The following is a 57671-nucleotide window of genomic DNA, read 5'->3' on the forward strand; positions in this document are numbered from 1 at the left end:
TGCTCCACAGCGACGGCCTCACCGCCTCGCGCACCTCCCACGGCGCCCGGTTCGACGAGGAAAGCCTGGCCGCACACCTCACCCACCACGCAGCCGCCAGTACGGCACCCCGGGCAGTCGCCATCATCGACGACCTCACCGCTCTGCTGGCCACGTTTCCCGTAGGCCCGGCGGACGACGTGGCCCTCCTGGCTCTCAGCGCCTGCCCGGAAGGAGCCGACGGTACGCCCGTCCGAAGTACCGCAGAGGAGGGAAAGCGCGCCCCGGTGCGGGTGGCCGACGAGGGCGCGCAGGCGCACGGGAACCTCCGCGCCCCAGCGGCGCCATGACGGCGGAGCGGGTCACCGCGCCCGTACTTCGATGTTCTCCGCCACCTCCTCGTCAGGCAGGTGGACATCGTTGACGGCGATGTTGACCTCGACGACTTCCAGGCCGGTCATCCGCTCCAGTGCCACGGTCACGTTGTCACGGACATCGGCGGCGATCACGGGAATGCTCACTCCGTACTCGACGACCACCGCCAGGTCCACGGCGGTCTGGCGCGTACCGACCTCGACCTTGACCCCGCGGCCCATGTTCGGCGTGCCGCCGGGGGCCTTCTCGCGCATTGTGCCGAAAGTCCGGGCGAGCCCGCCACCCAGCGCGTGAACTCCGGGAACTTCGCGGGCCGCCATCCCGGCGATCTTCCCCACGACCCCGTCCGCGATGGTCGTCTTCCCTCGCGGTGAGGACAGTTGCGCGGATCCGGGCTGCCCGGTCTGTGAAACCGTGCCACCGGTGGCACGGGGCAGCACGGCCTCCTGCCGGGCCGGACTGATCGACTCCGCCATGCGAAGCCACCTCCTTCGGTTCCCACCGCTCTTGCGCTCCACGGTGAGTACCCGCCGAGTACCCCGGCCACCGGTCGGCACACGGACGAGACGGCGGGGCGGCGACGGTGGTCCCCGTCCCGGCCGCGGCCCCGATGGGAACCCGGTCGGAGCCCGCGAGGGGGGAGAAGCGCCAACTACAGACGGCGCCAGCGGGCCGAAGCGAAGGAGAAGCCGCCGAAGAGCACCAGCCCGACCGCGACGGCCACCAGCAGCCACGGGCCCACCGGAGTCTGCGTGAAGCTGCGCAGCGTCGCGTCCAGGCCCTTGGCCCGGTGCGGATCGAAGACGACGGCAGCGATCAGAACGAAGATCCCCGCCGCGGCGAACACCAGCCCCCGCGCCACGCCTCCGCCCACGCCCATGCCGGTCACGGCCTGCCGCGTACGGTGACTCATCGCGCCGGTGTCCAGCTTCCGCAGGAAGCGCCGCAGAGCCGCCCGCACCGCGAGCACCACGCCGACACCGATCAGGACGGCGCCGGCCAGGGCCACGAGCACCCGGCCGTACGGCAGCTCGAGCGCCGATGCCGTCCAGTCCCGCGACTGCGCGTTGCCGCTGCTGCCGCCGCCGCTCCCCGCGGCATGGGCCGCGGTCGTCCAGCAGACCGCGGCGTAGAAGACCGCCCGTCCACCGTTGAGCAACCGCGCAGGGACCTTCCGCGCGGATCCCTTGGCCAGCACGGCGCCGGCGCCCCGCCAGATCGCCATGCAGCCGAATCCGGCGGCCAGGGCCCACAGCATCACACCCCCGAAGGGCTGTGCCGCGACCTGGCCCAGGGCTCCTTGGCGGTCCGCCGACTCACCGCCGTCTCCGAAAGCGATCTGGACGGCGAGCACACCGACGAGGACGTACACGACGCCCCGTGCGGCGAAGCCCGCCCGTCCCGCAGCGGTCAGCGACTCTTTCTGGGCGGTGCGCGGGGCCGTGGAACCCGCGGCCCGGCCGTACCCACGTGCGTGTGACGACGTCACGGTGCCCTCCCCGGAGCAGGGGCGCGCGGTGCGCGTCCTGGTGCCACCGTGTGCCCCGGCCGGTGCATTTGAAGCACGACGCACGGTGTGCGGGGGGAGTCCTGTGTTCTGGGCGTGGGCGGCGCAGCAGGGCCACGCTCCGGGCGGCCGGGCGACGGCTTCCGGCCGGGTACCTGAGCCGCCTCCGCCGGAACCGGCGCCCTGTCGGGCCGTCCTCATTCGGTCGTTCACGGGGTGTTCCGGTGTCCCGTCCCCCGTACGGAAAGTACAGGCCGCGACGAGTGGTCATGCGCGGCCCGCGTTGACCGTGGCCCGGAACAGGAGGCCAGCGGGCGGGGCAACTGGCGGGATTCCCTCCTCGCCTACGCCCGGCTGCCGGGTGCCTGTGTTTCTCTGGCGGTGGCCGCGGCTTCGGGCCGGCCGCTGCCGGAGAAGCACCGGATGTGTGCAACGTTCTGCCCTGCTCGTGTGACCGCGGACGGCCTGAGAGGAGGAACGCGCAGATGTATCCGCCCGCGCCTTCACTGCTCCCCGGTCGGATCACCGGCTGGATCGGCGACCGGGTCCTGTCGGCCGCTGCCCTGCTGACCACCCCCTTGGCACCGGACGATTACCTCGGGCTGATCGATCCACTGCTGTCGGCGCGCCACCCGGCGGGCCGGGTCGTCGCCGTGCGGCCGGAAGGGCCCGACGCCGCCACCTTGGTCATCAGGCCGGGGCGCGGCTGGGCGGGGCACCGGGCCGGACAGTATCTGCCGGTCGGTGTCGAACTGGACGGCGTGCGGCACTGGCGCACCTATTCGCTGACCTCCCCTCCCGGCGGAGCCGGTGCGGTGTTGACCATCACGGTCAAGGCGGACCGGCGGGGCCGGGTCTCTCCACCGCTGGTCCGCCGCACCCCGCCCGGCACCGTACTGCGACTCGGCCCTGCCCAGGGGGAGTTCGTCCTCCCCGATCCGCCGCCACGCCGGATGCTGCTGGTGTCGGCGGGCAGCGGCATCACGCCGGTCATGGGGATGCTGCGTACGCTGGCCAGGCGCCGCACCCGGTGGCCCGGCCGCCCGGACGTCGTACTCCTGCACAGCGCTCCCACACCGCAGGAGTGCCTGTTCCGCACCGAACTGCGCCACATGGCAACGCGGTTGCCGTGGTTCCGCTTCCACGAACGGCACACCCGGCCCCGCACCTCCCCCGCCGGGCCGGCGGGACCGGCCCCGCCGTCACGCCGGCTGACCCCCGCGGACATCACCGGCCTGTGTTCCGACTGGCGGGCCCGCGAGACCTGGGCCTGTGGCCCACCCGGCCTGCTGGCCGCGATCGAGGAGCACTGGGCGGCAGCCGGCCTCACCGGCCGGCTGCACACCGAGCGCTTCCGTCTCACCCCACCGCGTATGCCGGAGCCCGGCGCCGCGGGAAGCCGGGTCCGGTTCGCCAGGAGCGGCGTCGAGGCGCAGACCGCGGCGGCCGTCCCGCTGCTGGTGACCGGCGAGCAGGCGGGGGTGCCCATGCCGTACGGGTGCCGCCGCGGCATCTGCTTCGGCTGCCTGGTACCACTCCTGCACGGCCGGGTACGCGATCTGCGGACCGGCGAGGTGCACGGCGAGCCGGGGAAGCTGGTCCAAACCTGTGTGAACACCGCGGCGAGTCCGCTCGCCCTGGACATCTAGGCAAGGTAAGGAGACGCCGTGGCCGCCACCGTCCCCGGCCTGACCCCCGACCGGATCGAGGAGTTCGGAGAGGAGCTCGACCGGATCCGCGCCGACGTCGTCGCCGACCGTGGCGCCGCCGACGCCCGCTACCTCCACACCGTGATCGCCGTGCAGCGCGGACTGGAGGCAGGGGGCCGGGCCGCCCTCGCCATCTCGCTGCTTCCGCCCGCCTGGCTCGCGGGCACCGGCATGCTGACCGCCGCCAAGGTCCTGGAGAACATGGAGCTGGGTCACAACATCCTCCACGGGCAGTGGGACTGGATGGGTGACCCCGCCGTCCACTCCACCACCTGGGAGTGGGACTTCCCCTCACCCGCCGAAGCCTGGAAGCACACCCACAACCACCTGCACCACACCTACACCAACGTGGTCGGACGCGACCGCGACCTCGGTTACACGGTCCTGCGCATGAGCGCCGACCAGCGCTGGCGTCCGGTCCACCTCCTGCAACCGCTCTACGCCGCCCTCCTCGCGCCGGTCTTCGAATGGGGTATCGCGCTGTACGACCTGGAGGCGGACGCCGTCGTCGAAGGCCGCAAGAGCCTCCGCCGCTTCCTCGCCGACGCCGCGGGGACGGCCCGCAAGGCCCTGCGCCAATGCGCCAAGGACTACGTACTGTTCCCCCTCCTCGCGGGCCCGTCGGCGGTGCCGTGCCTCCTCGCCGACCTCACCGCCAACGCCCTGCGCAACGTCTGGGCGCACACCATCATCTTCTGCGGCCACTTCCCGGACGACGTGCAGACTTTCACCGAAGAGGAGATCGAGGGCGAGAGCCGTGGCCAGTGGTATCTCCGGCAGATACAGGGCTCGGCGAACCTCCAGGGCAGCCCCCTCTTCCACGTCCTCAGCGGCAACCTCAGCCACCAGATCGAACACCACCTCTTCCCCGACCTGCCCAGCAACCGCTACGCCGAGATCGCCCACCGGGTGCGCAAAATCTGCGAGACCTACGGCATCCCGTACGTCACCGGCCCGCTGCACCGCCAGTACGCCTCCACCTGGGCTCGCATCCTGCGCCACGCCTTCCCGGGCTGAGCGGAGCGAGCACGGCACGCGGGCCGACAGCGGCTGGTCGCCCTCTCGGCCGATGGCGACGCGCCGCCGTCTGCCGAGGAGTTGGCACGCGGTCACCGCTCCGCAGCTCCGCGCACCCGTATCCTCACCACTGACCTGTGCGGCGCCCGACGGCCGAGCCCCGAGGTGAGAGGGGCGTACGTCAGCGCCCCCCGCGCGCCTTCTGCCAACTCCCCGATGTTTACGCCTCCCGGAGGCCAAGGCGCCCCCTTTCGCGCCGTACCGGCGGCACACTTCCGCCTGTTTCGCTTATTGCTGCACACGGCCCTCTTGTTCACCAACGGCCGTTCGTCTCACTCCTGTTCGCCTCCGGGAGGAAAAGTGCCCGTACCGGACCGTGTCCCCGGTTCCGCCGTCGAAGAGCCCGCTCCCGGTCCGCCCGCGGACGGCGTGCTCACCAGCCTCAGCACCCAGGCCGCGCGCCGGCTGGCGACCACCACCAAGACCGAACCCCACATGCAGGCCATCACCTCCCGGTGGCTGCTCAAAGCGCTGCCGTGGGTGGACGTGAAGGGCGGCACCTACCGGGTCAACCGGCGTCTGCAACTCCGGATCGGGCGGGGCCGCGTCCAGTTCGAGCACAACGGCGCGGACGACATCAAGGTGATCCCGCAGACCCTCACCGAGCTCCCCGCCCTGCGCGGCTACAGCGACATCGAAGTGCTCAAGGAGATCTCCGGCCGCTTCCGGGTCCGGGAGGTACGGGCCGGGCAGGTCCTCTTCGAGGCGGGGCAGCCCGCCACCGAGGCGTACCTCGTCGTGCACGGCCGGTTCGCCCGCTACGCCCCCGGCAAGTACGGCGAGGAGGAGGTCGTCGGGATCGTCACGGACGGCGACCAGCTGGGGGACGAGGCGATCGGCCGGCCCGATCCGCTGTGGCTGACGTCGGTCCGGGCCGATACCGCGGGCGTCCTGCTGGTGCTGCCCTGGGACGCGATTCGGGAGTTCACCGACCGCGTGCCCTCCCTGGCCGCGCATGTGAACGCGTACGCGGAGCGGCAGCGGCGCCCGATGAACCGCCGGGGCGAGGCGGACGTACCGGTGCAGGCGGGGCACGTCGGCGAACCGACGCTGTCCAGCGGTTTCGTCGACTACGACCTCAGCCCTCGGGAATACCCACTCTCCCTGAGCCAGAGCGTGTTGCGCGTGCACTCCCGGGTCGCCGATCTCTACAACGAGCCGATGGACCAGACGCAGCAGCAACTGCGGCTCACCGTGGAGGAGATCCGCGAGCGCCAGGAGTGGGAGCTGGTGAACAACCGGGAGTTCGGGCTGCTGCACAACACCGACCACGGGCAGCGCATCAGTACCTGCACCGGCCCGCCCACCCCCGACGACATGGACGAGCTGCTGTCCATGCGCCGTAAGACACAGCTGTTCCTGGCCCATCCGAAGGCGATCGCCGTCTTCTTCCGGCAGTGCAACAAGCGCGGTCTGGTACCGGGCGCGGCGGACGTCAACGGGCACCAGGTCCCCGCCTGGCGCGGAGTCCCGATCTTCCCGTGCGGCAAGATCCCCGTCAGCGAGACGCACACCAGCAGCATCATCGCGCTGCGGACCGGTGAGGCCGACCAGGGCGTCGTCGGCCTGTACCGGACCGGTCTCCCCGAGGAGCACCAGCCCGGCCTGAACGTCCGGTTCATGGGCATCGACCAGGCCGCCGTCATCAACTACCTCGTCACCGCCTACTACTCGCTGGCCATCCTCGTGCCGGACGCGGCCGGTGTCCTGGAAAACGTCCAGCTCGGCCGGACCGCCGACTGACCAGTGGAGTACGGACCATGAGCACACCCCCTGCCACCACCACCGCGTTCAGGCTGCCGGGCCCGCCGAGCCTCGCCCGTACCCGGCCGGCCCGGCGCGGGGGCGGCGCCGTCCCCGGGCTGAGGTACCGGCCCGCCGCCCCGGCCGACCCGGAGAGGGCCGCGGAAGTCGACCGCAGGCTGGAGGACTGGGCCCGCCGGCTGGACCTGTTCCCCACGCAGTGGTCCGGCGACTTCACCGACTTCCAGTTCGGCCGGGCCGTCGTCCTGCAGCATCCCGCCGCGGCCGACCTCGACCGCCTCACCACCGCGGGCAAACTGCTGCTGGCCGAGAACATCGTCGACACCTGCTACTGCGAGGAGGACGAGGGCAAGGGCGGCGCACGCCGCGGCCTGGGCGGCCGCCTGATCATCGCCCAGTCGGCCCTGGACCCGTTCCACGGCACACCGGAGACGGAGGAGGAGTGGCGTCAGGGGGTGCAGGCCGACGGGCCCCTGCGCTCGTACTACTGGGCCCTGAAGGACTACGCGGCCCTGGCGACCCCCAGCCAGGCCGGCCGGTTCGTCCACGACATCGCCCGGCTGCATCTGGGCTATCTCGCCGAGGCGTCCTGGGCGGAGACCCGGCACGTGCCGCACGTCTGGGAGTACCTGGTGATGCGGCAGTTCAACAACTTCCGTCCCTGCCTGTCGATCGTCGACGCCGTGGACGGTTACGAGCTGCCCGAGGCCGTGTACGCCCGTCCGGAGATCCAGCGGATCACCGCCCTGGCCTGCAACGCCACGACCATCGTCAACGACCTGTACTCCTTCACCAAGGAACTGGCGAGCGACCCGGACCACCTCAACCTGCCCCAGGTGGTCGCCGCCAACGACAAGCGCGGTCTGAAGGCCGCCTACCTGAAGAGCGTCGACATCCACAACCAGGTCATGGAGGCGTACGAGACGGAGGCGGCCGAACTGGCCGGGACCTCCCCCCTCGTGGAGCGTTACACCCGGAGCCTGTCCGACTGGGTGGCCGGCAACCACGCATGGCACGCCACCAACACCGACCGCTACCACCTGCCCAACTACTGGTAGACCGATCCAGCGCACCACGGCAAGGAGTCACCGTTGACCACCGCGCACGTCCCCGCCGCACGCCCTCTCATGCCGACCCAGTCCACGTACCAGGACCGCGTCGCGGACTACTGGAACGCCGAGGAGAACCCGGTCAATCTGGAACTCGGCAAGATCGACGACCTGTACCACCACCACTACGGCATCGGGGACGCCGACCGGTCCGTGCTGGACGGGCCGGACCCCGTCCGGCGCCGCGAACGCATCACCGGCGAACTGCACCGCCTCGAACACGCGCAGGCCGAACTCCTCGCCTCCCACCTCGGCGCACTGTCGCCCGCCGACCGTGTCTTCGACGCCGGGTGCGGACGCGGCGGCGGCAGCGTGGTCGCGCACCTGCGCCACGGCTGCCACGCCGACGGGGCCACCATCTCCGCCAAGCAGGCCCACTTCGCCAACGAGCAGGCGCGCAAGCGCGGCATCGACGACAAGGTGCGCTACCACCACCGCAACATGCTCGACACCGGCTTCGCCACCGGCGCGTACGCGGCGTCCTGGAACAACGAGTCGACCATGTACGTCGAGCTGGACCTGCTGTTCGCCGAGCACGCGCGGCTGCTGCGGCGCGGCGGGCGCTATGTGGTGATCACCGGCTGCTACAACGACGCCTACGGGCGCGCCTCCCGCGAGGTGTCCCTCATCAACGCCCACTACATCTGCGACATCCACCCGCGGTCGGCGTACTTCCGCGCGATGGCCCGCCACCGGCTGGTGCCCGTGCACGTCCAGGACCTCACCGAGGCCACGCTCCCGTACTGGGACCTGCGCCGCCAGGCCGACCACTTGGTCACGGGCATTGAGGAAACCTTTCTGACCGCGTACCGCAACGGCAGCTTCCAGTACCTGCTGATCGCCGCCGACCGGATCTGAGGACGGTTCCGGAGCCCCGCCGGGCCGGCCGCGGGCCGCCCGGCGGGGCCGTCGCGTCCTCAGGGCCGGGCCGCCGCCGGAGAAACGTTCGCGCCGTTCGCGGGCGGCGCGCCGGCTGCTGCCGGCCCCGGCGCCGCTGTCGCACGCGGGTCGCGGGCGTTCCGAGGGTTTTCCCGGTCGGCCCGCGACGCGGTTACGGCTCTGTCAGCAGCCCGTTCGTCGGTTCTCAGGCGCCGTCAGAGGTGCGGGGGCCACGCCGCATGGACCACAGCACCGGCCCGCCGCCCGGGAGCTGGAACTCCCCGAGCACGGCGAAGCCGAAGTGCTCGTAGACGGGGAGGTTGGCCGGCTTGGAGGACTCCAGGTAGACGGGCAGCTCTGCCGCGTCGGCCTTGGCCAGCCCCGAGCGCAGCAGGGCGGCTCCGTGTCCCTGGCCCTGGGCCGCCGGGTCGGCACCGATCACCGCGAGGTACCAGTGCGGTTCCTGGGGGGCGTGCTCGGCCGCCATCATGACGGTGTCGCGGAACAGCGGGGCCCGGTCACCGAGGATGTCTTGGAGCTCCTGGACGGTTTCGGCGTCGGGGACGGCCTTCGCCTGCCCTTCCGGCGGCACCCAGAAGGCGGCCGCCGCGTCGGTGCGTTCGCACACGCCGTGAAGGGCGTACTGCCGGGTGAACAAGGTGGTGAAGTAGCGGCCCAGCCCGGTCTCGCGGGAGGAGTCGTCGGGGAAGAACCAGCGCATCATCGGGTCGTCGTCGAAGGCGCGGGCCAAGGTGCTGCTGACCAGTCGGGCGTCGTCGACCGTCGCCCTCTGCGGGGTGTTCGTTATCGGCACATCGGTCATTCTGCACCTCTGCTGATCTTCCCCGGTCGGCGGGTGGCCTGCTTGCGGGGACGGCGCGCGAGCCCGGCTCCGCGTGGGCCTCGGCGGTCCGGTACGACAACTCCGGCGCGCCGCTGTCGCAGACGTTCACGGTGGGCGGCACGACCGGCCGGCAGAACAGCACCGGCGTCAACATGTCCTCCCAACTGACCGCTGGTGCGCTGGGGGCAGCTCGCCACCACGGTGAGCGCGACCCTGTACTTCACCCGCGTCTGGCCGGGTTCACAGAGTGACGGCAACAGCGTCACGATGCCCGAGCCGCCCGGCGCCGCAGCGGCGCCTGCCGTGCGGCGGGGCGGGCGTCCGGGGCAGGGATCCGGTGGGCCTTCACCCGGCGCTCAGGGTTGCTCGGATCGTCTTGCCGCCGGTCGGGGCGTCCAGGACGTCGAGGGTGTGCGCGAGGGCGTACACGATCAGCAGTCCGCGGCCGCTCTCGTCGCCGTCGCCGGCCGGGCGGAGTCGAGGCCGGACCGGGCTGTCGTCGCTCACCTCGACGGTCAGGGTGCCGTCCTGGACGCACAGACGCAGCCGGCAGCTGCTGCGGGTGTGGCGGGTGACGTTGGCGACCAGTTCGGTGACGATCAGGAAGGCGTCCGCCGGGTCCGCGTGGCAGGCTCCGGGGCCGGTGCTGCCGTCCCGGGTCAGGAAGGCGGCGGTCAGCCAACGGGCCCAGAAGACGGTTTCGCGGGCGTGGGGTAAGAGGTATTCGGCCCGCGTCGTCCGGACGCGGGCGCGACGGGTACGCAACGTTCGGCTCACTCCCCCCAAGGGCCAGTCGGCCCCCTCGGGTTGCGCCTCGGTGGCCGGATCGCGGCGGCTGGTCTGTACCACCCATGCCCCGTTCGAGTGACGGCCACGCACGGTTCCGCCGTAGTACGGGTCGTACGGCGACGTGAACGCCGTCCACGGACGCCGTCCGCCCGTCCCCGCCGCGAGCGCCGCGGATCCGGCCGGTGGCCTGCCTCGCACAGTGACGGGGCGGCCGTCCAGGTGTCCGGGGGCCGCGTGCCTCCGGTGGGACTCTCCGGCGGCGCGTGCTTGTCCCTACGGAATCGGGGGCATCAGATCGGATGAAGCCGACGGGCGGGTCGGCGAACGCCCTGGAAACGGCACCGGACCGCCCACACGCTCGGCCATGACTGCCCGGCCACCTCCCTGCGGGCCGGGACTCGTCCACCGACGGAGGAGACGCCTGTGACCGGACTCTCCCGCTGCTTCCGCGGCCGCGGCACCCCCCGCCGCCCCGTCCGTCCCGGTGCCCGCTGGTGGCGGCCCGACGGCGCGCCCCGCAGGCGGCTGTCCAGCTCGTACCTCAAGAGCGAAGGCCCGTGCTGGCGCGCCCGGCGGGACGGGGAGACGCTGCTGCTGTCGGTCCGCGGCGACCTGGATCTGGAGCTCGCCCGGCGTCTGCGTCCCGCCCTGTCCCAGGTGTCCTCCCCGTCCGTACGCACGGTGGTGCTGGACCTGAGCCAGGTCACCTTCTTCGACTGCAGCGGGTTGCAGTGGCTGTGCGAGGTGCGGTCCCGTGTGGCCGCGCACGGCGGGCGGACCTGTCTGCGCCAGCCGCCGCGCTGCGTGTACCGCGTACTGCAACTCGTGCCGCTGGCGCAGCCGTTCACCTTACTGCCGGCCACCGGCGCCACCCGCCCGGTGGGGACGGCGGGAAGCGGCCGTTCGGCGGGCGGCGGTTCCGGCCGCCTCGCCGTGCGCCGCCGGAGGGCCGCGTACGGGTCCACGCGGCCGCACGGCAGCTGACGGGCCCCGCGCGGGTCCCGCCTGCCTGGCGGGTGGCCGGCCCGCGCCCGGCGTCCGGGCCGCAGGCCTTTCTCTCAGGGGTGGCGCAAGACGCCGCCCCCGGGCCGGACACGCCTGGTACCCGTACCCGCGTACGGATAGCGTGGTCGGCCCGGCCCCATGGGTGTTGTACGAACGCGCTCGGAGGTGCGACATGCCGCACGCTGACGGGTTGCTGGTCCACATGGTCGCCGACTGTGACGCGTGTGCGGTGGTACGCATCAGCGGAGCTCTCGACCATGCCGGGGAGCAGTTCTTCCGTACGACGATGGGCGGCCATGTGGACGCCGGTTACCGCTATGTGGTCCTGGACTGCTCGGCGCTGGTCTACTGCAACTCCCGCGGCCTGAACTGCCTGCTCGGGCTGCACTGGCTGCTCAGCCGGCGCCGCGGCCGTCTCCTGCTCGCCTGCGTGGGAAGACGCGTGCAGTGGATGCTGGAGAGCACCGGCAGCAAGGAGGTGCTGGCCGTCTTCCCCACCGTGACCCGGGCGCTGGCCAGCCTGCCCGTGCACCACCGCCCCGCCTGGCCGCCCCCGCATCCGGTGAGCGCCGGGCCGGGCGCCTGACCGCGGCTCCGGCATCGCCTGTCCCCGGCCGCGGGGTGTACCGGCCCCGGCTCACCACTCTCCGGGAGGCGACGGGTGGCCGCGCCAGGCGTCCTCGATGCCGGCGTAGCGGGGGAACTGTTCCGCGTAGCCGGTCAGCCTGAGCAGCAGGGCGATGGCTTCGTGGTCGTGGACGAGGCGTACCCAGCCGCCCACCGCCTCGCAGCGCGCCTGGGCCCTCATCAGTTCCTGCAGTCCGCTGCTGTCGATGAAGGTCACCCGCCGCAGGTCGACGACCACGCGGGCGGGGGGTGCAGCATCGTTCCCTCTGAGCTGGTCCCGGAGCGTCTGCGCCGTCGCCAGGTCGATCTCGCCCACCGGGCAGACCACCCGGCAGCCCTCCCTCAGCTCGGGGCACCGGGTGTTCATGGCGGCCAACTCCTCGGGGGCTGTGCGACGCTGCCCGCACCACCGGGTCTGCGGCGGGGCTGCTGGCAGCTTACGGACCGCACACGTGCAGACGAAGCCGAAGGTTCATGAATCAATGAAACCTTCGCTAAAGATTTCTACTGATCGCCCAGAGACCGTTTCTGCTCATTCAATACCGCAGTTCGACCGCATATCGCGGGCCGATCATCCAATAATCCGTGCACCGGTTCGAGAGGCGACACGGGGGACGGCCCGGAGGCGTCGTCGGCCCTCGGCCCGGACCGCCACCCACCCGACAGCGCCTACGCCTCGGCGGCCGCCCGGTAGGTGCACACGTTCACGCCCGTGCCGCTGGTGACCGTGGAGACCAGTTCGAGCGTGCGCTTCCCACCGTCCTCCGGAAAGACCGACTTTCCGCCGCCGAGCAGTACGGGCATGATCATCAGCCGGAGTTCGTCGGCCAGGCCCTCGGCCAGCAGCGTGCGCGCGAGGGTGGGGCTGCCCATGACCAGCAGGTCGCCGCCCTCGGCCGCGCGCAGCTCACGGATCCGGGCAACTGCCTCGGCGCCCGGGATGCGGACGGTGTTGTCCCAGGTCAGCTCGTCGTCCTGGAGCGTCTGCGAGACGACGTACTTGCGGATGGAGTTCATCCGGTCGGCGAACGGCTCGCCGCCTCTGCCCGGCCAGGCCGCGGCCATCGTCTGCCAGGTGCGCCGTCCGAACAGCAGGGCGTCGGCGGTGCTCAGCGCACTGTCGAAGGCGCCGCCCACGGTCTCCGGGTCGAAGAACGCCTGCGACCAGCCGCCGTGGGCGAACCCGCCGTCGGTGTCCTCCTCGGGGCCGCCCGGCGCCTGCACGACACCGTCCAGGCTCATGAACTCGTTGATCGCGACACGCATGGCACTCGCTCCTCGCTCTCGGTACGGATGTCCGCCCCGGTACGGATCTCCTGCGCCGCAGATCGCCGCGCCGCACGCACCGGCATCATCGCGCCCGCTCCCCGGCCCCGCAGCCCCGGCCCGCACTCAGCCCTCAGGAGCGGGCCCGTGGTGGCGGTGGGCCCGCTCCTGAGGTCGTGCGGGTGACGCGTCAGGTCAGCACCTGGAGTGGTGCAGGTGGCGTGTCAGATCAGCACTTGTTGTCCGGGTCCACGGAACCGCCGTCGTCGAGGTTCTTGTTGTAGACCCAGCCGTCGACGTTGAGGCCGTCGATCCGTACGTGCGTCCACTTGTTGCCCGCGGAGTTCTTCACCCAGCAGTGGTAGAACAGCACACGGGCGGTGCCGACCGTGGCGACCACGCCGCACTCCTCGTTGGGGCCGGTGCGGACCTTGACGGAGTCACCGCGGGCCGTTCCCTTGCCGGAGGACTTGTTCGACCAGCCGGGGTGGGTACATGCGTCCGCACCGGAAGGCGCGGCGCTGACGGCCGGCGCCGCGACGGTGAGCGTGGCCCCTGCCAGGAGAAGCGGCGTGGCGAGAGCCGCGAAGCATCTCGCGCGCTTCTTCAGTGTGCTCATGGACTTTCCCCCTTGCTCGGCGGGCGCCCCGTACGGTCGGCCCGGTTGAAGCTGAGCATGGCGTGCCGGAGCACGATGTGCGGGACGCGTGAGTCTTTTGTCCAAAAGTCGCACTGGAGGGGCCAGTTCCTGAATGCTCCCGGTGTGCCGCCCGCTGCACCCGCCCCGCACGGACGCAGCGGGGCGGCCCCGCCCGTGTCCGGAGCGGGGCCGTCTTCGTCCCTCAGCCGTTACGGCGCCATCTCGTACGCCCCCGACAGGGCCTCCACGCGCTCCCAGACACGCGCGGAGCGGGCCTCGTCGACGACCGGGCGGCGGACCGCGGACAAGGCCCAGTCCTGCTGGGCCCCGGTGGCCGAGTCCTTGCCGTGCAGCTCGACGGCGTGCGCGGAGAAGTCACGGACGAGGACGGCGAACAGTTCGTCCAGGACGTCCGTGTCCAGGTCCGTCAGGCGGGCCTGTTCCAGGATCAGCTGGCCGTGGACGACCAGCGCGAACAGCTGGCCGACGGCGAGCAGCAGGTCGAGGTCGCGGCTCTGCTCCTCGTCGGGGGCCGCGGTGGTGACGAACTCGCACAGGGCGTCCGCCTGCTCCCGGAACCTGGCGACGTTGGACACCTCGGCGTACGCGTCGTAGGCCGCGCGCCAGTCGTGGAACCGTACGGCACCCAGGCCGCGGGCCGGGCCCTGGCGGAAGAGGAAGGCGTCGTCGGCCGCGTCGAGACGGGTCGGCACGGGCGCGTACTCGGCCGGGTTCAGCAGGTGGTTGCCCATGAACTTGAGGATCAGCGCGAGGTTGACGTGGACGGTGCCCTCCAGCTTCGGCAGGCCGCGGATCTCGGTGGCGGCCTGCGCGAAGTAGGTGTCCTTCTCGAAGCCCTTGGCGGCGATGACGTCCCACATCAGGTCGATGACCTTCTCGCCCTCGGTGGTCACCTTCATCTTCGTCATCGGGTTGAAGAGCAGGTAGCGGCGGTCGTCGGGTCCGGCGGAGCGGAAGTAGTCCACGGCGCGGTCGCTGAACAGCTTCATCCCGACGAGGCGTACGTAGGCGTCGGTCAGCTCGCGGCGCACGTGCGGGAAAGCGGTGACGGGACGGCCGTACAGCATGCGGTTGCGGGCGTGGGTGACGGCCTCGTACATCGCGTGCTCGCAGATGCCTATCGAGGCGGTGCAGAGGTTGAACTTTCCGACGTTGACGGTGTTGAGCGCGGCGTCGAAGGCGGCGCGGCCGGTGTGCAGGACGTCGTCCGGCCGGACCGGGTAGTTCTCCAGGCGGAACTCGCTGACGTACTTCGAGGAGTCGACGACGTTCTTCACCAGGTGGTACGCCGGGTGGCGGCTGTCGGCGGCGAAGAAGACGTACCCGTCGGGGCCCTCGACGTCGGTGCGGCGGCCGAAGACGGAGACGAGTCCGGCGGCGTTGCCGTTGCCGATGTAGTACTTGGCGCCGCTCGCCAGGAATCCGCCGTTGCCGTCGGGCTCCAGCAGCATGTCGGTGTTGTAGATGTCCGCGCCGTGCGTCTTCTCCGACAGGCCGAAGGCGAACACCTCGCCGTCCGTGAGGAGCTGGGCGGCGCGGGCCCGGGCGGCGGCGTTGTCGCTCTGCCAGACCGGGCCGAGGCCGAGGATGGTGACCTGCCACGCGTACCAGTAGTCGAGCCCGTAGAAGCCGAAGATCTCGTTGAGGGCGGCGATGCGGGCGGTGTCCCAGCGCTTGTCCGAGGGCCCGTCCGCCTGCTCGCCGACAGCGGAGGCCGGGGTGAGGAAGGTGGCGAACAGGCCCTCCTTGGCCGAGAAGGCGAGGAAGTCGGCCAGCCAGGCACGGGAGCGGTAGTCCTCGATGAGCCGGCGCTTGCCGCGGTTCTCGAACCAGTCGACGGTGGCGCGCAGCAGCCGGCGGGTCTCCGGGTCGAAGTGCGCCGGGTCGTAGGTACGCGGGTTGAAGAGCAGCGGGTCGGCCATGGGGTCCGCCTTTCGGGGGTCGGGTGGGCTCGGGGTCGGGATACGGGGAGGGCGTCGGGGCCGCTCCCGCTCACCCCTCGGGTCGTGCGAGGCCGTGGAGCGTGGCGAGCACGTCCTCCAGCCAGGCGATGGTCATCCGCTCGTACGCGATGCCGCCGCGCAGGACGACGTGCTGGAGCTGCTGCCCGGCGTCGAGGACCGCGGGCGCTCCGGGGCCGGTGAAGTCGCGCCGCTCCCCCGCCAGGTAGTGCGCGAGCCGGTCGGTGTGCGCCTGGTGGTGCCGTTCGACCTCGCGGATCAGCGCGGACGGGTCGTCGAAGGCCGCGCCACGGATCTTGACGGCGAGGTCGTGCCGTACGCTCTCGGGCTCGATCGGCTCGTGCAGCCACGAGGAGAGGGCGGTGCGCCCGCGGGCGGCGACGGAGTACTCCTTCTTGTCCGGCCGCCCCTGCTGCGGCACCTCGCGGACGTCGACCCAGCCGTCGGTCTCCATCCGCTTGAGGACGCGGTAGATCTGCTGGTGGGTGGCGGTCCAGAAGTAGCCGATGGACCGCTCGAACCGCCGGGCCAGCTCATAGCCGGAGCCCGGCTTCTCCAGCAGGGAGACGAGGATCGCGTGGTCGAGCGCCATGCCCCGATCCTGCTATGCAACGAGTTGCATAGACAAGCGGCACCGCGCAGGTGAGACGCGGGTCACCCGCCCGGTGCTCCGGACGTGCTCAGCGGTCGGGAACGCCGGACCGGGCGTCCGGCCCGGACAGCCGCGGGCCGCGCCACTCCTTGCGGTACGGGCGGAGGGGGTCGTACGAGGCGGTGCCGGCCGGGGCGGCCCGGCCCCGCCCACTGGATGCGCCCCGGACGTCCTGCGGGGGCACCGCCGGGCAGGACTCCACCAGGATGAACGCCACGTCGTCGGCGAGGGCGCCGTCCGTGTGGCGGAGCAGGGCCTCCTGGACCGCGTCGGCCGCCTCGTCGAGCGCCGCCCGTGAGCAGGCGGACCGCAGACCGGCGAGATCGACCATGTCGCCCTGCGGACTGCGGGCCTCCGCCAGACCGTCGGTGTAGAACAGCATGCGGTCGCCGGGGCCGAGCACGGCTTCCTGGACGACCGGCGTGGGGTGCAGGCCCAGCGGGGTGGTCGTTTCGGCCGGGACGAGCAGGCGGGGCAGGGCACCGGCGGGTACGAGCAGGGGCGGGTGGTGACCGCAGTTGGCCAGGCCGACCCGGGTGGCCGCGGGCCGGCCGGTGGTACGGAACTCGGCGGCCAGGGCGGTGACGAAGTCCTCCGCGCCGAGCAGGGGTGCCAGACGCCGGTCGGTGGCGTCCAGGACGGCGGGCAGGTCGGGGTGCGTGTAGGCGCTGTCCCGGAAGAAGCCGATCGCGGCGGCCGACAGGCGCACGGCCTCCAGACCGTTGCCGCGCACGTCACCGATCAGCAGGCGCAGGCCGGCGGCAGTGTGCGCGAAGGCGTACAGGTCTCCGCCGAGCGGGGCCTGCGGCGAAGCGGAGTGGTAGCGGGCGCACACGGCCACGCCACCGAGCCGGAAGGAGGTGGGCTGGAGGATGGCACGCTGGGCCACAGACGACGTCTCGGCCAGTTCCCCTTCCCGGGAGACCCGCTGGGCGGCGCTCCGGGTGGCGTACGCACCGCCCAGCGCGAGCACGGTCAGCCGCACCGGCACGTCCCGTTCACCGAGACCGCCCTCCCATACCGCGACACCGACGGCCAGGAGCACCACGTACAGGGCGACAGCGCCGGTACGGGGACCGTCGAGCCGGGTGGCGGCCAGCAGCGTACAGGTCAGCAGCAGCCCGGCCAGGCTGTGCGCCGCACCCAGGGCGAGATCGCCGACTGCGATGGGAACACCCGGAATCAGCGCGAACAGCAGCCACCTGCGATCGCGCTCCCGGCCCATACGCCCTCCTCCTGCCTCACGGCACGGAAGGTCACCACGAGCAGCCGCACCACCGCCCGGCCCGTCCCGGCCAGATGTCGGCAACCGAGCGGAACCGACGGACACGGATCACGCGAGGGGCACTACCGACCGGCCTTGACCTCTCCTGCACCCTGCGCAGGAGATATGCCCGTCGGCCAGTCCGCTTGCACATGCCATGAGGAGGCGCGTCGGCAGGATGCGGGGCACGGCTTCACCCCCTCCCCCGCGGAGGGTGAGAAGCCGTGCGGCGAGCGGGGTGCAGAGGCCGTGGTTCCGCTCGTAGGGGACCGATCTTGCGCAGGTCGTCGGGCCGTGTCAACCAATAGGCGGAGGCTGTTCGGAAAGGGCAGGTCAGAGGTGGGGGCATTCTTTTCGGGGTCTCTACTGCCGTTTACTTGCCGGGGTGTTGAGGGGTACTGGTGTCCGGGTGTGCGGGCTAGGATGCGGCCATGTCGTCCCCTCCCGAGCCGGACGCGGAGCTGTTCGCCCGGCGTCTGCGGCGTCTGATCGACGTGATCCATCCGGCTGCCCAGGGGCGGCCGTACACGGACATCGAGATCGGCCGGCACACCGGCCTGTCCAACCAGTACGTGGGCAAGCTCCGCAAGGGGCAGTCCGTGCCGAGTCTGGTCAACGCGGGGCGCCTGGCGCGGTTGTTCGGGGTGTCCACGGACTACTTCCTCAGCCCGGCCGACCACCCCGCCGTACGGTCCGTCGAACGCAATCTGCGGATGATCGAGACGCACCGTGCGGGCCGCCCCCAGCAGATCGCGCACCGGGCCGCCGGGGGCGCGGCGGACGCCCGGTACGCCGGGCTCCTCGACGACGAAGAGGTACGGCAGATCGCCGAGGGGGCCGCTGAGCTGCCGCCGGCCATGCGGGGGCCGGTGCGGGCCGTCATCGAGCAGTTGCGCAAGGCCATCGGGCTGGGCGGCGGTGACGAGGGCGTACGTGGCTGAGCGGAGAGGGTACCGGGGCGGACGGGGGCTGCGTGGGGGCGGCGGGTTGTGCTATGCCGTTGAGTCCGCCGGGACGGGAGGGGAATCGTGAGCGCCGCGCACTTACCCGTCGGGCGTGCGGTTCGCTGGCGGTTGCCCGAGGGACAGGAGAGCGCGTTCGTGGGGTTACGTGGCGCCCGGCGCAAGTGCCGGGCTTTGCTGGAGCAGGCCGACCTGCCGCCGTACTCCACCGTACGGGAGTTGTGCGAGCGTCTCGGGGAGCGGCGCGGGCGTGCGATCGTGCTTCTCGCGCGGGAGACGGCACTCGGTGAGCGGTCCGGACGCTTCGAACAGCGCCTGACCGAGGACCGGATCCACTACCCGCTGCACACCAGCGAGGCGCACCAGGCGCACATCATCTGCCACGAGATCGCCCACCTCCTGCTCGCCCACGTCCCCGAACTCGACGCGCTGGACCCGGGCGTGGCCCGGCTGGTCCTGGGCCGCTCGCACTACATCGACCCGGCGGAGGAGCAGGCCGAGATCCTCGGCACCCTGCTGTGGCAGCGGCTCGCGCTGGCCCCCGACGAGGCGGCGAGCCCCTCGGTCGTCACGTCGCTGGAGCACCGCGGGAGCCGGCATGTATGACCTCGTCGCCACCTGTCTCTACCTGGCCATCGGCGCGCTGTGGGTGGTGCTGGCCGTCGTCAAGTCGCACGCCCGGCGACGGCAGCGCTTCCCGGCGCTGCTGGTCATGGCGGCGGCCTCGGCCGTCACGGCCGTCTCCTTCCTGTGCTCGGCCCCCGCCGTGGCGGCCGTCGTCAACACGTCGTCCGGCGTCAGTTTTCCTGGGCCTGCTGATCGTGTACGTAGCGCGGCTGCTGTTCAGCGCCGGTGCCGTCGTGCTCGTCCTGCTGTGGGCGCCGCCCGCGCGGCGGCGGGCCGGGGAGCAGGCGTGGGCCGTTCCGTACGCGGCGGTGCGGGCGGAGGTGCGGCGCACGGTCGGGTGGGTGTACGGGCCGGTGATCGCGGCCATGGTCGCGCTGTTCGCCTTCTTCCCGCCGGGCCTGGACAGTTCGCTTCCCCTGGACACCACGTACGCGGCGGAGCCGCCGGTCCTCGCCTTCCTGCTGATCTACCAGGCGGCCTTCGCGTGGGGGCTGTGGCAGCTGGGCCGTACCTGCTGGGGGCACGCGGCCGCCGTGGCCACGCAGCGGCTGCTGCGCCGGAGCCTGCGGTGCCTGGCCGTCGGCAGCGGGCTGATCGGCGGTTACTGCCTCACCAAGTGCGTGGCCATCGGCGCCGCGGCGGCCGGCACCCACGTCCTGGACCCGGTGGGATCCGTCGTCAGCCGCTCTTCGGGTGCGTCGGCTGCCTGGTCCTCGCGGTGGGCTGGGCGGGCGCCGCCGCTGCCGGCTGGCGTCAGCGGCGCGCCGACTACCGTGCCCTGCGGCCCCCGTGGACGGCGGCCATGCGGGTGGACGGGCGGCTGGCGCTGGACGGGCCGCGGCGGCCGTGGGCGGAGTGGCTGACCGCACGGGACCTGGAGTGGCGGCTGACCCGCCGTACGCGGGAGATCCGCGACGGGCAGCTCGCGCTGCGTCCGTGGGTCCCGGAGGAGGTGGTCGTGGCCGCCCGCCGGTGTGCGGACGAGTACGCGGACATGACGCCGCAGGAGAAGGAGGCCGCGGTCGCGGCTGCGGCCTTCGTGGGCGGCCTTCGCGCGCTCCGGGGGCGGCAGCGGCCGGTGCGGCACTGTGTCCACACGCCGGGGGCGGATGTCGCTCCCGCCGACGAGCGCCGTCATCTCGTGCTCGTGACCCGGCACCTTCAGGGGCCGTTCGTCACGCGCGTGCCGGCCGAGACCGCTTGAGAGGGTGACGGCAGGCGATGGGGGGGAAGATGGTTGACGGGGTGGGAGGCCGGGCGGAGCGAGGTGCGGGGTACCCGGCGGGGCCCCCGTACGGTGGTGCGGTCATGCCGTTGGCTGAGGCGCAGAGCGTTTACCGGCGTCTGGTCCGGCACGACTTCAGCGAGGACCTGGCGTTCGGGCTCAACATCGGCTTCTACCGGACGTTCGCCGTACCCGAGATCGCCGAACTGCTGGTGTCCACCGGCAAGATGACCGGGCAGGCGGAAGTACGCGCCAAGACCACCGGACTGATGATGCACCAGCTGTTCGCCGCCGGGCTGGACAGCGCACAGGGCGCCGAGACCGTGGCCGCCCTCAATCGCATTCATTCCCGCTGGCGCATCGGAGACGACGCCTTCCGGTACGTGCTTTCCTGTTTCGATGTCGCACCGATGCGCTGGTGCGACGCCTATGCGTGGCGTGCCACGACCGCGGCGGAAAAAGCCGCGTCCCACGCCTTCTACGTCGGACTGGCCGAGCGGATGGGTATACACGGGGTTCCGGCGACCTGGGACGCCTTCGCCGGCTGGACCGACCGTTTCGAGCGGCGGCGGTTCGCCGCCACACCCGCGTCCGCGGAACTGTGGGCCGTCACCCGCGGCATGCTGATCCGCCGCTTCTTCCCGGCCCCGTTCGGCCCGTTCGTCCGTACCGCCGCCGACGCTTTCCTGGACGAGCCGCTGCGCCGGGCCGTCGGCGCCCGCCGGCCCTCCGCTCCCGTACGTGCCCTGGTCGAAGGCGGTATGCGGCTGCGGGCCCGGCGCAATCGGCGCGCCCACGCCGACCCCGGTTACCGGCCGGACCTGCCGCCCGTCGTACGCGATCTCGGCTGAGCGCCCGAGGGCCCGGCCGCCGGGGCCGTCTTTCCCTCGAAGCCTGCCCGCGTCGTCCAACGCGGGCGAAAGAGCCGGTTGGACACCTTCCTCGCTCGCCTGTCCGTCCAACTGGCTGCGGTTGACCGGGTACTCGGGTGACCGCAAAGTGAAGGCAATCGGTTGTCGAATTCGCGGAAAATCACCGGTCGGCGGCGGATGCGTATTCCCACGGTGCGCCCGGTATTGCGCGGGTCACGCGGAATACGTCGTGTCACGGACGCGGAGATGCCGGCTCGGCACGGTCGCCGGGCACGGACGGACACGAGGACCGGACCCGGCGCCGGCCACCGGCCACCCCTCCTCGGGGGCCGGCGCCGACTGCGCGGTGAACGGTCGCCCTCAGCCGCTGCCCGCCTGCACACCTCTGCCGTCGGCGTGCTCCCGCGGCGGTGATCCGCGCCGCCCGACGGAGAAGGGATGTCAGGATGACCCAGCCCCGCGAGGTGCCCGTACACCTGCGCCGGAACCGCTTCGACCCGGACCCCGAACTGCGCCGGCAGGTGAAGGAGGCGCCGCTGACGGAGGCCGACATCGACTTCGGGGCCTTCGGCCGGGTGAAGTGGCTCGCCACCGGCGAGGCCGAGGTACGGGAGGTGCTCGGCGACCTGAAACGGTTCAGCTCCGCGCTGCCCGACATCGGCGAGGACGGGACCGGGACCCCGGCCCTGCCGGGGAACCTGCTGACGTGCGACCCGCCCGACCACACCCGCCTGCGCAGGATGGTCGCCCCGGAGTTCACGGCGCGGCGCACGCGCAGGCTCGCGCCGCGTATCCACGAGGTCGTGACGGAGTGCCTGGGCACCATGGAACGCGTCGGGCAGCCGGCCGACTTCATGCGGCAGTTCGCCTGGCCCATGGCGGGACTGATCACCTGCGAACTGCTGGGCATTCCCCGGGACGACCGGGCGGAGCTGGCGCGTTACCTGGACATCTCCCAGAACGACGCCGGGTCCCCGGAACAGCGGACGGCCACCGGGAAGGCGTACTGGGCGTACATGGTCGAGCTCGCGCGCCGGCAGCGCCGCGACCCCGGCGACGGGCTGTTCGGCGCGGTGGTGCGCGAGCACGGCGCGGACATCGGCGACGAGGAGCTGGCGGGGATCGGAGCGACCTTCGTGTCCGACGGGTTCCTGCAGGTCTCCAGCATGCTGGGGCTGGGCATGCTGGCGCTGCTGGACCACCCGGACCAGCTCGCGCTGCTGCGGGAGCGGCCGGAGCTGACCGACCGGGCCGTGGAGGAACTGCTGCGCTACGTCACCGTCATCCACACCGTGACGCCCCGGACCGCCGTGGCGGACGTGACCCTCGGGGACCAGGTGATCAAGACCGGTGAGAGGGTGGCCTGCTCCGTGTTCGCCGTCAACCGCGCGCAGGGCGGGGACACGCCGGACGGCTTCGACATCACCCGGGAGTCGGGGCCGCACATGGCGTTCGGGTACGGCATCCACCACTGCGTCGCCGCGCCGCTGGTCAAGATGGAGATGGCCGCCGCCTACCCGGCGCTGCTGCGCCGCTTCCCCGGACTGCGGCTCGCGGTGCCGCCGGACGAGATCCGCTTCCGGTCCGCGCAGACGCGGCAGTTCAGCCTGGAATCGCTGCCCGTCGCCTGGTGAGAGGCCCTCGGTCCGCTTCCGCGCGCCCGGCACGCCCGCCCCGTCCGGCGGGTGTGCCGGGCGCGCGGCGTCCGGGGTCCGTACGCGGGAGGGTCCATGATGATCGCGTGGCCGGGCGCGCCCGACGCCGGGCCGGGCCGAGCGAGGATCACGACGATGTACCGCAGCACACCGAACACCCCGCGCACCGTGCCGCGGCCGGCGGTCCGCCGGCCCGGAGGTGAACTCCCCCGTCAGGGCGGGTACCTCGTCCCACGTACTCCCTTGACAAGGGCGGGGCGTCCTAAGAATATGGCTGGACGCTGCAACAGTGTGCCCACAGGGGCGCCCGTGACGGATCCGGGCGTCGCCGCCCGCCGTTGCCGGCACCTATTCGCCCCTGCCGCCGGTGCCATCGGCTCCTCTCCTCCCCGTCCGATGCCATGGCCGGTCCGCGCCCTGACGCGGACCGGGACAGCCGCCCGCGCACAGCCGGCTGACCAGGCCACGGCGGCCCAGGCGACGAGCGGCCCGCGACGACCGGTCGTGCGGCGGCGCGCGAAGACCACCCCCCACCCCGATGCATCCATTCGTATGCGAGGACGGCGAGATGCCCGAAGGACCAGACCTGCCCGCCTTCCCGGACCGGGTGCCGTACGCCGATCCCGGAACGCCCGACTGCCGCAGTCCCCTGCGGTATCTGTGGTGGCTGGTCGTGATGCAGCGTAAGCGGGTGCTGCTCGGCGCGCTGTGGGGCAGCGCCTGGATGTGCGCGCTGATGCTGCCCCCCTACCTGATGTCGCGGGCGATCGACAGCGGCCTGCGCGGGCGGGACACCGGGGAGCTGGTGTTCTGGGTCGGGGTGATCCTTGTGCTCGGCGCGGCCATCGCGATCCTGGGCATCCTGCGCCACCGCACCATGACACTGATCCGGGTGGACGCGGCGTACCGGACGGTGCAGGTCCTCGTACGGCAGATGACGCGGCTGGGGGCGGCGCTGCCGCGCAAGGTGTCGGCCGGTGAGCTGACCCACCTCCAGGCGGGTGACATCGGCCGGGTCGCCCAGACCCTGACCATCACCGGGCCCGGTGTCGGCGCGGTGATCGCCTACGCGGCCACCGCGGTGCTGCTGTTCAGCATCTCCGCCGTGCTGGCGCTGGTGGTGCTGCTCGGTGTGCCGCTGCTGGCGGTGACCATCGGGCCGCTGCTGGGCAAGCTGCACGGCGCCGAGGGGACCTACCGCGAGGAGCAGGCGTCGCTGACCGCCCGCGCGGGCGACATGGTCACCGGGCTGAGCGTGCTCAACGGCATCGGCGGCAAGGCGATGTTCGCGCGGCGCTACCGGGAGCGCTCCCAGGCGCTGCTGACCCACGGCTACCGGGTCGCCGCGCTGACCAGCTGGGTGCAGGCGCTCGGTGTCTGCCTGCCGGTGCTGTTCCTGGCCGCGGTCACCTGGATCGGCGCGCGGATGGCGGCCGGCGGCGCGATCACGGTCGGCGAGATGGTCGCGGTGTACGGATACGTCGCCGCGCTGCTGGTGCCCGTCTCGTTCTTCATCGAGGGCGCCGACGACCTGCCGCGCGGCCTGGTCTCCGCCCGGCGGGTCGCCGGCATCCTGGCGATGCGGCCGGACCAGGAGGACCGCGCGGGCCTGGTGGAGCCGCCGGCCGGGCCGGCCGGCCTGCACGACCCCGAGTCCGGTCTCGAACTTCCCGCCGGGCAGCTGACGGCGCTGGCCTGCGCCCGGTCCGACGCGGCGTACGCGGTGGTCGAACGGCTGGGCCGGTACACCGACTCCGAGGTCACCTGGGGCGGCGTACGGCTGGCCGACGTACCGCTCGACACGGTGCGCCGCCGGATCCTGCTGTCCGACAACGACGCGTACCTGTTCGGCGGCCCGCTGCGGTCCGCCGTCTCCGTACGCGACGGCCATCCGGACGCGGACATCGGGCGGGCGGTGACGGCCGCCGTCGCGGACGACATCGTCGAAGCGCTGCCCGAGGGGCTCGACTCGCGCCTGGACAACCAGGCGCGCAACGTCTCGGGCGGCCAGCGGCAGCGGCTGCGGCTGGTCCGGGCGCTGCTCGCCGACCCCGAGGTGCTGCTGCTCGTCGAGCCCACCTCGGCGCTGGACGCGCACACCGAAGCCACCGTCGCGGCGCGGGTGGACGCGGCCCGGCAGGGCCGTACCACGCTCGTCGTGACCACGTCGCCGCTGCTGCTCGACCGGGCGGCGCGGGTCTGCTACCTGGTGGACGGCCGGGTCGCCGCCGAGGGCACGCACGGCGAACTGCTCGCGCGTGAGCCCGGTTACCGGGCCCTGGTCTTCCGCGGCAGCGAACCGGCCGGCAACCAGGACGGCGAGCCGGCCGGCCGGACGCCGGAGGTCAGGGAAGGAGCCGGCCGATGAGCGGCACACGGGAAGCATGGCGGCTGCCGGTGGCGGACGCCGCCGAAGTACGGCGGGCCACCGGGCAGCTGCTCAAGGACGACGGCCCGGCCATGGTCAGGGTCATCGCGCTGACCTGCCTCGCGTCGCTGGCGGGTCTGGCCGGGCCGTGGCTGCTGGGCCGGATCGTCAGCCGGGTCGAGGCGGGTGACGCGTCGCCGTCGCAGGTCGACCTTCTGGCGCTCGGTGTGCTGGGCTTCGCGCTGGCGCAGCTGGTGCTGACGCGGTACGCCCGCTACTTCTCGCACCGGTTCGGCGAGCGGGCGCTGGCCCGGCTGCGCGAGGAGGTCGTGGACCGCACGCTGGCGCTGCCGGCCCGGATCGTCGAGCAGGTCAGCACCGGTGACCTGGTGACGCGTTCGTCGACGGACGTGGGTACGGTCGCCGCGACGCTGCGCAACGCCGCGCCGGACGTGTTCATCGCGGCCGTGCAGGTGCTGTTCATCTTCGTCGCGGTGTTCGTGCTGCACCCGCTGCTGGGGCTGTGCGCGCTGGTGGGGCTGCCCGTCGTGTGGGCGGTCAGCCGCTGGTACCTCGAGCGGGCCAGGGACGCCTACCTCGCCGAGGGCGCGTCCGCCGCCGGGGTGGCGGAGGCGCTGAACGCCACCGCGCAGGGCGCCCGTACCGTCGAGGCGTTCCGGCTGCGCGAACGGCGGGTGCGGGAGGCGGACCGGGCCGTGGACACCACCTACCGGGCCGGGCGGCGCACGCTGTCGCTGCGGACGGTGCTGTTCCCCGTCACCGAGTTCGCGCACTCGCTGCCCACGGCGCTGATCCTGCTGGTGGGCGGGTTCGCGTACCTCGACGGGACGGTCGGCCTCGGTGTGGTGGTGACCGGCAGCCTCTACATGTGGCAGCTCGTCGACCCGCTCGACCGCGCGCTGACCTGGGTGGAGCAGTTGCAGCGCAGCGGCGCCTCGCTGGCCCGCATCAAGGGGGTCGGGCTGGTCTCCGGTGCGCCGGCGACCGGGGTGCGGCAGCCGGCCGACGACCGTATCGAGGTGCGCGGGGTGCACTACGCCTACGCGTCCGGCACCCACGACGTGCTGCACGACGTCGACCTGACGGTGCGTCCGGGCGAGCGGCTGGCCCTGGTCGGCGCCTCGGGGGCCGGGAAGTCCACCCTCGGCAAGCTGCTGTCCGGCGTGGACACGCCGAAGTCGGGGTCGGTCCTGGTGGGCGGGGTGCCGGTGGCGGAGCTGGCCGCGGCGGACGAGCTGGGCAACCGGGTCGTCCTGATCACCCAGGAGCACCACGTGTTCATGGGCACGCTGCGGGACAACCTGACGATGGCGGCGCCGGACGCCGGTGACGACGCGCTGCTCGCGGCGCTCGCGCTGGTCGAGGCCGACTGGGCGCGCACGCTGCCGGACGGGCTGGACACCATATTGGGCACGGGCGGTGTCCACCTGGACGCGGCGCAGGCCCAGCAGCTGACCCTGGCCCGGGTCGAGCTGGCCGACCCGCACACGCTCATCCTCGACGAGGCCACCTCGATGCTGGACCCGACGACGGCGCGGCACGCCGAGCGGGCGATGGCCGCGGTCCGCTCGGACCGTACGGTGATCGCCATCGCGCACCGGCTGCAGACCGCCCATGACGCCGACCGGGTCGCCGTCATGGAGGCGGGCCGCATCGTCGAGCTGGGCTCCCACGAGGAACTGATCGCCGCGAACGGCCCGTACGCGGCGCTCTGGCGGTCCTGGAACGGCGAGGACTGACCGCAGACACGAGGGCGCCTCCAGGCCGGTGGCCGGGGCGCCCTCGTTCGGGTACCGAATCTTTCCGCTGCACGAGGGGACGTTGCCGTGCCTATGGCCGCCGTGAACGAGAAGGGCGCGGGTGCGAAGTTCGTGCTCGTGTGCGTGTGCTGTGCCGCCGAGCTGGAACCGGCGCCGGTCTACCGATGTCCGCAGTGTTCGGGGGCGCTGGAGCCCCGCTACGAGCTCGCGGGCGCCGCCCCGCGCGTCCACGAGGACGATCCCGAGCGGGTCTACTTCGACTTCTTGCCGCTCACCTCCCCGGGGTTCCTGGACAGCCGGGTGACCGTCCGTACGCCGTGCCGTCCGGCGCCGCGGCTCGGTGCGGCGATCGGGGTGCCGGGGCTGTGGGTCAAGGACGAGTCGCGGCAGCCGACCGGCACCACCAAGGACCGGCTGGCTTCCGTCGTACTGGCGGTGCTGCGGCAGTTCGGGGTGAAGGAATTCGTCGGTTCCAGCACGGGCAACAGCTCCACGGCGCTCGCCCGTGCGGTGCTGCGGGATCCCGCGATGCGGGCGCATTTCTTCTGCGGGGCGGAATTCGTCAGCAATCACGCCATGGAGGAGAGCGAGCAGATTTCGCTGACCGTCGTTCCGGGAACGTATGTGGACGCGTCCGCCGAGGCTCGCGCATTCGCCGCGGAACACCGGCTGCATCTCGACGCGGGATTCTTCAACTGGGCCCGCCGCGAAGGGCTCAAGCTGGCCTACCTGGAAGCCCTGGACGCGATGGACCGTACCCCGGACGTCGTCGTGCAGGCCATCAGCAGCGGAATGGGCTTCCTGGCCGCGCACAAGGGCATGCGGGAATACCTGGAGACCGGCCGGATCGACCGGATGCCGCGCTTCCTGATGGTCCAGGAGGAGTCCTGCGCCCCGGCCGCGAAGGGCTGGCGGGAGGGCCGTACGGAGCTGACCGAGGCCGACCGGATCGAGCGTCCCACCGGGCTGGCGACGGCGATCCTGCTCGGTGACGGCGCGCCGTACTACCCGTACCTGCACCGCATCGCCTCGGAGACCGGCGGTGCGATCGTCTCGGCGTCCCGGGCCGAACTGGTCGAGGCGCGGCGGATGCTGGCCGGGCTGGAGGGCCTCGACGTGTGTTACGCGTCGGCGGCGACGATCGCGGCGGTGCGCGCGGAAGCGGCGGCGGGACGGATCGGGAAGGACGCGACGGTGCTCGTCAATCTGACCGGGCGCAGCCGGACCACAGCGGGTGACGGCGTATGAGCCGGGAACGGGACATCGCCGTCGTCGGCATGGCCGGCCGGTTTCCCGGGGCGCGGAATCTGCGGGAATTCTGGGCACAGGTGCGGGACGGGGTGGAAGCGGTCTCGTTCTTCACGGAGGAGCAGTTGCTGGCGGCCGGCGCGGAGCCCGGGGAGATCGCGCGGCCGAATTTCGTGCGGGCCGGTTCCTGTATGGCGGACCTCGACCTCTTCGACGCGGGATTCTTCGGCTACACGCCGCGCGAGGCGGAACTGATGGACCCGCAGCACCGGGTCTTCCTGGAGACGGCCTGGGAAGCGCTGGAGCATTCCGGTTACGGGCCGGAGAACGTCACGGGCGACATCGGGGTGTTCGCGGGCGCGGGCACCAACAATTACCTGGCCAACATCCACTCGCACCCCGAGGTCGTGGAGACCGCCGGCGGTACGCAGGTGCTGCTCGGCAACGAGCTGGGCTTCCTCGCCACGCGGGTCGCCTACAAGCTCGACCTGCGCGGCCCGGCGGTCTCGCTGCGCACCGCGTGTTCCACCTCGCTCGTCGCGGTGCACCTCGCGTGCCGTGCGCTGCGCGAGCGGGAGTGCGACATGGCGCTGTCCGGCGGGGTGTTCGTCAACCTGGACCAGGAGCGGGGCTACCTGCACCAGGAGGGCTCGTTCCTCTCCCCCGACGGGCACTGCCGGCCGTTCGACGCCCGCGCGGCGGGCACGGTGTTCGGCAGCGGCGCGGGCGCGGTCGTCCTCAAGCGCCTCGACGACGCGCTGGCGGCCGGGGATACGGTCTACGCCGTGGTCAAGGGGTCGGCCGTCAACAACGACGGCGCGGTCAAGGCCGGGTTCACCGCGCCGACCGTGGCGGGCCAGGCGCGGGTGATCGGCGCGGCGCTGCGGGACGGCGGGGTGGCGGCGGACTCGGTCGGCTACGTCGAGGCGCACGGCACCGGCACGGCGCTCGGCGACCCGGTGGAGCTGCGGGCCCTGGCGAAGGCGTACGAGGGGGTCGCGCCGGGCTCGGTGGCCCTGGGCTCCCTCAAGGGGAGCATCGGGCACCTGGACGCGGCGGCGGGCATAGCCGGCCTGATCAAGACGGTGCTCGCGCTGTGGCACGAGACCCTGCCGCCCAGCGTGAACTTCACGTCCCCCAATCCGGGCATCGACTTCGTCGGCGGGCCCTTCGCCGTCCAGCGGGAGACGGCCGCCTGGCCCCGGTCGGCGGCGCCGCGGCGCGCGGGCGTCAGCGCCTTCGGGTTCGGCGGCACGAATGCCCATGTGGTGCTGGAGGAAGCGCCGGCCGCCGTCCCGGCCGAGGGTTCCGGGCGCTCCGCGCAGCTGCTGGTGCTGTCCGCGCGGTCCCCGGAAGCGCTGGAGGAGCTGAGCGAGCGGACGGCCGGACGGCTGCGCGACGGCGACCTGGACTTCGCCGACGCCGCGTACACCACGGCCGTGGGCCGCAACCGCTTCCCGTACCGGCGGGCGGTCACGGCCCCCGACGGCGCGGCGGCGGCCGGGGCCCTGGAGGCGCGGGACCCGGCGCGGGTCGCCGACGCGCACTGCGCCGGCGGCTCGCCGGGCGTGGCGTTCCTGCTCAGCGGGCAGGGCGGCCAGTTCCCCGGCATGGCGCGGGAGCTGTACGCCGAGGAGCCGGTGTTCCGGCGGGCCGTGGACCGGTGTGCCGAGGTGCTGGCGGACGGCGGCACCGGTGTGGATGTGGTCGGGCTGATGTTCGGCGACGGGGACGCGCCGGACACGGTCGCCGCGCTCGAACGGACCGAGGCGGCGCAGCCCGCGCTGTTCGTCCTCGAATACGCGCTGGCCCAGCTGTGGGAGTCGTGGGGCGTCAGGCCGGCCGCGCTGCTCGGGCACAGCCTCGGCGAGCTGGTCGCCGCGTGCCTGGCGGGCGTGTTCGCGGTGGAGGACGCGCTGCGGCTGGTGGCGCTGCGCGGGAAGCTGATGCAGGAGCGGCGTACGGGGTCGATGGTGAGCGTGGTGGCCGACCGGGCGACCGTCGTTCCCCTGCTGCCCGACGGCGTCGCGCTGGCCGCGCACAACGGTCCGAAGGACTGTGTGGTGTCGGGACCGACGGACGCGGTGCGGGCGTTCGCCGGCCGGCTCGGCGCGCGCGGCATCGTCACCCAGCCCGTCGCCACGTCGCACGCCTTCCATTCCGCGCTGATGCGGCCGATGGTGGCGGAGTTCACCGCCGCCGTCGCCGCGGTGCCGCGCAAGGCCCCCGGCGTCCGCTTCGTCTCGAACGTGACCGGCACCTGGATCACGGACGAGCAGGCGCAGGATCCCGCGTACTGGGGAGAGCACATCCTGGCACCCGTGGAGTTCGTCGCCGGGGTGGACACCCTGGCCGCCGACCCGGACCTGGTGCTCCTGGAGGTCGGCCCCGGGCAGACGCTGAGCAGTCTGGCGCGGCGCATCGTCACCGGCGGCGCCGCCCGCCTGATCACGTCCTCGCTGCCGCACCGCCGCGACGCCCGCCATCCGGCCGAGGCGCTCCGGCGGGCGCTGGGGCAGCTCTGGCTGGCCGGGCGCGAGCCCGACTGGGCCGGTGTGTACGGGGAGGAGCGGCGGCGCCGCGTCGCGCTGCCCTCGTACCCGTTCCAGCGGCAGCGGTACTGGCTGGAGCGGCGTGCCGGCGGCCTGCCCGCCGCCCGGCCGGCCGCCCGGCGTACGGACATCGCCGACTGGTTCCACGTGCCGTCCTGGGAGCGCGCGCCCCTGCCGGCCGCCTCACGGGGCCGCGCCGGTGAGCGGTGGCTGGTGTTCACCGACCCGACGGGGCTCGGCGCGGCGCTGGCCGCCCGGCTGCGGCAGGACGGCGCCGAGGCGGCGACGGTCGCCGCGGGCGGCGGCTGGGCGCAGGAGGAGGGCGGCCGGTTCACGATCGGCCCCGGGGACGCGGACCACTACGCGCGCCTGCTGCGGACCGCTCACGGGGACGGCCGTCCGCCCACGCACATCGCCCACTGCTGGACGGTCACCGAGGCGACCGACGCGCACCGGTCCGCGGCCGACACCAGTGCGCTGCGGCTGGGCTTCGAGAGTCTGCTGCTGCTCACGCAGGCGTTCAACGGCCTGCCGGACCGGCCGGGTTGCCGGATCTGGACGGTCGGCAACGGCCTGCACGACGTCACCGGCACCGAACCGCTCATGCCGCTCAAGGCCACCGTGCTCGGCCCGTGCCGGGTGATCCCGCGCGAGCACCCGGCGCTGGCCTGCCGCAGCGTCGACGTGGTGCTCGACGGGCCGCCCTCCGAGCGGCTGACCGACCAGCTGGTCCGCGAGTTCGCGGTGCCGCCGGAGCATGCCGACGTCGCGTACCGAGGCGCGCACCGCTGGATCCGGACCTGTCCCCCGGCGCCACTGCCGGCACCGGCGGCCGGGGCCTCGGTCCTGCGGGACGACGGGGTCTACCTGATCACCGGCGGCACCGGCGGGCTCGGGCTGGCGCTGGCGGCGCACCTGGCCCGGCCCGGGCGGAAACTGGCGCTGCTCGCGCGCACGCCCGTACCGCCCCAACCGGAGTGGGACCGGTGGCTCGACCGGCCGGACGGCGGCCGGACCGGCGAGGTCGTCCGCGCGCTGTACGGCATGGCGCGGCAGGGCGCCGAGGTGCTGGTGGTCCAGGCGGACGTCTGCGACCGGGCCCGGACGCGGGACGCGGTCGGGCAGGTTCTGGGCAAGTGGGGCCGCGTCGACGGGGTGTTCCACGCGGCGGGTCTGGCCGGCGGCGGTCTCATCCAGCTCAAGACCCCCGACGAGGCCGCCGCCGTCCTGGGGCCCAAGGTCGCCGGAACGCTCAACCTGGAGCACGCCCTGTCCGGGCAGCGGCTCGACTTCCTGGCCCTGTTCGGTTCCAACGCCGCCAATGTGGGCGACTTCGGGCTGGTGGACTACGTCGCCGCCAACAGCTTCCTCGACGCGTACGCCCACGCCCGTACGGGACCGGACGCGCCCGCGCGCCGGGTGGTCACGGTGGACTGGGGGCCGTGGCGGGATGTCGGCATGGCGGCCGCCACCGACCTCGGTGACGCGCTCGCCGACGCCCGCGGCAAGGACCTGGCGGAGCGCGGCATGGCGCCCGCCGACGCGCTGCTCGCACTGGAACGCGCCCTGTCCTCGTCCGAGGAGCCGCAGCTCATCGTGTCTCCCGTGGACGCGCGGAGCCTGATCGAGAACGCGTTCACGCTCTCGGCCGAGGCCCCGGAGAGCGACGAGCGGGTGGCCGGTCTGGGCGCGCCCCGGTCGGTCCATCCGCGCCCCGAGGTCGCCAGTACGTACGCGGCGCCCCGCGGCGCCACCGAGCGGCAGCTGTGCGCGGCGTGGCAGGAACTGCTCGGTATCGACCGGGTCGGCGTCGACGACAGCTTCTTCGACCTCGGCGGCAGCTCGCTGGTCGCCATCCAGCTCGTCGCCACGGTCAACAAGACGCTGGGTGCCACGCTGACGGTCGCACAGCTCTACGAGGCGCTGACCGTCGCGCGCCTGGCGGCCCTGGTCGACGGGGCCGCCACCGGTCCCGCCGAGGACACCCGGCAGTCGCTGGACGAGGTCAAGAACCGGGCCAGTTCACGCCGGCAGCACCAGCAGAGCCGGATGGCCCGGTCCCGGGCGCGCCGGCAGTCCTGAGGGGCGGACACACGGGCGCGCCGTCAGCGCCGCACGCTCCGTACCCCCTAACGCCGCTGTTGCGCACTCCGTACCCGTGTGCGTCCCGTTGCCCGAAGGGGTGTCCAGCATGTCCGCTCCCCCGCTCACACCGCGTCTGGCCCGGCTCGTCGCGGACATCCGTACGGCCCTGCGCGCGCCCGGCAGCGGCATCCCCGAGGTGGCCGGGCAGCGCGTCGCCGACGCCCTGGCCGCGCATCTGCGGCACCCCGGGCTGCTGACCGCGGCCCAGTGCGAAGCCGATCCGCTGGACTACCGGCAGCACCTCCTGCACGCGGAACCGGACGGCATGTTCTCGGTCGTGGCGCTCGTGTGGCTGCCCGGCCAGCGGACCTGCGTCCACGACCACGTCGCCTGGTGCGTCACGGGGACGTACCGCGGCGTCGAGGAGGAGCAGCAGTACCGGCTCGCGGACGACGGCACGGGCCGGTGCCTGGTGCCTTCGGGCCGCAGTACGAACGGGCCCGGCACCGTCGCCTTCGTCGCACCGCCGGGCGACATCCACGAGGTCCGCAACGCGGCCGACGGCACAGCGGTCTCGCTGCACGTGTACGGCGCCGACCTCAGCCGTACCGGCACCAGCATCCGCCGGCGTTACGACCTGCCCGTACGGGCATCCGCCGGCCTGATCCGACATCGTGAGGAGTGAGACCGTGGCGAGTGGATCCGTGGAGACCACGTCGTACGGGCTGCGCGGGGAGACGCGCGCCGTCGGCGCCGGCACCCTGCCGGACCTGTTCTCCGCGCAGGCCGCGCGGACGCCCGAAGCCCTCGCGCTCGTCGGCGCGGACGGCACCGGGCTGACGTACGCGGAGCTGGACGCCCGGGTGGAGCGGCTGGCCCGGGCGCTGGCCGCGCGGGGTGCCGGTCCCGAGACGGTCGTCGCGGTGTCGGCGCCCCGGTCGGCCGGGCTGGTGACCGCCCTGCACGCCGTGCAGCGGGCCGGTGCGGCGTACCTGCCCGTCGATCCGGAGCAGCCGGCCGAGCGGGTCCGGTCGATGATCGAGGACGCGCGGCCGCTGCTGGTGCTGACGGCTGCCGACATCGAACGGCTGCTGCACGCGCCTGCGGACGCCCCGGACGGTACGCGTCACGCCGCCGTCCCCCCGCCCCTCCTCCGCCCGCACCCGCTCAATCCCGCCTACGTCATCTACACGTCCGGCTCGACCGGGCGGCCGAAGGGTGTCGCGGTACCGCACCGGGCCATCGTCAACCGGCTGGCCTGGATGCAGGCCGCCTACCCGCTGACCGCCGAGGACCGGGTGCTGCAGAAGACGCCGGCCGGTTTCGACGTGTCGGTGTGGGAGTTCTTCTGGCCGCTGTGCGTCGGCGCGTGCCTGGTGGTGGCCGAGCCCGACGGGCACCGGGACGTGCGGTACCTGGCCGAGGTGATCCGGCGTCAGCGGATCACCACCGTCCACTTCGTGCCGTCCGTCCTGCGGCTGTTCGCCGCCGAACCCGCCGCGGCCCGCTGCACCTCCCTGCGCCGGGTCTTCGCCAGCGGCGAGGCGCTCTCCGGGGAGCTGCGGGAGCGGTTCTTCGGCGTGCTCGGCGGTGCGGAGCTGCACAACCTCTACGGGCCCACCGAGGCCGCGGTGGACGTGTCCTCCTGGCCGTGCCGGCCGGACGACGAGCCCGGGCCCGTACCGATCGGACGGCCGGTCTGGAACACGGGACTGTACGTCCTGGACGCGGGCCTGCGGCCGGTCGCTCCGGGCGTGACCGGCGAACTGTACATTTCCGGCGTGCAGTTGGCGCGCGGTTACGCGGGCCGTCCGGGGCTCACCGCCGGGCGCTTCGCCGCCGACCCGTACGGTCCGCCCGGCTCCCGCATGTACCGCACCGGGGACCTGGCGAGGATGCGGCACGACGGGTCCCTCGACTACGCGGGCCGGGCCGACCACCAGGTGAAGGTCGGCGGCGTACGGATCGAACCGGGCGAGGTGGAGGCCGCGCTGACGGCGCACCCGGCGGTCGCCGACGCGCTGGTGACGGCCGGGCCCGACGGGTCCGGCGGGACCCGCCTCGTCGGCTACCTCGTCCCGGACGCCGGTACGGCGGCGCCGCTGCGCACCCTGTGCCGTCTGGAGGCCGCCGGGGAACTCACCGCGCGGGAGCGGCACACCCTGCCCAACGGCATGGCCGTCGCCTCCCCCAACCCGGCGGAGACCGACTTCCTGTACCGGGAGATCTTCGAGGGCCGCGAGTACCAGCGCAACGGTATCGACCTGCCCGAAGGAGCCGTGATCTTCGACGTGGGGGCGCACATCGGGCTGTCCTCGATCGCGCTCGCCCGGTCCTGCCCCGGCAGTGTGGTGTACGCCTTCGAGCCGGTACCGCAGCTGTTCCGGCTGCTGGAGCTGAACACCCGTATCCACGGCGTCGACGCCCGGCTGTTCCCGTGCGGGCTCGCCGAGGCGGCGGGCACGGCGGTGTTCACGTACTACCCGCAGTTGTCGATCATGTCGGGGCGCTTCGGTGACCAGGCGCAGGAACGCGGCGTACTGGAGGCGTTCGTCCGCAACGCCGCTCCGGCGGACGCCCGGCCCGCACCCGGCACGGCCGCCGACCTCGACGCGCTGCTCACCGAACGGCTGCGGCACACCGAGGTCAGCTGCGCGCTGCGCACCCTCTCGGACGTGATCCGCGAGACGGGCGTGGACCGGATCGACCTGCTGAAGATCGACGCGGAGAAGAGCGAGGTGGCGGTCGTGCGCGGGCTCGACGACGCGCACTGGCCGCTGGTCCGCCGGCTGGTGATCGAGGCGCACGACGTGCCGGGCCGGATCGGCTGGCTCACGGGCCACCTGGAGAGCCGGGGGTTCCGCGTCACGGTCGACACCCAGGCCGAGCTGACCGGCACCGGGCTGGTCACGGTCTACGCCACACGCGGCGGCGGGAGGACAGTGGCGGGCGGCGACTCGACGCACGGTACGTCGTCCTCTCCGGTGCTCGCCGAGCCGCCCTGGTCCGATCCGGAACGGTACGTCGCCGAGGTCCGGCGGAGCGCGCTGGAACGCCTGCCCGCGCCCATGGTGCCGTCGTCGTTCGTCGTCCTGGACGCGTTCCCGCTCACCCCCAACGGGAAGCTGGACCGTGCGGCGCTGCCCGCGCCCCGGCCGCACGCGGGACGGCGTACCGCTGCCGGCGGCGCCCCGCGCACACCGGACGAGGAGGTGCTCTGCGCGCTGTTCGCCGAGGTGCTCGGCGTACCGGAAGTCGGTGTCCACGACGACTTCTTCCGGCTCGGCGGGCACTCGCTGCTCGCGATCACGCTGATCGGGCGGGTCCGCTCGGTGTTCGGCGCCGAGGTGAACCTGCGCAGCCTGCTGGAGGCGCCGACCGTGGCGGGCTTCGCCCGGCGGCTGGCGCACGGCACGGACGCCGCCGACCCGCTGGCCGGACTGCTCCCGCTGCGGCCGGGCGGTGACCGTCCACCCCTGTTCTGCGTGCACCCGGGAGCCGGGGCCGGCTGGGTGTACGCGGGGCTGCTGCGCCACCTGGACGACCGGCAGCCCGTGCACGCCCTCCAGGACGAGCGGCTGAGCGGCGGTGAACCGGCCGCGAGCGTCGAGGAGATGGCCGGGCGCTACGTGCGGCGGATCCGCTCCGTCCAGCCGTCCGGGCCGTACCACCTGCTCGGCTGGTCCTTCGGCGGCCTGGTCGCCCACGCGATGGCCACCCGGCTCCAGGAGGCGGGGGAACAGGTCGCGCTCCTCGCGCTGCTGGACGCCTACCCGCTGCACGATCACGCCACGACGCGCCCGCACCGGGCCGGTGCGGGCGACGGGTTCGGGGAGCTGCTGCGGTCGTTGGGGTACCCGGGGTCCGGGGACGGTGGTGCCGTACGGCGTGCGGGGTACGCCGGGTTCGCGGAGGCGGTGCGCGACGACCCCGCCCTCGCCGGTCTCGACGAGGCGCAGGTGACCGCCATGGCGCGGTCGTTCCGGGAGAACACCGGCCTCGCGGACGTGTTCAAGCCGATGGTCTTCGACGGTGACGTGGACCTGTTCACCGCCACGGTCGGCCGGGAGCCCGGCGCGCCGGGCGCGGCGGACTGGGCGCCGTACCTGACCGGAGAGCTGCGGGTGCGCCCGGTGGCATGCACGCACGGCGGCATGACGGGGCCGGGACCGCTGGCCGAGATCGGCCCGGTGCTGGCGGCCCGGCTGACGGAAGGCGCCGTGGTCGGCCCACCCGCGTGACCAGCCGCGATCGCGCGCACGAAAAGGCCCGCCCGGCCGAGTGGAGGACACTCGGCCGGGCGGGCCTCTTTGCGTTTGCGTGCCGCCGGCCGGCGGCTCAGCGGGCCGTTCCGCCCACCGTCTCGTCCAGCGACTCCGTCAGCTCCCTGACCGTCGGCCGGCTCAGCAGCCGGCGCAGCGAGATGTCCGGTACCCCGTCGTTCCTGATCGTCTCGACGATGCGTACGGCCTGCAGGGAGTCGCCGCCCAGCTCGTAGAAGTCGTCGTCCAGGCCGACGGGCAGGCCGAGTGTGTCCTGCCAGACCGTCCTGATGCGTTCCATGAGAGGGGTGCCGCTCCCGGCGTCCTCGTGCGTGCGGGGCCGTTCGGCGGGGTCGGGCAGGGCCGCCACGTCCAGCTTGCCGTTGGGCGTCAGCGGCAGTTCCGGCAGTGCGGTGAAGGTGGCGGGCATCATGTGGCCGGGCAGCAGCCGTGCCGCACCGGCCCGTACCGCCTCGACGCTGCCGCCGTCGAGCACGACGTAGGCGTCCAGTCGCTGCGATCCGGACTCCTGGCCGCCCGTCCGCCGGACCGCCACGGCAGCGGCCCGTACGCCCGGCTGCTCGCGCAGCACCGACCGGATCTCGTCCGGTTCGATGCGGAAGCCACGGATCTTGACCTGGCCGTCCAGCCGGCCGAGGTGTTCCAGCGTGCCGTCGGGGCGCAGTCTGCCGAGGTCGCCGCTGCGGTAGACCCGGCCGCCGCCGTGCGGGTCGGCGTGGAAGCGCCGCGCGGTCAGGTCCGCGCGGTTCAGGTACCCGTCGGCGACGCCCGCGCCGCCCACCAGGATCTCCCCCGCGACGCCCGGGGGCAGGGTCCGGCCGCGGGCGTCGGTCACGCGGATGTACCAGCCGGGCAGCGGCCTGCCGACCGAGCGGCTGCCGCGGCGCGCCAGTTCCGGCGTCAGGGTCTGCGCGGTGGCGTGCACGGTCGTCTCCGTGATGCCGAACATGTTGACCGTCCGGCAGGTGCCGGACGGGTGGCGCTCGTACCAGGGCAGCAGGAGCCGCGCGTCGAGCGGCTCGCCGCCGAACACCACCAGGCGTACGGCCAGGTCGGCCGGTTCGCGGCGGTCGGCCTCGGCCAGCTGGGCGAAGGCGGACGGGGTCTGGCTGAGGACGGTGACCCGGTGCGCGGCGAGCAGGGCGAGGAACCGGCGGGGATCGCGCGAGGTCCAGTACGGGACGACGACGAGGTGCCCGCCGGTGAGCAGACAGCCCCAGATCTCCCAGACGGAGAAGTCGAAGGCGCTGGAGTGGAAGAAGGTCCAGGTGTCGGCGGCGCCGAGCCGGTAGGTGTCGCGGGTGGCGTCGACGAGTGCGCAGACGTTGCGGTGCGGCACCACGACGCCTTTGGGGCGGCCCGTCGAACCGGAGGTGTAGATGATGTAGGCGGTGTCGGCCGCCGTCACCCGTCCGGGTACGGGTACGGGTACGGAGTCCACCGCGCCCCGCGCCGTGACGTCCTCCGGCGTCACGCGGCGCGTCTCTCTCCGCGCGGGGAAGTCCGTCCGCCCGGTGACGACGACCGCCAGGTCCGCGTCATCGACGGTGTACGCGAGCCGGTCGTCGGGGTGATCGGGGTCCATCGGTACGTAGGTGCCGCCGGCCCGCAGCACGCCGAGCAGGGCGACCACCAGGGCGGCGCTCCGCTCCAGGCAGACGCCGACCCGGGTGCCGCGCCGGACGCCCAGGGCCCGCAGGCCGTGCGCGAACCGTTCGGAGGCGCAGCGCAGTTCGCCGTAGGTCAGGCGTACGGTGCCGTCGGATGCGGAGAGGGCGACGGAGCCGGGGGCGCGCGCCGCCATCGCGTCGAACGCGTCGACGACGGTTCCGGTGAGGGTCGTCCGCAGGGTTTCCGCATGTCCCAGGGCAACGGTCCGCGCCTCTTCGGCGGCGTCGGACAGCTCGGCCTCGTCGACCGTGCGGTCCGGCTCGCCGAGCACCTGCCGGTGGACGTGGGCGACGTGGCTGCCCCACTGCCGCGCGAGGTCCGCGCACACGTGCCTGGGGTCGTGGGTGATCCGGAGCAGCGGCGCGTCGTCCGGGCCGTCGGTGAGGGTGACGGTCAGGGCGAACGTGTCACCGCCGGCCGGGGACGGAAGGCCGAACGCAGCTGCTGATTGCCCTGTATGACGGGCCGCCAGTTTGCCCAGGGTGTCGTCTCCGGCGACCGGTTCGTGGCCCGCCCGCGGCGCGTCCGCCGCCGGAGAAGGCAGGGACAGCGGGAGCAGCGGTACGACGCGCCGCAGCCCGTGGGTGTCGTAGCGGAACAGCACCGCGCTCACCGCCGCGAACCACCCGGCGGCCCCGGTCGGTGTGCCGGCCGGCAGCGGGATGTCGCAGACGCCGGGCTCCCCGGGCGCCTCCGGGTCGCCCAGCCCCCAGTCGAACGGCGCTCCCCCGTCGGCGGGGCCGGGCGCCGGGTTCACGCGTCCTCCCGGGCGTCGCCGCGCCGGGCGAGCGCGTCGGCCGTCGACGTGCGGACGACGTTCAGCAGGTCGGGCACCGCGTCGTTCAGGTACATGTGGCCGCCGGGCAGCTCGACGTACTCGAAACCGAGTCCGGTGGTCTTCGACCAGGCCTGGGCCTCGGCGGCGCTGACGCAGTCGTCGTCCCGTCCGCGCAGCGCGGTGACGGGCACCGGGAGGACGGTGTCCGGGTCCGGGCGGTAGTCCTCGTACATCTCCACGTCGGCGCGGAGCGTGGGCAGGATCAGCTCGCGCATCGCCGGGTCGTCCAGGGCCGGATGGCGGGCTCCGGCGAACTCCTGGACGCGCTCCAGGAACTGCTCGTCGGGCAGGCCGGTGGCGCGCCGCGCCCGCCGGGAGCCGGGGCCGTACGCCCCGCTGACGAAGAGGCGCACCACCTCGGTGCCGGTACGGGCCGCCAGCGCATGCGCCAGGGCGTGGGCGAGGGCGCCGCCGCTGCTGTGCCCGAACAGGGCCACCGGGGTGCCGGCGGTGCCCTCCAGCACCTCGGGCAGGACCCGGCGGACCACGTCGGGGATGCTGCGCAGGGGCTCTTCCTCGATCAGCCGCTCCCGTCCGGGCAGCCGTACGGGGACCAGTGCGATGTCGGGTGCGGCGGGGGCGCGCCACGAGCGGAAGAAGGAGGCGCCGGCTCCCGCGAAGGGGACACAGACGAGCGACAACGTGGCCATGGGCGGTTCTTTCTGCTCCGGGGACGGGCGGGTGTTCAGACGCGGGCCGGCGGTCGCGGGCGCCGGAGTCAGGTGGCGTCGGCCGCCGCGCCGACGCGCCGGCCGGGGTCCGCCGCGACGGCCGCGAGCAGGGACGTGTAGCCGGTGGCCAGGTCCCGGGCCGCATCCGGCGTGAACAGGTCGCGGGCGTACGTGAGACGGACGTCCAGGCCGTCCGCCGCCCGCTGCGGCGTGTGGTGTTCCACCAGTTCGAAGCGGAGGTCGAAGCGCAGCGGCTCCTCCGCCGCGGGCTCCGGCCGTACCGTCAGCTCCGGCAGTTCCAGGTCCGGCACCGGATTGTTCTGGAAGGCGAGCATGACTTGGAAGAGCGGGTGCCGGGTGGCCGAGCGGGCCGGGTTGAGCACCTGCACGAGGTGGTCGAACGGTACGTCCTGGTGGGCGTGGGCGGCGAGGTCGGTGGCGCGGACGCGGGCGAGCAGGTCGCGGAAGGCCGGCGCGCCGTCGGTCCGGGTGCGCAGGACCAGTGTGTTGACGAAGAAGCCCACGAGGTCGTCGAGGGCTTCGTCGGTCCGTCCGGCGACCGGCGTCCCGATGGGCAGGTCGGTGCCCGCGCCGCGCTCGGTGAGCAGGGCGGCCAGGGCCGCCTGGCAGACCATGAACAGGCTGGTCCCCGTCTCGCGCGCCAGGGTGTGCAGCGCCGCCTGGACGTCGGGGGCCACGCGTGCGGTGGTCCGGCCCGCCCGGTGCGTGGGGGCTTCCGGGCGCGGGGCCGCGGCGGGGAGTGTCAGCCGGTCGGGCAGGCCGGTCAGTTCCCGCTGCCAGAAGGCGGTCTGGCGGCTGAGCACCGAGTCCGGTTCCGCCGGCTGTCCGAGGAGCGCGTGGTGCCAGAGCGTGTAGTCGGTGTACTGCACGGGCAGGCCGGGCCAGGCGGGCGGGGAGCCCTGGGAGCGGGCCGTGTAGGCGAGGGCGATGTCCCGTGCCAGCGGGGCGAGCGACCAGCCGTCGCACACGATGTGGTGGAGGACCAGCGAGAGGACGTGTTCCCGTCCGGAGAGCCGGAACAGCCGGGCGCGTACGGGCGTCTCGGCCGTGAGGTCGAACGGGTGGGCGGCCTCGGTGGCCAGCTCGCGCCGCAGCTCCTCCTCGGTGACGGAATCCGCCGGCAGCTCCACCGGGGCTTCGTCCGGGTCCAGCACGACTTGCTGCGGGGTACCGTCCCAGTCGGGGAAGGCGGTGCGCAGGCTCTCGTGCCGGGCCACCACGTCGTTCAGCGCCTGTTCCAGCGCCCCGCGGTCCAGGTTGCCGCGCAGCCGCAGCGCCATCGGCATGGTGTAGTTCCCGTTCGGGCCGTGCAGCCGGCTCTGGAACCACAGCCGCCGCTGTACGGGGGCGAGCGGGATGACGTCGGGCCGGTCCGCGGGCCGCAGCGGCGGCCGTACGGCGTGCTCCCGGCTCGCCAGCCGCTCGGTGAGCAGGGCCACCGTGGGCGCTTCGAACACCGTCCTGAGGGGGATCTCCACGCCCAGTTCGCCACGCAGGCGGCTGATCAGGCGGGTGGCGAGCAGGGAGTGGCCGCCGAGGTCGAAGAAGGAGTCGTCGACCGTGACCCGGTCCAGGCCGAGGACCTGGGCGAAGACCTTGCAGACGATCTCCTCCCGTTCGGTGCGCGGGGCGCGGCCGGCGGAGACGGCCTGGAAGTCGGGGTCGGGCAGGGCCCGGCGGTCGATCTTGCCGCTGGTGGTCGCCGGGAAGGCGGGCAGCGGCACGACGAGGGCGGGGACCATGTAGTCCGGCAGCAAGCCGCGGACGTGGCGGCGCAGTTCCCCGCTGTCCGGTGCCGGGCCGTCCCCGGCGGGCACGACGTACGCGATCAGCCGCCGGTCGCCGCGGTCGTCGGCCCGGTCGACGACCACCGCGCGGCTCACCGCGGGGTGGCCGGCGAGCGCCGTCTCGACCTCGCCGGGTTCGATGCGGAAGCCGCGGATCTTGACCTGTCCGTCGGCGCGGCCGTGGAATACCAGCTGTCCGTCCGGGCGGCGGCGCACCAGGTCGCCCGTACGGTACATCCGGTCGCCGGGCGGGCCGAACGGGCAGGCCAGGAAGCGTTCCGCGGTGAGCGCCGGCCGGTCCGCGTACCCGTCGGCGAGGCCGGGTCCGGCCAGGAAGAGTTCGCCGACGGTGCCGGCGGGCGCGGGGCGCAGCCAGGAGTCGAGCACGTAGGCCCGGGTGTTCCGGATGGGGTGGCCGAGCAGGACCTCCGGGCCGTCGCACTCGGCGGCGAAGCTGTCGCCGGTGGCCTCGGAGGAACCGTAGAAGTTGACCAGGCGGGAGCCGGGCAGGGTGGCGGCGAAGCGCGCGGCGAGGTCCGGGGCGAGGGCTTCGCCGCTGGACACCCAGAGCCGGCAGGACGTCAGGTCCCGGTCGGCGGCCTCGTCCAGCAGGGCTTTCAGGAGGCTGGGGACGACGGTGACGCGGGACTCCCCCGCGTCCTCGATGAACGCGGCGAGTGCGCCGGCGCTCTGTGCGGTCGCCCGGTCGGCCAGCGCCACCCGGGCCCCGTTGAGCAAGGCGCCCAGCAGTTCGGTGGTGCCGTCGAAGAAGCTCAGAGTGGTCTTGGCGACGACCGTTTCGCACGGGCGGTAGGGGAAGGCGTCCGCGTACCAGGCGAGCCGGTTGAGCAGGGCGCGGTGGCTGCCGGTCACGCCTTTGGGGCGGCCGCTGGAGCCGGAGGTGTAGATGAGCGTCGCGGGGTCCGCGGACCGGGCCGGGGCGGGGCAGTCGCCTGCCGTCAGGTCCGTCTCCGGCAGGCCCTCGGTGGCGGTGGCGAAGCCGTCGGCGCGGCCGGTGGCGGCGAGCACGACGGCGGGACCTTCGCCGACGGCGTGCGGCGTGTCCTCGGTGGTGACGACGACAGCGGGTGCGGCGTCCCGGAGCATGAACGCCACCCGCTCCGGCGGGAGTTCCGGATCGACCGGCAGATAGGCGGCACCGCACTTGAGAACGGCGAACAGGGCGACGGGCAGGTCCGCCGTGCGGGGCAGCATCAGGGCGACGCGCTCTCCGCGCCCCGCGCCCTTGGCGGCGAGCAGGCGGGCGAGGCGGTTGGCCCTGGCGTTCAGCTCCCGGTACGTCGTCCCTTCGCCGCCGCAGACCAGCGCGACGGCGTCGGGGGTACGGCGGACCTGCTCCTCGAAGTGGCCGGCGACCGTGCCGTCCGGGACGGGGTGCTCGGGCCCGTGCCCCTCCTCCAGGAGGGCGGCCCGTTCCGCCGGGAGCAGCGGCAGGAGGTCGCGTACCGTGCGCTCCCGGCCGTCGGCGACCAGGGCCAGCAGCCGCACCAGGCGGTCGGCCCACGCCTGCGCCTCGTCGGGCCGCAGCACACCGGGCTGGGCGCCGATCCGTACCTGGAGCGCGGTGCCCGGTACGACGGTGAGGCTGAGCGGGTAGTGGGTCGCGTCCCGGATGTCGGCGGCGGCCAGGCGCAGGCCGGGCGCCAGTTCGTCACCGGCGGCGGCGTCGACCGGGTAGTTCTCGAAGGCGGTGACCGTGTCGAAGAGGACGGGCAGCCCGGCCAGCCGGTGGATCTCGGTCAGCCCGAGGTGGTGGTGCGGCAGCAGCAGCTCCTGCTCGTCACGCAGCCGTCCGAAATAGTCGGCCACCGGCTCGTCCGGGCGCAGCCTTACCCGTACCGGCAGGGTGTTGGTGAGCAGGCCGACCATGGACCCGACGCCGGGCAGCTCCGGCGGGCGTCCGGAGACGACGGTGCCCAGCACCACGTCCTGGCTGCCGGTCAGCCAGCCGAGCAGGACCGCCCAGGCGCCCTGCACGGCGGTGTTCAGGGTGACGTGGCAGCGCCGGGCGGTCTCGGTCAGTGCCGCCGTCGCGGGCTCGGGGAGCACCGAGGTGACCAGGTGGGGCAGTTCCGGCCGGGTGCCGGTGTGACCTGCGCCGGCCACCAGGGCGGGCCGCTCCAGGTCCGCGAGGGACTGCCGCCAGGCCGCGGTGGCCGCCTCGCGGTCCTGGGCGGCCAGCCATCGCAGGTACGAGCGGTACGCGGGCGGTGCGGGCAGTCCGGCGGTGCTGCCGCCCTGGGCGTAGGCGCGGAAGATCTCCTCGATCAGGGTGGGGAAGGACCAGCCGTCGAGCACCAGGTGATGGTTGGTCAGCATCAGCGTCCAGGCTGTCTCGCCGGTGCGGACGAGCCGGCAGCGCAGCAGCGGCGGGCGCGCCAGGTCGAACGGCGTACGGCGGTCCTCGGCGGCCAGCCGCTCCCGGTGCGCGGCGCGCCGCTCCGGGGCCTCGCCGCGCAGGTCTGACTCGGCCCAGGGCAGGGCGGCCTCCCGTACGACGAACTGGAGGGGGTCGCCGTCGGCGCGGGTCGAAAAGCCCGCGCGCAGCGACGCGTGGCGCTGGACGACGGCGGAGCAGGCCCGGTGGAGCAGTTCCGGGTCCACGGGCCCGGTCAGGTCCAGGGTGAGCTGTGCGGTGTACACATCCGTCGCGTCGCCCGCGAGCTGCGCGTGGAAGTAGAGCCCCGTCTGGAGCGGGGTGAGCGGAAGGACGTCTTCCAGCTTGGACATCCGCATGTGGCTAGTCCCACCCCTCCAGTCCGGCTTCCAGTTCGTCGACCTCGGCCTGGCTCAGTCCGGTCAGGGTGAGGTCGGAGGGTGTGTGGCGGCTGACGGCCCGGCCGCCGACGGCGGTCGCGATGTCGGCCAGCGCCTCGTCCCACAGTTCGGCGACGCGGTCCAGGCCGGCTTCCGCGAGCCACCCGGCGGGCGCGCTCCAGGCGGCCTGGATCTCGGGGCCCGCGTCCCCGTCCCGTACGAGCACGTCGAGGGTCAGGCCGTGGCCGGCCGGGGTGCGCGGGTCGCGCCCGTCGCGGATCGCGTCGACGCCGGGCAGCAGGGTCCAGTCCGCGTCGCCGCGGCCGGGCAGCCGTCCCAGGTAGTTGAAGAGGATCTGCGGGCGGGCGAGGGCCGCCAGTTCCGGGCGGGTCGTCCCGTTCAGGTGGCGCAGCAGGCCGTGTCCGAGGCCGTCCCCGGGGGCCGCCCGCAGCTGTTCCTTGACGTGCATCAGCGCCGCGTCCGCCGCCCCCGACGCGGTCAGCCGTACGGGGTGGACGCTGGTGAACCAGCCGACCGTACGGGACAGGTCGGCCTGCCGGCCGTCCGTCTCCCGGCCGTGTCCTTCCACGTCCACGAGTACGTCGTCGCCTCCCGCGATGCCGCGCTCGCGGCGCCACCGGGCGACCGCGCGGGCCAGCGCGGTGAGCAGTACGTCGGGGACGGTGCCGTGGACAGCGGCGGGCGCGTCGGTGAGCAGGGCGGCGCTGCGGGTGTGGTCCAGGATCCGGTACCGGCGCCGGCTGGTGCCCGCGGTGTCGGCCGCCGGGTCGAGCGGGCGCGCGCCGAGCGGCGGGTCGTCCGTGCTCAGCACGTCCTTCCAGTGGGGCAGTTCGGCGAGGCGGTCCGGGTGTCCGGCCTCCTCCCGCAGCAGGCTGCTCCACCGCCCGAACGAGGTGCTGACCGGGGGCAGTTCGGGGGCGGTACCGGCGTCGTGCGCCTGCCGGGCGAGGGCGAGGTCGCGCAGCAGGGTGTGCCAGGAGGCGCCGTCCACCGCCAGATGGTGCACCACGAGCAGCAGTACGCCGGGCCGGTCGCGGCCCGCGTCGAACCAGCAGGCCCGGAGCATGGCGCCGGACCACGGGTCGAGCCGGGCCGCTGTCCGGGGGATGTGGCCGGCGGCGCGGGCGGCGAGCGTGGCGGTGCCGGCCGAGGGGTCGGTGACGTGCTCGACGAGCGCGGCCGTGTCGACGGTGTCGGGGGGAGCCACGTCGAGGTGCCACTGCCCGCCGTCGTCCACCAGCCGGGCGCGCAGCATGTCGTGGTGGCCGACCAGCGCGCCGAGTGCCGCGCGCAGGCTCTCCTCGGTGAGGCCGGCCGGGGCACGGACGAGGACCGACTGATGGTAGGCGTCCACCGGACCGCCCAGCTCACGCAGCCATTCCATGATCGGGGTCGTGCTGACGGGCCCCGTCTTGGCGTCGTGTGCGGGCGTGCCGTCCGGGTCCGTCTCTTCGGGCGGTGCCGGTTCGGCGACCCGTGCCAGGCCGGCCGGGGTCTCGTGCGCGAAGACCTGCTTGAGGGTGATCGCCCAGCCGGTCTCGCGGGCACGGGCGACGAGCTGGATGGCGGTGATGCTGTCGCCGCCGAGGTCGAAGAAGGCGTCGTCCGGGCCCGCTTCGGGTGCGCCGAGGACGTCACGGAACAGGGCGAGCATCGCGTCCAGAGCGCTCTGGTCCGCGTCGCCGGAGGCGTCGGACGCGGGCTGCCCGACCGGCCGTACCGGTTGTACGGGCGTGGTGCGGGGCCACCGGCTGGCGGCGGGCGGGGCCGGCCCGATGGCCGCGTGCGGCTCGTCGGCGGCCGTCGTCAGCAAGCCGAGCAGTGTCTGCTGGACGTGGGCCAGGTCCTCGCTGTCGTAGCGCGCGGCGTTGCCGTCGACATCGAGGCTCAGCCCCGCGCCGTCCTGGCGGCCGCAGACGCCGACGGCGAGGTCGTCGACCGGCCCGTTGGAGAGGTTGTGCGCGGTGACGGCATGGCCGCCGAAGCGGAACGCGTACGGGAAGGTCATGACGTTCACCAGGGGGCCGGTGGTGCCCTGGTCGCCGACGGCGTACCCGAGGTCGCGGTGCAGGTCCTCGGAGCGGTACCGCTGGTGCGGCAGTGCCCGCTTGATCTCGTCAGCGGCCTGCCGCGTCAGCGCCGCCCAGGTGGTGGCGGGGTGCACGGCCAGCCGGACCGGTACGACGTTCGACAGCATGCCCGGGGTGGTGCGCGCGAGCGTGCCCCGGCGCGCGGTGACGGGCAGCGACAGGAGGATGTCGTCGGCGCCGGTCGCGTGGTGCAGGCAGGCGGCGACGGCGGCCACGACGGCCGGCGCGACGGAGCGGCCCAGGGCGGCCCGCAGCCGCTCGGCCGTAGCGGCCGGGACCTGCCCGGCGTGGCGCAGGACGGGTGCCCCGGCGTCCCGTGGGAGGCGGGACAGCGACACGGGCGCCGGGCGGTCGGCCAGCTTCCGTGTCCAGTGGTCGCGGTCCGCGGTGCAGGCGGCGGACGTGCGGTACGCCTCGTCGTCCGCCAGGAGGGCGGTCAGCGGCGCGAACGGCGCCGTCTCCGGGCCGCTGTCCGGCCGGGCGTACAGGTCGGCGACGCGCTGCGCGAACAGGGCGGCGCCGAACCCGTCGATGGCCAGGTGGTGGGCCCGCTGGTACCACATGTGCCGGTCGGGGGCGATGCGGAACAGGCAGACGGTGCAGGCCGGTTCGCGGGTGATGTCCAGCGGCCGGGCCAGGTCCGCGCGCATCCACGCCACCGCGGTCTCGGCGGCCCGCGCGTCCGCCGCGAGGTCCAGGTACTCCACCTGCGGACCGGGGCCCTGGCGTACGGCCTGCCGCGGTCCGGCCGGGGTGTCGGTCACCTGGACGCGCAGCGCGTCGGTCTCCGTCCAGGCGCGTGTCCAGGCCGCCCGGAAGGCTCCGGAGTCCACCGGTCCGGCGATGTCGAAGTACTCCGCGATCTGGTAGCGGCCGCCCTTGGCTCCGGCCTGGTCCGCGTACCAGATGCCGAGCTGGGCCCGGGACAGCGGGAGACGGGCGTCGGCGATGTCGTGCATGTCAGGCTCCGCCGGCCGCGGTTGCGGCGCGTACGGCGTCGGGCCAGCCCTCGGGGTCCGGACCGAACTGGCACAGGAAGGCGTACACCAGACGCTCCAGGCCGAAGCCGGCGCAGGCGCTGCGGACCGGCCCGTCGTCGCCCTGGCCGATGCCGAAGCCGCGGCCGAACAGGTCGTCGTGGAAGTTGAAGGAGCCGACGGCGATGCTCCGGCCGGGGGCGACGTCGAGCCGCAGCTCGTACTTCAGCTCCATCAGCCGTTGGGACCAGATGCGCTCGGAGGTGTCGGCGGCGCAGAAGAACGGGTCGTTGCCCACTTCGCAGAAGCCGCTCAGGCCGAGGCCGGCGGCGAAGTCGAAGACGGTGTGCATGAACGTCTCGCGGGCGGCGAGCACGTCGTCGCGCGGACCGAGGAAGACGATCTCCCGGATGGTGAAGTCCCAAAGCCGTTCCAGGGTCGTGGCGTAGGCCGCCTCGTAGCGGAACGACTTGCCGCGGGAGGTGACCACGTGCACCCGGCCGGCTTCGAGGTTCCGGCCGCTGTACTGGTGGAAGGTGTGGTAGCACATCGTGGGCGGCAGGCAGTAGTCCACGTTCCGGCACGAGGCGAGGACCGCGGCGTCGATGCCCTGGCCTCCGTAGGCGGCCTGGAACTCCTCGTACACGTCGATGTCGTTGTGCAGCCGGGTCACGAACATCAGGTGGTGCGGGAACGAGGAGAAGTAGCCGGCCGTTTCCAGGGCGCGGGTGCTGATGAGCGTGGGATAGCGGTATTCGGTCGCGGTGAAGTGCCGGGCGAGCAGGTCCTTGACGGCCCGGTCGAAGTAGGTGAGGAGGGACAGCAGCGGCTCCCCGAGGGCGACCTGGCCCTCGCCTGCCGCGCTGACCGCGCCGGACTCGGCGAGCCGGGCGAAGGTGTCGCCGCCCTCGACGGTGCGCCGGTGCGGTGAGGTCCACACCGACTTGGGCGCGGTCGGCCACTGTTTGCGTACGTCGGCGTCCACCACCCGGTTGACCTTGTCGGCCACGGCGGCGTGCGCGAGCGGCCGCTCCGAGAGCAGGATCACGCCCCGCACTTCGCCGTCCTCGGTGACCAGCTCGAATCCGCTGATCTCCGGCGCGACGAAGTACAGCCGCCGCTCGATCTCGGGCGCGAGGCTGTCCGGCACCGGGGTGTGCAGGTCGATACGGGTGCGGACGGGCCCGGTGCCGTCGGCGGCGGCCGGCGGTCCGGCCGGGTGGTACGCGCGTGTCATGGTGGCTCACTCCTGGCCGGACGGACGGGATGACGGGACGGGAGAAGGGACGGCACCGCCGGCCGGGCTCGCGCCGGGCGTCGGGGTGGCGGGCGGCCGGCGGGCCGCAGCCCGCCGCACCGCGCGTACGTCGCTCAGGCGGCCGCCGCGGTCTTCGCGGTGACCAGGTCGGCGATCCCCTTGACCGAACGGAAGTTGTCGAACTCCATGTCCTCGGGGCCGAGCCGCAGCGAGAACTCCCGTTCCACGAAGAGGGCGAGCTGCATCGCGAAGAGGGAGTTGACGAGCCCGAGGGCGAAGATGTCGTCCTCGTCGGCCAGTTCGTGGCCGCCGAGCTGCGGTGCCAGGAACTCCTTGACCCGGGCCCGCACGTCGTCGTACGTCATGGTGCTCTCCTTGGGTGGAAAAGTGCGCTCAGCAGGTGGGGAGCGCTCAGCAGGTCAGGTGTGCTCAGTACGTGTAGAAACCGCGGGAGGTCTTCCGGCCGAGCAGCCCGGCGTCGACCATCTTCTGGAGCAGCGGCGCGGGCCGGTACTTGCTGTCCTTGAAGCTCTCGTACATGACCGTGATGGAGTTCAGGATCGTGTCGAGGCCGATGAGGTCCCCGGTCTCCAGCGGCCCCATCTTGTGCCCGAAGCAGCCCTTGAACATCCGGTCGACCTGCTCGGCCGTCGCGACCTGGTCCTGTACGCAGAAGATCGCCTCGTTGATCGTCAGCATCAGGACCCGGTTGGTGACGAAGCCGGGGGCGTCCTGGACGACGATGCCTTCCTTGCGCAGTTCCTTGAGCAGTCCGAGCCCCGTCTCCAGCGTCCCGGCGGAGGTGAAGTGGCCCTGGACGACCTCGACGGTGTCCATGAGCGGTACGGGGTTCATGAAGTGCATTCCCAGCACCTCGGCCGGGCGGCCGGTGACCGAGGCCACCCGGGTGACGGGGACCGCCGAGGTGTTCACGCCGAACACCACGCCGGGGCGGCAGATGGCGTCGATGCGCTCGTAGACCGCGCGCTTGACGTCCCAGTTCTCGGTGACGTTCTCCACGACGAAGTCGGCGTCGCGCAGCGCTTCGGGGTCGGTGCCGCAGGAGATGCGGCCGAGGACGGTACCAGGGTCCTCCTTCGGCTGCCCGCCGCGGAACAGGCCCTGCATCCGCAGGTCGCGTTCCATCTGTTCGCGGGCGCTCGCCAGCTGGCTTTCCGCGATGTCGACCAGGATCACGCCGAACTCGGCCTGGGCCAGGGCCTGGGCCACGCCGCGGCCGATGGTTCCGGCGCCGATCACGCCTACTGTCCGCACGTTCACGCACTACCGCCTTCGGGAGATCGAGTGGAGATCGAGTGGGTGGAAAGGGGCCGGGCGGTGCCGTTACCGGGCGGACCGCAGGTCGTCGACGAGCCGTCCCAGGGCGTGCACGGTGGGGCCCTCGTAGACGATGGTCAGGGGGACGGCGAGGGACAGTTCCTGCCGCAGGCGGTGCACGACCTGGAGCCCGAGCAGCGAACTGCCGCCCAGTTCGAAGAAGTTGTCGTGCACGCCGACGTCCGCCACGCCCAGCAGTTCCTGCCAGACCTCCGCGACCAGCCGTTCGGTGTCGGTGCCGGGCGCGACGTAGGGGTTGCGCAGGTTGGGGCGCTCGTGGCGGCGGGCCGGTGCGGGGGTGTCCGCGGCGGGCGCGGCCCACTGGTCCCGGCGGCGGTTCAGGTCGCCGGTGGACAGGATGGTCTGGGGCTGCGGGACGCTCGCCAGCAGCGCTTCGGTCGCCCGGCGGCCCTCGTCGGGGGTGAGGGCGAGTTCCTGGACGGCGGCGCCGATGCCGTCCTGGGGCCGCTGCCCGAAGCGCCAGGCTTCCCAGTTCACGCTGGTCCACGGCCTGCCGGGGCCATGGTGCCGCTGGGCGAACGCGTCGAGTACGGCGTTGGCGGCAGCGTACGCGGTGAAGCCGAGGCCGCCGAGGAGCGAGGCGACCGAGGAGCACAGGATCGCGAAGTCGAGCTGCTGGTCGGCCAGTACCTCGTCGAGGACGTAGGTGCCGTACAGCTTCGGGGCGAAGTGCCAGTCGCTCTCCTGCTCGCCGAGGTCGGCGACGACGCGGTGCGCGCCGGGGCCGGTCGTGCCGGCGCAGTGCAGGAGGCCGTCGACGCGGCCGTACGCCTGGACGACGGCTTCCTTGACCTCGCGCATCCGGTGCGGGTCGGACACGTCGGCGGCGACGGTCATGACCTGGCTGCCCAGGTCTTCCAGCGCGCGTACGGCGCGGATCTGCTCCCGTACCTCTTCGGGCAGGTGCGGGGCGTCCCAGTCCTCGCGGGCCGGCAGTCCGGTGCGGCCGAGCAGGACCAGGCGGACCGGAGCCTGTTCGGCCATGACCCGGGCCATGAGCAGGCCGATCTTGCCGAGGCCGCCGGTGATCAGGTAGACGCCGTCCGCCTTGACCGCGGTGCCGTCGCGGCGCGGGGGTTCGGCGGCCACGTACGTGGGGGTCCAGCGGTGCCGGCCGCGCAGGGCGACGGTGCGGTCCCCGGGTGCACGCGAGAGGTCCTCCAGGAGGCGGTCGACCGTGCCGGGGCCGGGCTCCTCCCCGTCGAGGCGCAGGTCGAGATGGACGCAGTCGAGCGCGGGGAACTCCTGCGGGAGCACCTTGCAGGCGCCCTGGACTGCCGCCTTGGGCGGGCACAGGGGCTCGTCGCCGGTGACCGCGCAGACCTCGCTGGACACCACGTCCCAGCGCTGCGGCACGCTCATCAGCTCGGTCTCGGTGGTCCGGGCCCAGTGCACGAGGCTGTCGAAGCCGCGGTGGAGCAGGGCCCGTACGTCCTCGGGTGCGGGCGTGTGGCGCGCGTCGGCGCCGACGCTCCAGCAGTGCACCACTCGGTCGGGCAGCGGGCCGCTCTCGCGCAGCGCCTCGGCCAGTTGCGCGTAGTGCCCGGGACGGGCCGGGTCCAGGACGTAGTCGTGCTCCGTCTTGCGGTCCCAGGCGCTGCCCATGGACACGGTCCGCACGGTGGCGCCGCAGCTTTCGAGGCGGGCGGCGAGCCCGCGGCCGACGCCGTGTTCGTCGGTGAACACCAGCCAGCTGTGCGCGGCCAGTGCGGCCGGGGAGACCGCCGGGGCCGGGCCTGCCTGCTGCCAGGACGGCGCGTAGAACCAGCGGGACAGCTCCGTCTGCCGGCCCGGCGCGGGGTCCGTGGTCAGCGGCGCGGCTCCGGGCTCCAGCCAGTAGGTGCGGCGCTCGAAGGGGTACGTGGGCAGCGGGACGCGCCGGGCGCCGGTGTGCGGCGGGAACGGGGTGTCGCGGCCCGCCAGCCACAGGCGTCCCGCCGCCGTGAGGAGGGCCGCGCGGTCGGACTGCCCGTCGAAGGCGCCCGGCAGGGAGGCGACCACGACCCGGTCGGCGACGGCCCCGGCCGCCGGGTGCCGCAGGGCATCGGTGACCAGGGTGCGGCCGGGGCCGACCTCCACGACGGCGATGTCCGGGACGGACCACAGGGTGCCGAGGCCGTCCGAGAAGCGCACCGGGCTGCGCAGGTGCCGGGCCCAGTACGCGGGGTCGGTGGCCTGCTCGTCGGTGATCCAGGTGCCGGTGACGTTGGAGACGAACGGCACGGCGGGCGGGCTGAGGCGCACTTCGCGGACGAGGGCGGCGTACGGTTCGACCACCGGGTCCATCATCGGCGAGTGGAAGGCGAAGCGGGTGCTCAGCCGGCGGGAGGCGGTGCCGGCCGCCAGCAGGTCCGCGGCGACCCGTTCGACGGCGGCGGCGGTGCCGGACAGTACGCAGCTCTGCGGGCCGTTGACGGCGGACACGCACACCTCGCCGTCCGTGTGGCGGGCGGCCTCGGCCTCGGACAGCGGCACCGCGAGCATGGCGCCCTCGCCCTGTTCCTCGATGAGGCGGGCGCGCTCGACGACCAGGCGCAGGGCGTCCGGCAGCGCGAAGACTCCGGCCACGCACGCGGCCACGTACTCGCCGAGGCTGTGCCCGATCATCGCCTCCGGTTCGACGCCCCAGGACGCCCACAGCCGGGTCAGGGCGTACTCGACGGAGAAGACGGCGGCGTACCCCAGCCGCGGCTGGTCGAGCGGGTGCTCGCTGCGCTCCGGCTGGAGCAGCATCCGGCGCAGGTCCAGGCCGCCGGGGGCCGCGCCGGACGGCTTCTGTGCGGCTTGGGTCAGGTGGGGGCGGATGTCCTCGCCGAGCAGCGGCAGCAGCAGTTCGGCGCACCGGTCCAGGGCGTCGCGGAAGACCGGTTCGTCCGCGTACGCGCCGGCGGCCATGCCGGGGTGCTGCGATCCGAAGCCGGTGAACAGGAAGGCCACCGGCCGGTGCGCGTCCCTGGTCTCGGCGGTGAGCAGCCGGCCGCCGTCCGGGTCGCCGAGGGCGCTCAGCGCGTCCTCGGTGCTCCCGCACACCAGCGTCCGACGGTACGGGAACGCCTTGCGCCCCTGCTGGAGGGTGTACGCGATGTCTGCCAGCGGCAGTTGCGGGTGGGCGCGCAGGTGGTCGTGGAGCTGTCCGGTGGCCGCTTCGAGGGCTTCGGGGCTCTTCGCGGAGAGCACCAGGAGCTGTTCGGCGGGCGTCTCGGGCCGCGGGGCGCGGGGGCGTTCCGGGGCCTGTTCGAGGATGAGGTGGGCGTTGGTGCCGCCGAGGCCGAAGGAGCTGACCGCGGCCCGGCGCGGCCCCTCGCCCGCGGGCCAGGGCGACAGCTCCGTAGGGACGTGGAAGGGGCCGTCGTCCAGGCCGAGCCGCGGGTTGGGCTCCTCGAAGTGCAGCGACGGCGGGATGTCGCCGTGCTCGACGATCAGCACCGTCTTGATCAGCCCGGCCACGCCCGCCGCCGAGTCGAGGTGCCCGATGTTGGTCTTCACGGAGCCGAGGGCGCAGTGGCCGCGCGGCACGCCCGCGTAGGCGGAGGTGAGCGCGGAGACCTCGATGGGGTCGCCCAGGGCGGTGGCGGTGCCGTGCGCCTCCACGTAGCGGATGGTGTCCGGTTCGACGTCGGCGTTGGCGAGGGCGGTGGTGATGACGTCCGCCTGGGAAGCGGCGCTGGGCGCGCTGAAGCCCGCGCGGCCCGCGCCGTCGTTGTTCACGGCGCTGCCCTTGATGACGGCGTGGATGTGGTCGCCGTCGGCGACGGCGTCCTGGAGGCGCTTGAGCACCACCATGCCGACGCCGTCACCGCCGACGGTGCCCTGGGCGCGGGCGTCGAACGTCCGGCAGAGCCCGTCGGGCGCGTAGATCCCGTCCTCGCGGTAGCGGTAGCCGTCGCGGCGCGTCACGTCGATGGCGACGCCGCCGGCGAGCGCCGTGTCGCACTGGTACGACAGCAGCGCCTGGCACGCCTGGGCGACGGCGACCAGGGAGGTGGAGCAGGCCGTCTGGACGGTGACGCTGGGGCCGTTGAGGCCGAGTTTGTACGAGACGCGGGTGCTGAGGAAGTCGGGGCGGTTGCCGATGACGACCTGGTTGCCGCCCATCACGTCGACCGCGTCCGGGTTGGCGGCGATGTTGAAGAGCAGGTACGTGTTGTTGCCCGCTCCCGCGTAGACGCCTACCAGGCCGTCGTCGCGCGCGGGGTCGTGCCCGGCGCTCTCCAGCGCGGCCCAGGCGCATTCGAGCAGCACCCGGTGCTGCGGGTCCATCAGCTCGGCCTCGCGCGGGGAGTAGCCGAAGAAGGCCGCGTCGAAGGAGTCGCTGTCCTCCAGCAGGTAGCCCGCCGCGACGAAGTCCGGGTCGTCGAGGGTCTCGGGGGCGACACCGCGGGCGGCCAGTTCCTCCCGGTCGAAGCGGGTGACGGCACAGGCCCCCGCCTTCAGGTTGGTCCAGAACTCCTCGACCGTACGGGCCTCGGGGAAGCGCCCGGCCATGCCCACGACCGCGATGTCGAGGCTCTCCTCGAACGCGTCGGGCACCTCGGGGGACGGCTCAGTCATCACGGCCTCGCTTCGCTCGCAACTGCTGTTGGCGGCGCTTCATCAGCGCGTTGTGCTGGACGGTCCGGGCCCGGTGGGCGGTGGGCGCGGGCCGGTCGGGACGCTCGGAGAGGTAGGCGGCCTGGGCCCGGACGGACGTGTGCCGGAACAGGTCGAGCAGGTCGATCGTGCGGCCCGCCACCTCCTGGAGCCGGTGCTGGAGTTCGACGAGGAGCAGGGAGTGTCCGCCGATGTCGAAGAAGTTGTCCTCGACGCCGACGGTCCCGGCCGGCAGCAGGTCCTTCCAGACGCCCGCGATACGGCGTTCCAGCTCGTTGCGCGGCGGTACGGCCGGTGCGCCCCGGCCGGGGTCCGCGGCGGCCGGGGCGGGCAGCGCCCCTCGGTCGACCTTGCCGTGCGGGGTGAGCGGCAGTGCGCCGAGGACCACCGTGGCCTGCGGGATCATGTGCGGGGAGAGCCGTTCGCGCAGGTGGCGGGCGAGGTCGTCGGTGGCGAACCCGTCCGGTGCGTGCGGCGCCACGTACGCGACGACCCGCCGGTCCCCCGGTGTGTCCTCCCGGATGACGGCCACCGCGTCCCGTACTCCGGCGTGGCCGGTCAGCGCGGCCTCGATCTCGCCCAGGGCGACGCGGAAGCCCCGTACCTTGATCTGGTCGTCGCGGCGCCCGAGGAAGGCGAGGGTGCCGTCGGGCAGGCGGCGTACGAAGTCGCCGGTGCGGTACAGGCGGGCGCCGGGACGGCCGCCGAGGGTGTCCGGGACGAAGGCGGCGGCGGTGAGGTCGTCCCTGCGGTGGTAGCCGCGGGCGAGGAGGCTGCCGCCGATGAGCAGTTCGCCGGCCACGCCGATCGGTACGGGCCGCAGGTCCGCGTCGACGACGTACGCCTGGGTGCCGGGCAGCGGCACGCCGATCGGCGCGGTGTCCCAGACCGCGTCCGGGTGGTCGGCGACGGTGAGGGTCAGCACGCCCACCGTCGTCTCGGTGGGGCCGTAGTGGTTGAACACCCGGCAGTGCGGCACCAGCCGTTGCAGGTCACGCAGCCAGGGCCAGTCGGACGCCTCGCCGCCGACGACGAGGACGCGGCGGGGCAGCAGTTCGGGGAAGCGGGGGGACGCCTGGAGGGCGCGCAGGTGGGAGGGCGCGATCTTCAGGCAGTCGACGCGGTGCTCCTGGGCCCAGTCGGCCAGCTTCCCGGCGTCCAGGGCCGTCTCGCGAGGCAGCAGGTGGACCTCGCCGCCGGTGCACAGCGGCGGTACCAGCGCCGTCACGCTGGAGTCCACGGTGAGGGGTTGGACCATGGCGAAGTTCATCGGCCCGTCGATGCCGAGCCGGTCGACGGCCGCGTAGGTGTAGGCGACGAGCTGTCGGTTCTCCACGACGACGCCCTTGGGCCGGCCGGTCGATCCGGAGGTGTAGAGGAGGTACGCGGCGTGGTCCAGGACACCGGGCGGGGCGGGTACGTCGTGGCCGGGCCTGCCCTCCAGTGCCGACCAGTCGGCGTCGAGGGTGATGACGTCGTAGCCGGTGACGGCCGACGGTTTTGGGGCGATCACGACGCGGACCGCGGCGTCGTCGAGGATGCCAGCCCGGCGTTCGGCAGGGTCCCGGGGATCGACCGGTACGTACGCGCCGCCCGCCTTGAGCACGCCGAGCGCCGCCACCACCAGCTGCACGCAGCGGTCCATGCAGATGCCGACGGTCACCTCGGGCCCGGTGCCCGCCTCCCGCAGCAGGTCCGCCAACTGGTTGGCCCGGCGGTTGAGTTCCCCGTACGTCAGGGACGCCTCCGGCGAACGCACCGCCACGGCGTCCGGGGTCTTCCCGGCCTGCGCCTCGAACAGCTGGTGAAAGGCCGCGTCCGGGACATCGGTCACCACGCTGTTCAGCTCGGCGGCCGTACGCTCCTCCTCGGCGGTGAGCAGCGGCAGCTCCCCCAGCGCCCGGCCCGGGTCCCGCGCCACGCCGGCCGCGAGCGTCGTGTAGTGCGCCAGGGCGCGACGGGCCGTGTCCCGGTCGAACACGTCCTCCGCGTAGACCAGTTGACCGCCCACCCGGCCGCCGTCCTCGGTGAGGCGCAGCTCCAGGTCGCCGTGTGCGGCGCCGTTGTGCACGAGCGGGAAGACGGCCGTGACCGTGCCGAACGCGTCGGCCGGCGGGGCGTTGTGGAACGCGAAGCCGGGCCGCCCGAGGACGGCCAGGAGTGACACCGGCCGCTCCCCCGCCTCCCCGGCGCCACTCGCGCCGTCGAGGGCGCGCTGCACGTTCCCGGCCAGCTCGCGGAGCGTCTGGGCGCCGGTGACCTCGGCCCGTACGGGCGTGAGCGTCTCCCGGTGCTCCGCGGTCCGTACGGGCGTGGGGGTGGCGACGACGATGTCCGTCTGCCCGCTGTAGCGGTGCAGCAGCGCCATCTGGAGCGCGAGCAGGACGGCGGGGAGCCCGGCATCACAGGAGGCGCCCAGGTCCCGCAGCGCGGCGACGGTATCGGCCGGCAGCTCGAAGGGGAGCGCTCCGGCGGCGAAGTCAC

38 protein-coding genes and 4 pseudogenes (1 of these 42 running past the window's edge) are annotated in these 57671 nt (G+C 73.4%); 23 read left to right on the forward strand and 19 right to left on the reverse strand.

The features are described from left to right. Window positions 1-329 (forward strand): annotated as a pseudogene (locus ACZ4Z1_RS22850) (hypothetical protein); the annotation flags it as partial. 12 nt (window positions 330-341) lie between these two features. Here the strand turns inward: ACZ4Z1_RS22850 and ACZ4Z1_RS22855 are convergent. Further along, entirely contained in the window at window positions 342-830 is a 489-nt protein-coding gene (locus ACZ4Z1_RS22855) for an Asp23/Gls24 family envelope stress response protein (RefSeq protein ID WP_468488452.1), read from the reverse strand. A gap of 176 nt (window positions 831-1006) precedes the next feature. Next, a complete protein-coding gene (locus tag ACZ4Z1_RS22860; RefSeq protein ID WP_468488453.1) occupies window positions 1007-1843 on the reverse strand; it encodes a DUF1206 domain-containing protein in 837 nt (278 codons plus the stop codon). A 503-nt stretch (window positions 1844-2346) separates the two neighbouring features. On the opposite strand from ACZ4Z1_RS22860, the gene ACZ4Z1_RS22865 reads away from it, so the two are divergent. From ACZ4Z1_RS22865 to ACZ4Z1_RS22885, 5 genes are all read left to right on the forward strand, one after another. Beyond that, window positions 2347-3510, forward strand: a complete 1164-nt coding sequence (locus tag ACZ4Z1_RS22865) for a ferredoxin reductase (protein WP_468488454.1) — start codon at window positions 2347-2349, stop codon at window positions 3508-3510. A gap of 18 nt (window positions 3511-3528) precedes the next feature. Further along, a complete protein-coding gene (locus ACZ4Z1_RS22870; protein ID WP_468488455.1) occupies window positions 3529-4587 on the forward strand; it encodes a fatty acid desaturase family protein in 1059 nt (352 codons plus the stop codon). Between the two features lie 360 nt (window positions 4588-4947). Next, the gene (locus tag ACZ4Z1_RS22875) at window positions 4948-6390 is read left to right on the forward strand and encodes a family 2B encapsulin nanocompartment shell protein (RefSeq protein WP_468488456.1); all 1443 of its coding nucleotides are present in this window, start codon (window positions 4948-4950) and stop codon (window positions 6388-6390) included. Window positions 6391-6407: 17 nt separating this feature from the next. Further along, on the forward strand, window positions 6408-7469 hold the full coding sequence (locus tag ACZ4Z1_RS22880) for a family 2 encapsulin nanocompartment cargo protein terpene cyclase (RefSeq protein WP_468488457.1): 1062 nt from the start codon (window positions 6408-6410) through the stop codon (window positions 7467-7469). A gap of 69 nt (window positions 7470-7538) precedes the next feature. After that, complete coding sequence (locus ACZ4Z1_RS22885) at window positions 7539-8378, forward strand: geranyl diphosphate 2-C-methyltransferase (protein WP_468488631.1); 840 nt, start codon at window positions 7539-7541, stop codon at window positions 8376-8378. Window positions 8379-8604: 226 nt separating this feature from the next. Here the strand turns inward: ACZ4Z1_RS22885 and ACZ4Z1_RS22890 are convergent, their stop codons facing one another. Both ACZ4Z1_RS22890 and ACZ4Z1_RS22895 read right to left on the reverse strand, forming a co-directional pair. After that, entirely contained in the window at window positions 8605-9222 is a 618-nt protein-coding gene (locus tag ACZ4Z1_RS22890; RefSeq protein ID WP_468488458.1) for a GNAT family N-acetyltransferase, read from the reverse strand. A 366-nt stretch (window positions 9223-9588) separates the two neighbouring features. Then, a complete protein-coding gene (locus tag ACZ4Z1_RS22895) occupies window positions 9589-10008 on the reverse strand; it encodes an ATP-binding protein (protein ID WP_468488459.1) in 420 nt (139 codons plus the stop codon). A 447-nt stretch (window positions 10009-10455) separates the two neighbouring features. On the opposite strand from ACZ4Z1_RS22895, the gene ACZ4Z1_RS22900 reads away from it, so the two are divergent. Beyond that, on the forward strand, window positions 10456-11016 hold the full coding sequence (locus ACZ4Z1_RS22900) for an STAS domain-containing protein (RefSeq protein WP_468488460.1): 561 nt from the start codon (window positions 10456-10458) through the stop codon (window positions 11014-11016). Window positions 11017-11209: 193 nt separating this feature from the next. After that, entirely contained in the window at window positions 11210-11623 is a 414-nt protein-coding gene (locus tag ACZ4Z1_RS22905) for an STAS domain-containing protein (RefSeq protein WP_468488461.1), read from the forward strand. A 51-nt stretch (window positions 11624-11674) separates the two neighbouring features. Here ACZ4Z1_RS22905 and ACZ4Z1_RS22910 read toward each other — a convergent pair whose 3' ends face one another. From ACZ4Z1_RS22910 to ACZ4Z1_RS22935, 6 genes are all read right to left on the reverse strand, one after another. Beyond that, window positions 11675-12031 (reverse strand): STAS domain-containing protein, encoded by a 357-nt coding sequence (locus ACZ4Z1_RS22910; protein ID WP_468488462.1) that lies wholly within the window; start codon window positions 12029-12031, stop codon window positions 11675-11677. Window positions 12032-12333: 302 nt separating this feature from the next. Beyond that, window positions 12334-12930 (reverse strand): dihydrofolate reductase family protein, encoded by a 597-nt coding sequence (locus tag ACZ4Z1_RS22915; protein WP_468488463.1) that lies wholly within the window; start codon window positions 12928-12930, stop codon window positions 12334-12336. A 229-nt stretch (window positions 12931-13159) separates the two neighbouring features. Then, window positions 13160-13549, reverse strand: a complete 390-nt coding sequence (locus ACZ4Z1_RS22920; RefSeq protein WP_468488464.1) for an SH3 domain-containing protein — start codon at window positions 13547-13549, stop codon at window positions 13160-13162. A gap of 230 nt (window positions 13550-13779) precedes the next feature. Next, on the reverse strand, window positions 13780-15513 hold the full coding sequence (locus tag ACZ4Z1_RS22925) for an acyl-CoA dehydrogenase family protein (RefSeq protein WP_468488465.1): 1734 nt from the start codon (window positions 15511-15513) through the stop codon (window positions 13780-13782). A 70-nt stretch (window positions 15514-15583) separates the two neighbouring features. Beyond that, window positions 15584-16144, reverse strand: a complete 561-nt coding sequence (locus tag ACZ4Z1_RS22930; protein ID WP_468488466.1) for a PadR family transcriptional regulator — start codon at window positions 16142-16144, stop codon at window positions 15584-15586. An 88-nt stretch (window positions 16145-16232) separates the two neighbouring features. Further along, window positions 16233-17429 carry a PP2C family protein-serine/threonine phosphatase gene (locus ACZ4Z1_RS22935; RefSeq protein WP_468488467.1) on the reverse strand — a complete coding sequence of 399 codons (1197 nt, stop codon included), beginning with the start codon at window positions 17427-17429 and terminating at the stop codon, window positions 16233-16235. 470 nt (window positions 17430-17899) lie between these two features. Here ACZ4Z1_RS22935 and ACZ4Z1_RS22940 point away from each other — a divergent pair, with 470 nt between their 5' ends. The 15 genes and pseudogenes from ACZ4Z1_RS22940 (at window position 17900) to ACZ4Z1_RS23010 (ending at window position 37084) form a co-directional block, all read left to right on the forward strand. After that, window positions 17900-18409, forward strand: a complete 510-nt coding sequence (locus ACZ4Z1_RS22940; RefSeq protein WP_468488468.1) for a helix-turn-helix domain-containing protein — start codon at window positions 17900-17902, stop codon at window positions 18407-18409. Between the two features lie 159 nt (window positions 18410-18568). Continuing rightward, window positions 18569-19036: a hypothetical protein gene (locus ACZ4Z1_RS22945; RefSeq protein ID WP_468488469.1), complete on the forward strand. Its 468-nt coding sequence runs from the start codon at window positions 18569-18571 to the stop codon at window positions 19034-19036. 215 nt (window positions 19037-19251) lie between these two features. Next, window positions 19252-19920, forward strand: a complete 669-nt coding sequence (locus ACZ4Z1_RS22950) for a hypothetical protein (protein ID WP_468488470.1) — start codon at window positions 19252-19254, stop codon at window positions 19918-19920. Then, window positions 19860-20261, forward strand: coding sequence for a DUF6545 domain-containing protein (locus tag ACZ4Z1_RS22955; RefSeq protein ID WP_468488471.1), 402 nt, complete (start codon window positions 19860-19862; stop codon window positions 20259-20261). Before ACZ4Z1_RS22950 ends, ACZ4Z1_RS22955 begins: the two co-directional genes overlap by 61 nt. A gap of 104 nt (window positions 20262-20365) precedes the next feature. Then, window positions 20366-21133 (forward strand): oxygenase MpaB family protein, encoded by a 768-nt coding sequence (locus tag ACZ4Z1_RS22960; protein WP_468488472.1) that lies wholly within the window; start codon window positions 20366-20368, stop codon window positions 21131-21133. Between the two features lie 467 nt (window positions 21134-21600). Further along, the gene (locus ACZ4Z1_RS22965) at window positions 21601-22788 is read left to right on the forward strand and encodes a cytochrome P450 (RefSeq protein ID WP_468488473.1); all 1188 of its coding nucleotides are present in this window, start codon (window positions 21601-21603) and stop codon (window positions 22786-22788) included. 589 nt (window positions 22789-23377) lie between these two features. Continuing rightward, complete coding sequence (locus ACZ4Z1_RS22970; RefSeq protein ID WP_468488474.1) at window positions 23378-25177, forward strand: ABC transporter ATP-binding protein; 1800 nt, start codon at window positions 23378-23380, stop codon at window positions 25175-25177. After that, a complete protein-coding gene (locus ACZ4Z1_RS22975; protein WP_468488475.1) occupies window positions 25174-26937 on the forward strand; it encodes an ABC transporter ATP-binding protein in 1764 nt (587 codons plus the stop codon). The genes ACZ4Z1_RS22970 and ACZ4Z1_RS22975 overlap by 4 nt, the downstream gene beginning before the upstream one ends. 93 nt (window positions 26938-27030) lie before the next feature. Next, window positions 27031-28206 carry a threonine synthase gene (locus tag ACZ4Z1_RS22980; protein WP_468488632.1) on the forward strand — a complete coding sequence of 392 codons (1176 nt, stop codon included), beginning with the start codon at window positions 27031-27033 and terminating at the stop codon, window positions 28204-28206. Continuing rightward, complete coding sequence (locus ACZ4Z1_RS22985) at window positions 28203-32840, forward strand: type I polyketide synthase (RefSeq protein ID WP_468488476.1); 4638 nt, start codon at window positions 28203-28205, stop codon at window positions 32838-32840. The genes ACZ4Z1_RS22980 and ACZ4Z1_RS22985 overlap by 4 nt, the downstream gene beginning before the upstream one ends. 109 nt (window positions 32841-32949) lie before the next feature. After that, window positions 32950-33528 carry a cysteine dioxygenase family protein gene (locus ACZ4Z1_RS22990; RefSeq protein ID WP_468488477.1) on the forward strand — a complete coding sequence of 193 codons (579 nt, stop codon included), beginning with the start codon at window positions 32950-32952 and terminating at the stop codon, window positions 33526-33528. Window positions 33529-33601: 73 nt separating this feature from the next. Then, window positions 33602-34957 (forward strand): annotated as a pseudogene (locus ACZ4Z1_RS22995) (amino acid adenylation domain-containing protein); the annotation flags it as partial. Window positions 34958-35017: 60 nt separating this feature from the next. Continuing rightward, window positions 35018-35680: pseudogene (locus ACZ4Z1_RS23000) on the forward strand (FkbM family methyltransferase); the annotation flags it as partial. 231 nt (window positions 35681-35911) lie between these two features. After that, window positions 35912-36247, forward strand: a pseudogene (locus tag ACZ4Z1_RS23005) (phosphopantetheine-binding protein); the annotation flags it as partial. Continuing rightward, window positions 36224-37084 carry a thioesterase domain-containing protein gene (locus ACZ4Z1_RS23010; RefSeq protein WP_468488633.1) on the forward strand — a complete coding sequence of 287 codons (861 nt, stop codon included), beginning with the start codon at window positions 36224-36226 and terminating at the stop codon, window positions 37082-37084. The pseudogene ACZ4Z1_RS23005 and the gene ACZ4Z1_RS23010, both read left to right, overlap by 24 nt. A gap of 97 nt (window positions 37085-37181) precedes the next feature. Here ACZ4Z1_RS23010 and ACZ4Z1_RS23015 read toward each other — a convergent pair whose 3' ends face one another. From ACZ4Z1_RS23015 to ACZ4Z1_RS23055, 9 genes are all read right to left on the reverse strand, one after another. Then, the gene (locus ACZ4Z1_RS23015; protein ID WP_468488478.1) at window positions 37182-39554 is read right to left on the reverse strand and encodes a non-ribosomal peptide synthetase; all 2373 of its coding nucleotides are present in this window, start codon (window positions 39552-39554) and stop codon (window positions 37182-37184) included. Beyond that, window positions 39551-40285 (reverse strand): thioesterase II family protein, encoded by a 735-nt coding sequence (locus ACZ4Z1_RS23020; protein ID WP_468488479.1) that lies wholly within the window; start codon window positions 40283-40285, stop codon window positions 39551-39553. Before ACZ4Z1_RS23020 ends, ACZ4Z1_RS23015 begins: the two co-directional genes overlap by 4 nt. Window positions 40286-40353: 68 nt before the next feature. Further along, window positions 40354-44865: an amino acid adenylation domain-containing protein gene (locus ACZ4Z1_RS23025; protein WP_468488480.1), complete on the reverse strand. Its 4512-nt coding sequence runs from the start codon at window positions 44863-44865 to the stop codon at window positions 40354-40356. Between the two features lie 10 nt (window positions 44866-44875). Further along, a complete protein-coding gene (locus ACZ4Z1_RS23030; protein ID WP_468488481.1) occupies window positions 44876-47962 on the reverse strand; it encodes a condensation domain-containing protein in 3087 nt (1028 codons plus the stop codon). Window position 47963: 1 nt separating this feature from the next. After that, window positions 47964-49217, reverse strand: a complete 1254-nt coding sequence (locus ACZ4Z1_RS23035; RefSeq protein WP_468488482.1) for a class-II aminoacyl-tRNA synthetase family protein — start codon at window positions 49215-49217, stop codon at window positions 47964-47966. A gap of 134 nt (window positions 49218-49351) precedes the next feature. After that, the gene (locus ACZ4Z1_RS23040; RefSeq protein ID WP_468488483.1) at window positions 49352-49603 is read right to left on the reverse strand and encodes an acyl carrier protein; all 252 of its coding nucleotides are present in this window, start codon (window positions 49601-49603) and stop codon (window positions 49352-49354) included. Between the two features lie 64 nt (window positions 49604-49667). After that, on the reverse strand, window positions 49668-50519 hold the full coding sequence (locus ACZ4Z1_RS23045) for a 3-hydroxyacyl-CoA dehydrogenase family protein (protein ID WP_468488484.1): 852 nt from the start codon (window positions 50517-50519) through the stop codon (window positions 49668-49670). Window positions 50520-50582: 63 nt separating this feature from the next. Beyond that, a complete protein-coding gene (locus ACZ4Z1_RS23050; protein WP_468488485.1) occupies window positions 50583-55148 on the reverse strand; it encodes a type I polyketide synthase in 4566 nt (1521 codons plus the stop codon). Then, window positions 55141-57671, reverse strand: partial view of a non-ribosomal peptide synthetase gene (locus ACZ4Z1_RS23055; protein WP_468488486.1) — the 3' portion only. 646 nt of this gene lie beyond the right edge of the window; only the last 2531 of its 3177 coding nucleotides appear in the window; its start codon lies beyond the right edge, outside the window; it ends in the stop codon at window positions 55141-55143. The genes ACZ4Z1_RS23050 and ACZ4Z1_RS23055 overlap by 8 nt, the downstream gene beginning before the upstream one ends.

The organism is Streptomyces sp. NPDC030165, from assembly GCF_055573595.1.

Excerpts from the sequence above, each read along its gene's own strand:
- ACZ4Z1_RS22855 (WP_468488452.1), bottom strand. The coding sequence starts at position 830 with ATGGCGGAGTCGATCAGTCCGGCCCGGCAGGAGGCCGTGCTGCCCCGT.
- ACZ4Z1_RS22865 (WP_468488454.1), top strand. The coding sequence starts at position 2,347 with ATGTATCCGCCCGCGCCTTCACTGCTCCCCGGTCGGATCACCGGCTGG.
- ACZ4Z1_RS22880 (WP_468488457.1), top strand. The coding sequence starts at position 6,408 with ATGAGCACACCCCCTGCCACCACCACCGCGTTCAGGCTGCCGGGCCCG.
- ACZ4Z1_RS22885 (WP_468488631.1), top strand. The coding sequence starts at position 7,539 with ATGCCGACCCAGTCCACGTACCAGGACCGCGTCGCGGACTACTGGAAC.
- ACZ4Z1_RS22890 (WP_468488458.1), bottom strand. The coding sequence starts at position 9,222 with ATGACCGATGTGCCGATAACGAACACCCCGCAGAGGGCGACGGTCGAC.
- ACZ4Z1_RS22905 (WP_468488461.1), top strand. The coding sequence starts at position 11,210 with ATGCCGCACGCTGACGGGTTGCTGGTCCACATGGTCGCCGACTGTGAC.
- ACZ4Z1_RS22910 (WP_468488462.1), bottom strand. The coding sequence starts at position 12,031 with ATGAACACCCGGTGCCCCGAGCTGAGGGAGGGCTGCCGGGTGGTCTGC.
- ACZ4Z1_RS22915 (WP_468488463.1), bottom strand. The coding sequence starts at position 12,930 with ATGCGTGTCGCGATCAACGAGTTCATGAGCCTGGACGGTGTCGTGCAG.
- ACZ4Z1_RS22920 (WP_468488464.1), bottom strand. The coding sequence starts at position 13,549 with ATGAGCACACTGAAGAAGCGCGCGAGATGCTTCGCGGCTCTCGCCACG.
- ACZ4Z1_RS22925 (WP_468488465.1), bottom strand. The coding sequence starts at position 15,513 with ATGGCCGACCCGCTGCTCTTCAACCCGCGTACCTACGACCCGGCGCAC.
- ACZ4Z1_RS22930 (WP_468488466.1), bottom strand. The coding sequence starts at position 16,144 with ATGGCGCTCGACCACGCGATCCTCGTCTCCCTGCTGGAGAAGCCGGGC.
- ACZ4Z1_RS22935 (WP_468488467.1), bottom strand. The coding sequence starts at position 17,429 with ATGGGCCGGGAGCGCGATCGCAGGTGGCTGCTGTTCGCGCTGATTCCG.
- ACZ4Z1_RS22940 (WP_468488468.1), top strand. The coding sequence starts at position 17,900 with ATGTCGTCCCCTCCCGAGCCGGACGCGGAGCTGTTCGCCCGGCGTCTG.
- ACZ4Z1_RS22955 (WP_468488471.1), top strand. The coding sequence starts at position 19,860 with ATGCGGGTGGACGGGCGGCTGGCGCTGGACGGGCCGCGGCGGCCGTGG.
- ACZ4Z1_RS22960 (WP_468488472.1), top strand. The coding sequence starts at position 20,366 with ATGCCGTTGGCTGAGGCGCAGAGCGTTTACCGGCGTCTGGTCCGGCAC.
- ACZ4Z1_RS22965 (WP_468488473.1), top strand. The coding sequence starts at position 21,601 with ATGACCCAGCCCCGCGAGGTGCCCGTACACCTGCGCCGGAACCGCTTC.
- ACZ4Z1_RS22970 (WP_468488474.1), top strand. The coding sequence starts at position 23,378 with ATGCCCGAAGGACCAGACCTGCCCGCCTTCCCGGACCGGGTGCCGTAC.
- ACZ4Z1_RS22975 (WP_468488475.1), top strand. The coding sequence starts at position 25,174 with ATGAGCGGCACACGGGAAGCATGGCGGCTGCCGGTGGCGGACGCCGCC.
- ACZ4Z1_RS22980 (WP_468488632.1), top strand. The coding sequence starts at position 27,031 with ATGGCCGCCGTGAACGAGAAGGGCGCGGGTGCGAAGTTCGTGCTCGTG.
- ACZ4Z1_RS22985 (WP_468488476.1), top strand. The coding sequence starts at position 28,203 with ATGAGCCGGGAACGGGACATCGCCGTCGTCGGCATGGCCGGCCGGTTT.
- ACZ4Z1_RS22990 (WP_468488477.1), top strand. The coding sequence starts at position 32,950 with ATGTCCGCTCCCCCGCTCACACCGCGTCTGGCCCGGCTCGTCGCGGAC.
- ACZ4Z1_RS23020 (WP_468488479.1), bottom strand. The coding sequence starts at position 40,285 with ATGGCCACGTTGTCGCTCGTCTGTGTCCCCTTCGCGGGAGCCGGCGCC.
- ACZ4Z1_RS23025 (WP_468488480.1), bottom strand. The coding sequence starts at position 44,865 with ATGTCCAAGCTGGAAGACGTCCTTCCGCTCACCCCGCTCCAGACGGGG.
- ACZ4Z1_RS23030 (WP_468488481.1), bottom strand. The coding sequence starts at position 47,962 with ATGCACGACATCGCCGACGCCCGTCTCCCGCTGTCCCGGGCCCAGCTC.
- ACZ4Z1_RS23035 (WP_468488482.1), bottom strand. The coding sequence starts at position 49,217 with ATGACACGCGCGTACCACCCGGCCGGACCGCCGGCCGCCGCCGACGGC.
- ACZ4Z1_RS23040 (WP_468488483.1), bottom strand. The coding sequence starts at position 49,603 with ATGACGTACGACGACGTGCGGGCCCGGGTCAAGGAGTTCCTGGCACCG.
- ACZ4Z1_RS23050 (WP_468488485.1), bottom strand. The coding sequence starts at position 55,148 with ATGACTGAGCCGTCCCCCGAGGTGCCCGACGCGTTCGAGGAGAGCCTC.